This is a genomic window from Sporolactobacillus caesalpiniae (assembly GCF_040513385.1).
GTDB lineage: Bacteria > Bacillota > Bacilli > Bacillales > Sporolactobacillaceae > Sporolactobacillus.
Map to the genome: position 1 here is coordinate 57,672 of NZ_JBEVCB010000002.1, position 57,671 is coordinate 115,342.

A 57,671-nucleotide genomic window follows, 5' to 3' on the forward strand; every position below is an offset into this window, starting at 1 on the left:
AACCCTGAAAGCCCTCCGTATAATTTACTAGCACAGAAACATGTGGAACGGGAAACTCTTCAGACAAATTATTTCGATTAACTAAATGTACTTGCGGTGTTGTGATTTCGACTTTCTTATTCAATATGGTAGATAATGCAGTTGCCGCACTGCCGAAAGAAATATTACCGATTTCACCAAGTACATCTTCATCTAAATCGGACATGTCTTCTACAATTTTGCGATCCAGTTGCATATCTGACTCAGATGCGTTCATTTGTTCTAAATTTTGGCTCTGACTGTTTCCAAGAAGCGCATCAATTTCCTCTTGCGAAAGTTGTCCGTCACTCATCGATGTCATCCTCCTCTGTTATGGTTTTTATGATTTGGACAGCAATTCTTTTTTGACGTTTTCCCGGCTGTGCAATAAATTTAGAGAATTCGCCGACATCAATCCTCAACGGCTGATCTAAATGCTGATCCAATTTGATGACGTCCCCAACGTTTAAGTTTAATAGCTCATTGACCGTTATTTGTGAATGACCCAGATTGGCAGTCAATGCGACGTATGAATGCTCCACACTCTTTTTCAGAGATTGATATTCTTCCGTTGTGACATCGTTTTTCTTCTCGCTCATCCAATAATGCATAGACAATTTAGGTATTATCGGTTCAAGCACCACATGTGGCAAACAAAGATTAATCATCCCGCTTGACTTCCCAATCATTGCGGATAGTGAGATAACAATCACCGTTTCATTCGGTGAAACCAATTGAAGAAATTGAGGGTTGGTCTCAAGTTCAATCAAGACAGGATCAATGTCGTGCTCAACAGAGGACCATGCTTCTTTTAAGGCAGGTAAACTGCCTTCAAAAAGCCCCTTCATCAAATCTGTTTCGATTTCAGTTAAATTTTCAATTTTGTTCATGCTTTCGCCGCTTCCGCCAAGCAATCGATCAAGCATTGCATAAGCGATGTTCGGATTAACTTCAGCGATCAAATGCCCCTCCAGCGGCGGTGCCTCAATAATGTTCAGGACTGTCGCGGATGGAATTGAGCGAATAAATTCCTCATAGGGCAATTGGTCAACCGAAGCAACAGATATTTGAACATAAGTTCTCAGCTGTGCCGAAAAATAGGAAGTCAGCAACCGCGCATAATTCTCATGTATGCGTGTCAAACTGCGAATCTGATCCTTCGAAAAGCGAAGCGCGCGTTTAAAATCGTAAACACGTATTTTTGATTTCTTTTCCTCGCTTTTTAATTCTTCTGCATCCATTTCGCCTGTTGACAGTGCGGAGAGCAGCGCATCAATCTCAGATTGTGAAAGTACGTCGGCCATTTTTCTTCACCACCTCCAATTTCGCCAGAGATTACTGCACAATTTTTTCTGTCGTATATACATGAACTACTGTGCCACTCTTAAGGAACCCATTAATTCTTTTTTTTACCATGTCTTCCAAATTGGATAGGCCTTGCTGATCCTGTAAATCACTCGGAGACATTCCTGAAACGGTATAAATAACTGCGTTCTTCACTTGATACGATCGTTTTTCAAGTTCTTCTTTCGTTTCTTTGCTTGAGACCTGAATATTAAAATCCAATTTGATGAAGTGATCACCTTTTATATTGGTGGTGATTTCTCCGGTCGCAACTGTAAGATTTTTTACAATTTCATCAATATCCGGATCTTTCTCCGCTTCATTGCCACGGCCTAAGTTTGACATGATGAAGAAGGCTGCGATCGTTCCGATGATCATAAGGACCATTAAAATAAAGAGTACATTCATTCCTCGGCTTTTGAACATCTAAACACACCTTCTTCTGCAGTTAAGCCCGACAGTAAAGAGATTTTTTTTAGAAATTGAGTCACAATCCGGCTGACTTCCTCCGGAGATTCTTTGACAATCAACTTCTTCCCATTTGTCAATGTGATCGTTGTATCCGGCAACGATTCCACCTGCTCAATTAGAAATGGGTTTAGTAAAAAGGATTGGTTATTAAAATGGGTTAATTGAATCATCCTCGCCACAAAATGCGCCGGGCAATGAAACCGCCCAGCTCATTCATCCCCCTCATTTATTTATCGTTTCAACTGCACCAATTCTTGAAGTATTTGGTCTGCTGTCGTCACTGTTCGCGCATTTGCTTGGTACGCACGCTGCGCTTCAATCAGTGCCGTCATTTCGTCCGTCAAATCAACGTTTGAGCCTTCAAGAGCGTTTTGAACAAGTTTTCCTTGACCATTTGTAGTCGGATCGTTTCTAAAGGCTCCAGAAGCTTGGCTCGGTTGATAGAGTGAATTCCCAACTTTTTCAAGACCAGCCGGATTAGGAAATGTAAATACTTCGATTCGTCCTAAGTTTACACTGGAAGTTGTCGTGCCGTCGCCGTTATCAATGGCATTATTAAGTGTACCAATGATCTCTCCCTGACCGTTAATAGTAAATGCGCTGCAATCAGTTAAATCATACGTTGTATTTTCATTGGCTATTGTAATTTGCATTCCTTGGGATGTAACTAATCGTGTACCGGCAGTATTCAATTTCAAATCACCGGCTCTTGTGTAATAGGTATTTGTCCCATCAGTTACCTGAAAATAACCTTCACCATTGATGGCTACATCATAAGGATTTCCTGTCGGATTCACCACACCGTTTGTGATGATATTGTCAATGGAGCCTGTTTGCGCGCCAAGACCAACCTGAACAGCATTTTTATTTGTACTTGAGCCTTGGATGTTGTTATTAAACAAATCTTCAAAGTTGATTCTTGCTTTCTTATAACCGGTTGTGCTGACGTTGGAGATGTTGTTTCCGATGACATCCAAGCTTGTCTGGAAGTTCTTCAATCCTGAAACACCTGATCCTAATGAGCGTAATAACATAATGAATTCCTCCTTTTGGTTGACTGCTTCAGTCATTCCACAGCCTCAGCTCTCCTTAAAAAGGTCCAGCTGGTTTACTGATTAATCACAATTGTCCCATTGATATTTGAGAAAATTCGTGTTCGCGCTTCATCGATGCCCATTGCCGTAATAACCGTTTGATTTGATGTATTGACCACCAATGCCGCGTCCTTGGTTAAAACAAGTGAGTCATTAATCCCCATTTTTTTTGCTTCTTGCATTTTCGTGTGAATCAGCTGCCATTCAGTCTGCGATATGTGAATATTGCGTACATCCATACGTTCACGCGCGTGTTTTGATAGTTTCACAGGCAAGCTGTCACATTCATTCTTAAGATTTTGAGAGAAGGATAGATGCGGCCTTTCTTCCTGCTTCTTAGTAGGATCGCCCTTTACTTGTTTCGACGGCACCCGCGGTAATGGCTGATAGGAAAAAGTGTTTATCTTAGTCACTCTGTCCCGCCTCTTCAGAATTGCTGATCTCGCTAATCGAAGAAGGATCTACTTCATAGCCATTATCCGTTTGATAAGTAACCGCCCCATCTTTCAAACTCACTGCCTGTACAACTCCACTAATCGCGTGTGTGTTCGACGTTCCGTTGCTGTCTGTACTAGTTTCGCTCCAACTGATTTGTTTTCCAATCATGGATGCCTGTTCAGAAAGCGATTGGTCCGATTGACTCGATACTAGTTTATCAATGGCATTACTCATATTCTGAGTCTGTTCCAATGTTGTAAAGTCTGCCATCTGTGAAACAAATTGAGCACTGTCCATCGGCGATGTCGGATCTTGATTTGTTAGCTGGGCAATGAGCAGTTTCAAGAAAGAATTTTTGTCAAGCGCACTATTAACACTTGAAGTTGAAGAAGTCGAACTATTAGTTGCCGTTGATCCCGAGTTTACCGTAATACTCATTTCAAATCACGCCTCCTGTCATCCATTCACTAAACGAATGTTCCTGTTGGTCTTGATCCGGAGCTGAGGAATGATGATTTTCCCGATGTTGCTTTTGATTTTCCTCTTGTTGATCAGATTTTTGCTGAAATGCGCTTTGATCCTGTCCCTGATACTGGCTATTGTCAACATACGCCTGATGAAGTTGTCGATTGACGTCAATCTGGGTCAAGGGTATTCCGCGACCCGCACAATCATGTTTCAGCTGTCCTAAATTGCCTTCAAGTAAGTCTTTCGCCTTTTGCGTCTCCGCAGTTAATTGAGCAGTCAAGCCTTGTTCACCGCGGCTTACAGAAATGACAAGCTTGCCCAGATGCTCAGGATAAAGGGTAACTGTATAGGACTGAACGCCATTTTTATCAAGTTTAAATGATGACTTTCCTAACCATTCATTTAGATGATCAGCAACCTGCTCGTGCAAAGAAGCTTGCTTTCCAGGATTTTTCTCTGATTGGAACGTTGCCCATAGTTCCAATTTATTCATTTGTCCTGAGACCGCACGGTGATGACCCAGACGTGTTTGGTTAGTTGAATTGCGCTCCTCGGATGAAATCATTTTTTTAAACGATGTCTCTTCACTGTCAGCGACGTGATCGGTCAGACGACCGGGCGTTGCCTTTGGAGACGCTTGATTCCCTTGGCGTATTAAGCGCGTATCTGAAGATCTTGATAAGGCTTGCTCAAATCCATTTGCCTGAGAAGACAGCGGTTCACCTGGCCCTTTCTGATTACTCAAAGAAGATCTTGGAGTTAATGGCTGAACATCATCTAGATAGCCAGGTGACCGACCTTTATCTGAGCTCTGCTTACCACCAACACGAGTGAGCGGCTCGGATTGCTGTTCAGTCACATTTATAGGATCCTCGACAACCTGCGAACTGACCACCAATTGTCTGCCCTGAACTGCGTTTAGTTTGTGTGTATGATCATCCGTATGCTGAAGCAACGATTCACCCAATGACTGGTTGACGTCATTTGAAAAAGTCATGCCGACTCTTTGTTTAGTCATATGGATCGATTGATTTTTCTGCTGACTATCCGCGCGTAAAGGTTCATGCAGCTGATGGACAAAATGATCCATAATACCTTTTTCGGATACGTTTGTTTTATTAGCAGTCACTAAATCACCAATTGGCTTCAACGGATCAATGGCCTTAGTCTCAGGCACGTTATTAACTTTCGTCTTGCCTGATTGTGCTGCTAAAGACTGCGCTTTTTTAACAAGGGATTCCATTCTCTGTGCTGTTAAGGCTTCACGAGATTCCGTGTTTGTTTGGTGAACAGGACTTGCTGTCAACGAATGATCCGTCACTATACGCCTGTTTTGTCCATTTTCTGCATTTAACGTAATCGGATTTTTACCCGAATGTTGAATCAAATGGATAACCGACAAAAAAGAGTCCTCAGAGTTCGCTCCCTTTTTCTTTTTCTTCGAATTATTCCCGGAAAGTAACTGCTCAGCAGTATTAGATTTAATCGTGCTCACGTTCGTGCTCATGTTTCTCACCTCCTTTCAATGCAGATTTTCTCGGATTAAGGCGTTGTCGATGATTCAGACGATGATTCTGTACTCGTTGCACGTGCTTTCAATAATGGCGTCAAAGCTGCAGCCTTCTCGACATCCATATTTTCAAGAATTGCTGCTTTTGTCTTATCATCAAGCAAATTTATGTATTCGGCTGCTTGTTTCACTGACAATTTGTCAAAGATTGCGCCAGCCTGGGCTGGGTCCATTGATTTGTAAGTTTGGGCGTACACCGCCTGGCGGGCCGCCTTCGTCTGACTTTTCGCCTGACTATTTTTTTCATTGGCGTCATTTTGTGCTTGCTTCAATTGGTTTTTCAATTCGGCGACTTGATCTTTCAACTTATTATTGTCACTTTGAAGCTGCTTAACTTGAGTTTTTTGATCAGTATTCTCCTGCTTCAACTGAGCAATTTGTGAGGAGCCGGATGCCGCTTGCTGATTCTGAGAAGAGGTTTTGTCTTGGAAAACAAGATTTTTTGCTTCCTCTACAGGATCAAGGCCGGACAACTTTAGAAATAAAGCAGCCAGAAGTAATAAGAAAACAACCGGAACGAGAATAGCCAAACTAACCTTGAGCAGTTTCAAACCAAAACCGGTTCTTTTAGTCTCATCCATACACCTTGATCCTCCTTTTAATGGTTTATCGTTCGTTGTCCCGCAATTTCATCCATCTGTTTCATTTCAGCCCTATTGATTAACTTGTGATAGATAACTTGCTGTTTTTCCCTCATTTTTTCATATTTCTTAACTTCAATTGCTTTTTCTTGCAACTCGGCCTGAAAGGCTTCGAGACGAGCTTTTGCATTCAAATAATTTTTGTTTGTTTCGCTAATGAGAAAGTCAATTTTATCAACATCTGAGAATCCCATCTTCATTTGATCGATTGTTATCGCCTGACTCATCTGTTCCTGAAGCTCCGTCTGTACTCTTTGCTTCTCTTCAACCATGTTGATCAGAATGTGTGCAAGGTTCTCGAAATCGTCAAATAGCTTTTTGTACTGCACTTCAAGATTTTGTTTTTCACTCTCGGCTAGCTTCATCACGCGTTCAAATCGATAGTCAAATGCCATTCCCGTTCATCTCCTGTCCGAAGTCATGAATCAATTGGCTTACTGAATCGTGCAGATTAACACGTTCCTTTTCGGATTGACGCAGATAGCTGAGTATCTTGGGATGATAATGAATCGCCGCGTCAATCGCGGATGAACTTCCTTGTTTGTATGCGCCAATATTGATAAGGTCTTCAGATTCTGTGTATTGAGACAACATGGAACGAAATTTTTGTGCTGCGTGCAAATGATCCGCGACGCAAATTTCATTCATGACTCGGCTGACACTTTTTAATAGATTAACCGCTGGATACTGCCCTTTTTGCGCCAAAGCTCGATCAAGAACGATGTGACCATCAAGAATGCCTCGTGCCGTATCGGAAATCGGTTCATCAAGATCATCGCCATCAACAAGAACGGTATAAAATGCGGTAATCGTTCCATTAGCGTCGGTTCCGGTACGTTCCAAAAGTTTTGGAAGCAAGGCAAATACGGAAGGCGGGTAGCCTTTCGTTGTTGGAGGTTCACCGATCGCGAGTCCAATTTCACGCTGACTCATTGCGACACGTGTCAATGAATCCATCATCAGCAGAACATCTTTTCCTTTTCCCCGGAAATGCTCGGCAATTGCCGTCGCCACAAGTGCTCCTTTAATTCTCATCAATGCCGGTTGATCACTCGTTGCCACAATGACAATGGAATGCTTCATACCCTCTGACCCGAGATCCTTTTCAAGGAATTCTTTGACCTCGCGGCCACGTTCACCAATCAAAGCAATGACGTTCAAGTCAGCTGAAGTGTTTCGCGCGATCATACCCATCAATGTACTTTTGCCAACACCGCTGCCGGCAAAAATTCCAACGCGTTGTCCTTTTCCGACAGTGAGTAATCCGTTGATCGACCGGATGCCCAGCTCGATCGGATCAGATATTCGCGGCCGTGTCATTGGATCAGGAGGCTCTTGATTCGTTAACACATTGTCTACCGGTTTGGTGAAGTTCATGCCGGAAACCGGGCGACCTAAGCTGTCACAGACCTCACCAATCAATTCGTCATTGACCTTTACCTCTAACGGTTTATCTGTCGCCTCGACCAAACATCCCGGTGAAATTTGTGCTACCGATGTATAGGGCATCAGCAATATGTTCTCATCTTTAAAACCGACGACTTCAGCCATTACTTTTTTTCGTCCGTTTTTGATATGTATAAGACAAACATCACCGACAGAGGCTGAAGGTCCCTTGGATTCAATCAAGAGTCCTACAACTCGATTGATTTTCCCATAACGCCGATAACTGTCGATTGTTGCAAGTTCATCAATCAACTGATCCACGTTCATCCTTTTTCCTCCATCAATTCAGTTAATTTTTCCTTAACCACTTGTAATTGACTTGCTGCACCGGCATCTATTTTTCCAAATGACGTCTCAATCGTGCAATCGGTATCTGAAAAATCACTGTCTGCGTAAATGAAGATCTTGGCATCCTGAACAAGCTGATCGAATTCCGGCCGATGCTGATTCAAGTGGTCAAAATGAATCGGCGCAACGGTAATTTTTATTGTTTCTTGATCTCTGACTTCTCGAACCGCCTTTGCCACAAGTGCAAACCATTTATCTTCATCAAGTGCAACGGATGTGCCGATAATTTTTTCTGCTACCGCCATTCCAAGTTTCAAAATTTCGGGTTCAGCCTGCTTGATCGAATCATTAAAGTAGTTTTTCGCCTGATCGACAAATCGATTGCCTTGATCGATAAGGGAGGCAAACTGTTCCTTTGCTGCCGCTTTCCCATTGTTAAAACCGGTTGTGTACCCTTCTTTGACTTTCGTCTCATAAGCTGCTTCTCGGTTATGTTTTGCCTCTTCTTCCGCTTTCGCAATCTGAAGATCCATTTCAGCACACTTTTTTTCGGCTTCTCTGACAAGGCGATTCGCTTCGCATTTCGCGTCATTAATTTTTTCATGGAGCGTTTTTTCAATGGCTTCTTGACCCATTTTGTCATTTAATGCATCGAGGCGAGGGTCAATTACAGCTGAAAGTTGCACGACTTTTGCCTTTCCATTCGACTGTACTTGTTTAATAAGGTTAGACAATGACGTCGTCCCCCTTGCCGCGCGCAATCACAATCTCTCCCGCGTCTTCCAGTTTTCTTATTGTATTAACGATTCGGGTTTGCGCTTCTTCAACGTCATGCAAACGAACCGGCCCCATGTATTCCATCTCTTCTTTGAAGCTTGCGGCCATACGTTCCGACATATTTTTAAACAACAGCTCTTTTACCTCATCGCTCGCAGTCCGCATTGCGAGAATCAAGTCTTCATTCTCGCTCTCGCGAATGACGCGTTGAATCGCGCGATCATCCAAAACAATGATATCTTCGAAGACAAACATTCTTTTTTTGATCTCTTCTGCAAGATCAGGATCGTTTTTCTCGAGTTTCTCTAAAATGTTGCGTTCAGTCGTTCGATCAACTCCGTTCAACACGCTTACGATTGAAGCAACACCACCGGTCTGCGTGTAATCTTCGTTCACCGAAGAACTGGAGATCTTTTTCTCAAGAATCCTTTCGACCTGCGTGATCGTTTCGGGCGATGTACGATCCATCTGCGCAATTCGACGTGCCACATTAGCCTGCGATTCAACAGACAATGCCGACAGAACAGCGCCCGCCTGATCAGGATCTAAATACGACAAAACGAGTGCGATGGTCTGCGGATGCTCGTTTTGGATAAAATTCAAAATTTGTTGGGGATCACTTTTTCTCATGAAATCAAACGGCTTAACCTGAAGGGTCGAGGTCAGCCTTTGGATCACCTTGTTTGCTTCATCAGATCCCAACGCTTTCTCTAAAATTTGCTTGGCGTAACCAATTCCGCCTTGAGATATGTATTCTTGAGCTAACGCGGTCTGAAAAAATTCGTCGATCACTTGTGCCTTGGTTTCAGGATCTATTTTTCGGGCATTAGAGATTTCCAATGTCATGTCTTCAATTTCCTGTTCCGTAAATTGTTTAAAAATATTTGCGGAAACTTCCGTCCCAAGTGCGATCATCAGAATAGCCGCTTTTTGTTTTCCACTTAATTTTGTTTTTCGTTCAGGCATAACGGCCAACCCCTCACTTATCTTCAGCCATCCAGCTTCTCAAAAGTTTAACAAATTGATCCGGCTTTTGTTTCGCCATTTTTTCAAGCTCATGATATTTTTTCTGTTCCGGATTTTCTTTATTAAGCATTTCTTCATAGTCTTCCTGTTGCGGTATGTCCTGAACAACAGTCTGCTCATCAGCCAGTTCATCTGCATTCTTTCTTCTGCGCAGTACCAACCAAACAATTAGACCAATTACTAATGCCAAAAGGACACCGCCGATGAGGTACCACCAATTAAATCCACCGCTTTGAGTTTGAACAGCAGCCTTTCCATTGAAACGTCCAACAGTAACCGCAGTCTTCTGGTTTATTTCATTATTTGTCAATTCCTGACCTTGCTTATCTGAAATCGATGTTTTGATAATTGAATTAAGAATCTGACGAACATCATTGACACGCTGTGCCGATAATGAATTATTGTTGTTTGCGGTCGGCGGTTCGATCATCACTTGAATGCCTAGATCTGTCACCTTATATGGACTGTTGACTACTTCTCGATGGATTCGATTGAATTCATTATTTACGCGGTCTTCCACCTTCTTATATGAACCGTTGCCATCTGTGCCTGCTTGATAGCTTGGCACATCATTTGTGGTGGTACCTGCCTGACCTGCAGCTCCTTGACCAGTGTACGTCTCAGTAATATGTTCCGTACTGGTTTGAAGACCTTCCATTGTTTGCTGATTCACAGGCTCTACCAGATCCTGCTTTTCTTTTGATTGTGTGAAGTCAACATCAGCGGTAACATTAACCATGACTTTTCCTTCACCCATCATCATTGTCAGCATTTGTGTGACACGACGCTGCACATTACTTTCAATATCTCGTTTAATTGATTGTTGTTGATCATATGCTGATAAGGTCGATCCGTTCGTTTCATTATTTTTCAAGTCATAGTAGTTATAATACTGATCCATAATCGCAATATTATTAACAGACAAATTAGGAACACTCTTCGATACCAAATGATAGAGACCGTTCACCTGGTCTGAACTAAGCTGACTGCCTGGCGAAATATTGAGCACAATTGATGCGGAAGCTGAGTTCTTCTTGTCCTGATCACTCACCCAAACATCACTCTCTGGTAAAGTGATCATAACTTTAGCGGATTTTACTCCTTTTGTATTGGTTATGAGATTGGCAAGTTCTGTCTGCATTGCGGCTCGTTGGAGTACATCAAACTGCTTGTCCGTCATACCAAAACCTGCGTTCTGACCAAAAAAGGAATAGTCAATCTGACCGGTCTTCGGGAGACCTTGTGAAGCAAGTTCGACTTTAAGCTGATCCACTTGTTCCTTAGGTACGCTGATCGTTGTTCCGCCATCCGAAAGTTTATAAGAAACTTTCTTGCTGTCCAGTGTATCAGTGATCTGACCTGCCTCACTTTCGGATAGATTACTGTACAATGGTGTATAGTGTTTCACATTCGTAAGCAGAACAATAAGGATAACAGCGATGAGAATAGCTGTTGTTCCCCCGATAATCCAAGCTTTATTTTTTTTCGGCAATTGCGTCCAAAAAGTCTTTATTCGATTGAGCCATGATGATAACCGTTCTTTCATTGCTGTTTCCCCCGTTCATTGACACGCCGGTAACCAATCAAACTTGCATTCTCATGATTTCTTGGTAGGCTTCAACCGCCCGGTCACGAACTTGAACAGTAGTTCTTAACAGCACATCGGCTTTCTGCATGGCAATCATAACGCTATGTAAGTCAACATTACTGCTTCCATTCGCCAACTGGGTGACCATCTGATCGGCCGACTGTTGTGACGAATTAACTGCCCCTAAAGCATTTTTTAGTGCTTCAGAAAACCCGTCTTGTGTTTGAGCAACCGTTTGTTTTCCAGATGAAATCGCATCAGCTGCCGTTTTAAAATTGATGGAATTTATGTTCAACGCCTAAACCTACCTTCCTATACTTAGAGCATGTGTCAGCATGTTTTTGTTCGCATTCATAACAGTAACCCCAGCTTCATAAGAGCGGTTAGCATCCATTAAGTCAACCATTTCTTTAAGTGGATCAACATTAGATTGTTGAACATAACCGTTCTCATCCGCATCCGGGTTCTGCGGATCGTATTTAACCGGAAAAGGCGTAGGATCTTCACTGACAGAAGAAACTTCAACTCCCCCGGATGAAGTGCCTAGCGATCTTTGTAATAGTGAGTCAAACGAGTTTGAACCAATTGCTTTCAGATTGACCACTTTTCGTGAATACGGCACCCATTTTCCATCAACGAAACGTCCTCGCGTTGTATCTTGATTCGCGATGTTTGACGAAACGACATCCATTCGAAATCGCTGCGCAGTTAACCCGGAAGCGGAAATATCTAGTCCGTTAAACATTCCCATATTATCTTGATCCTCCTAGCACGATGTTATATCTTTGAAATTGGTCGCTTGCCGCTTGACTAAGTGCCTGATAGAGTAATTGATTTTGAGCCAATTCGGACATTTCGTGATCAACATCAACATTATTACCATTATTCTGAACTGCGCCAAAGGTATCCGTTACGCTTTTAAAACCGGAATGATCGGAAGATGAAAAATTGATCTGCCGTTCGTTGGTACGATTAGCTTTCAGTTCATTCTGCAAGACGTCATTAAAAACGACCTTTTTTGCTTTGTAATTAGGCGTATCGACATTTGCGATATTTTGAGCGATCGCGTTTTGCTGTGCCATCGATCCATTCAATGCACTTTCAATAGCTGTTAACGGAGTTATTGAATACAATGATCGACATCCTTTCTTTACCAAATAGCGCTTAACTCATCTTAGGTACCTAAGTCTATTTTATCAACTTTTTGACCATTGTCTACGTCGATATACAGGATTCGACTTGTTTCAACTTTATTCTCCACTTGGTGATAGTTATTTAGTCCCATAATTTTTCAGTATTTCCTAATCAAAAACTTAATTGCCACCGGTTGTAATCGGATACATTATTGCTTCATATATAAAAAACAGGCCATGAGAACTATCATTTAGAAATTAATAAATAGAATCGATCAATGAGACAAAAAAGATTGCAAAAAAAGGGCTTCTAGTCACAAAGTCAGTGACCAAAAGTCCTTTTTGTGTTTCGATTATCCTGTTCGGGTATTTATTCGCCCTGGATACGATTCAGTTCATACAGAAATTTGTCATTAAGTACCTTAATATAGGTCCCCTTCATGCCAAGTGATCGAGATTCAATGACACCGGCACTTTCCAGCTTTCTAAGTGCATTGACGATCACAGAACGAGTAATGCCTACTCGATCAGCAATTTTGCTTGCAACAAGCAGACCTTCTTTGCCATCCAACTCTTCGAAAATATGTTCAATCGCTTCAAGTTCACTATAGGACAGAGAACCGATAGCCATTTGTACAATTGCCTTTTCACGCGCTTCTTCTTCAACTTCATCCGTCTTCTCGCGGAGAATCTCCATGCCTACAACAGTCGCTCCGTATTCCGCTAGAATTAAGTCTTCATCTGTAAATGTATCATTTAAACGAGAGAGAATTAATGTACCTAATCGTTCTCCGCCGCCGACAATTGGAACAACCGTTGTCAATCCGTTGGCAAACAAGTCTTTGTTTTCATCTGGAAAAACACTGAAATCACTGTTAACGTCAAGATTTGGAGATGTTTGAGCGACCATGAACAAGTTCTGTGTGTACGAATCCGGCAACTGTCTGCTTTCGAACATCTCTTGCATACGCTCATTTTCAAATTCAAGTTTTAGTGACAGACCAAGAATTTTTCCACGCCTGCTAACAACAAATGTATTCGTTTGAATAACATCACGCAATGTCTGCGCCATTTCGTTGAAATCTACCTGTGTTTTTGTTCCTTGAAGCAATTGATTAATTTTTCTTGTTTTTTCTAATAATGTCATTAGTGTACCTCCTGCGAAACATAAGTTTCATATTTATAAATAAACTGGTTAAGATTATGGCTTGTACAACGATTGTGACTGAAGTGTCCACAAATCAAGCAACTCATTTTGTTACTAATGATCGGTTGCCTGCCTCAAATGGGCAAATTTTAAGCAATTTTCCCAAAATTGTATGTAACCTTTCTCTTACCAAGATTATCCGATGCCGACAAGATATGCAAGAATCAAGTGTGTCGCCTGCATTATCGTCAGAATATTAGATCTTTATACATGTTCATAAAATAAAGCTGCAGTACGATTGAGCAACATCGTTCTGAGCCTCTTCACTTAATATGTCGGTAAAAAAAGCCGAATTTTTTAACGATTCACCCATTTAATCCAAAACATTAAAAAATTGATTCATATTTTATTACAATCATCCTTCGCGACAACATGAACGGTTTGGTTCGTCTTGCTCATCTATGTTAGCACATGTGATCTGAAGTAGCAATAATATTTACAATTTTATAACAACATTCTGAATTGCGTCCAGAGCACGTACTGCATAGTGCTCCGCACGCTCCTTTTTATCTTTGATCCGATGATTAAGCGGTGGCAACAAACCAAAATTAGCATTCATCGGTTGAAAATTCTTAGCGTTCGCAGTTGTGATGTAATGGGACATGCTGCCGATCACCGTTCCCTCAGGGAATACTACCGGCTGCTCACCGGAAACTAAACGGGCGGCGTTGATACCCGCTATAAGGCCTGATGCCGCGGATTCAACATATCCCTCAACGCCGGTCATCTGCCCAGCGAAAAACAAGTCATGTCGAAACTTAGTTTGATAAGTTGGTTCTAGCAGCGAAGGTGAGTTCAAAAAAGTGTTGCGATGCATGACGCCATATCGAACGATTTCCGCATTTTCCAGTCCGGGAATCAATTGAAACACCTTTTTTTGTTCCCCCCATTTTAGATGCGTTTGAAAGCCAACAATGTTGAAGAGTGTACCTGCAGTGTTATCCTGTCGAAGCTGTACGACAGCATAAGGGCGTTTTCCAGTTTTCGGATCTTCTAGTCCAACAGGTTTCAACGGTCCGAACAAGAGTGTTTTTGCCCCCTGTCGTGCCATTACTTCAACAGGCATGCAGCCGCTAAAATACTTCTCCTGCTCAAAAGCTTTCAACGGAGCCGTTTCTGCAGTCGTCAGCGCATGGAAGAAGGATTCAAATTCCTCTTTATCCATCGGACAATTCAGATAAGCCGCGTCCCCTTTATCATAGCGAGATTTCAGATAGACCTTGTCTCGGTTAATCGTTTCACCAGCAATGATCGGTGCCGCCGCATCATAGAAATAGAAATAATCCTCACCGGTCAATTGTTGGAGATTCTTCGACAGCAATTCCGATGTAAGCGGTCCCGTCGCAATAATTGTCGGACCCTCGGGAACACAGTCAACCTCCTCATCAATAACCGTTACATTCGGCATCTCTTTAAGCGTCGTCGTGACGATTTCAGAGAAATCATGACGGTCAACAGCGAGTGCTCCGCCTGCAGGAACGGATGCTGTGTCTGCAGCTTTCATAATGAGTGAATTGAGCCGACGCATTTCTTCCTTTAATATGCCGACTGCATTCGTCATGCTGTTCGAACGCAACGAATTCGTGCATACGAGTTCCGCAAATTGATCGGTATGATGTGCAGGTGTCTGTCTCTTTGGTCTCATCTCAAATAAAGTGACTGAAATTCCACGTTTGGCAATTTGCCAAGCTGCTTCACTCCCTGCCAATCCCGCACCAATTACGTTCACCGAATGTCCTGCCATTTCTTTTCCTCTCCTCATTCCCAAAAAACAATTAATCATAAATCAGCTTATTGCGGCTCTTCTTTATAATCACATTTTGGACATTCAACGGTTTTTCCGCCTTTTGTTTTCTTCTCCACAAGATAAGAATCACACTTAGGACACTTCCGCTGAATAGGTTTATCCCACGAAACGAAGTCACAATCAGGATACCTGTTGCAACCGTAGAAGATGCGGTGCTTTTTGCTGCGACGTTCTACGACCTCTCCTTCGCCGCATTTCGGGCATGGCACACCGGTCTTTTTTAAGATTGGTTTCGTGTTGCGGCATTCCGGAAAATTGGAGCAAGCGAGAAACTTACCAAATCTCCCCATTTTATAAACCATTTCATGGCCGCATTTTTCACATTTAATTCCTGCAGGTTCATCTTTAATTGAGACGGACTGCATTTCTTTTTCAGCTGTGGCTAAACGTTTTGAAAAATCTTGATAGAATAGATCAATCAATGTGATCCAATTTCTCTTGCCATCCTCAACTTCATCTAAATCGGTTTCCATTCGTGCGGTAAAATCAATATTAATGATTTCCGGAAAAAATTCCACAATCAGATTCAATACCACTTCGCCTAATTCAGTAGGTACGAAACGTTTCGCATCCATGGTCACATAGTTGCGCCTCTGTATCGTATCAATCGTCGGCGCATAAGTCGATGGTCGTCCAATTCCAATTTCCTCCATTGATTTCACAAGCGTCGCTTCAGTATAGCGTGGCGGCGGCTGCGTGAAATGCTGCTTTGGATCCGTTTGATCTTGAACCGCTGTCATCCCATTTTCAAGTTCGGGCAGAAAATTTTCCCGAGACACTGAATCCGTTTTCTTTTGATCATCGTTTCCCTCAATGTACACTTTCATAAATCCTTGGAACTTAACCTTTGATCCTGAAGCTCTGAAGATCACGCCGTTTTGTTCAAGATCCGCTCGTACCGTATCCAAGACTGCAGGGGCCATTTGGCTTGCGACAAAACGCTCCCAGATGAGTTTGTAAAGCTTAAATTGGTCACGGCTCAGATATTCTTTAATTTCTTTCGGCTGCCTGAGCACAGAGGTCGGACGCACACCTTCATGCGCATCTTGCGTATTTTCCGTTTTTTTTGCTTTATGTGGGTGGTTATTATAGTAACGATCACCATAGTTATCAAGAATAAAATCCTTGGCCTCAGCCTTCGCGACGTCGGAAATACGCGTTGAATCCGTTCTCATATAGGTAATTAAACCGGTGCTCCCATGCTTTCCAAGTGCAATGCCTTCATAAAGCTGCTGCGCAATCATCATTGTTTTTCTCGCCCTGAAGTTCAGCTTTCGAGCGGCTTCCTGCTGCAATGAGGAAGTAATGAACGGAACAACCGGATACCTCAAACGCTCTTTTTTTTGCACGTTTTGAACAGTAAAATTTTTGCTTGTAAGTTTAGCGAGAACAGCTTTAACATCACTCTCAGTCTTGAGTGCCTTCTTCTTCCCGTCTAAACCGTAAAACGCAGCCTCAAAGATTTCCTTATCAACACGGAACTTACCGTTAATTGACCAATACTCTTCTGGGATGAATGCCTTAATTTCCTTCTCGCGTTCAATAATCATTCGCAATGCAACGGACTGTACACGTCCGGCGCTCAACCCTTTTTTTACTTTCTTCCACAGGAGCGGACTGATGTTATAGCCAACAAGTCGGTCAAGGACACGCCTCGCTTGTTGCGCATCTACCAAATCCATGTTTATTTTCCGTGGTGTTTTAAACGCGTCCTTTATTGCTGGTTTCGTGATTTCGTTAAAAACTACCCGGCATGCCGAATGGTCATCAATATCAAGACTGTGTGCCAAGTGCCATGCAATAGCTTCTCCCTCACGATCGGGGTCAGCTGCGAGGTAGACTTTTTTCGCTTTTTTAGCCGCGCTTTTTAGCTCTTTAAGAACGGGTCCTTTACCACGAATTGTAATGTAGCGTGGTTTATAGTGATCATCAACATCGATGCCCATCTGGCTTTTAGGCAGGTCTCGGACATGACCCATTGATGCTTTAACGTCAAATTTCGGACCAAGATAACGTTTTATGGTTTTTGCTTTAGCGGGAGATTCCACAATGACTAAATAATCATTCATGATGTTTCTCCCCCTTTCTGTGAATATTCAAATCTTCACTAATCTTAATGATTGATGAAAGCTTTGTCAAACCTTAACAAATAGAATGGCAGATAATAAATCTATTTACACCGAAATAAGGTGTAATAAAAATTATTTTCTTTAATTGTGTTTCTTCATCTCCGCTCCTAACCCTGCATCAGCTCATGAACCACATCCAGCCAGTCGTACACTAGTTTAGCGCCTTGCTGGATCAAACGGTTCGTCCCTCCGCTTGTTTCTCTTAGAATTGATCCTGGAACTGCGAGTACCTCTCTGCCCTGTTCCAAAGCTTGATCGGCAGTGATCAAGGAACCGCTCTTCTCTTTCGCTTCAATAACTAATGTACCCAATGTCAGCCCGCTTATTATTCGATTCCGCTCCGGAAACCGCCAACGTTCCGGTGGAGCCGTGGGCGGATACTCGCTGATCACAAGCTGTGAGTCGCATAATTGTTTAAATAACTGACTATGCTGATTTGGATAAGGGCGATTTAATCCGGAACCCAAAACCGCGACGGTTCGACCATTCAAAGCAAGTCGATGTGCCATCCCATCAATGCCCATGGCCATCCCACTGACAATCGTCCATCCGTCCTCAATCAAAGGATTAAGGATGCGTCTCAGGACTCCTGCCGCTTCTGCGCTTGGATGTCTTGTCCCAACCACGCTAAGCATCTTCTTTTCCTTTAAGAGCGAAAGTTTTCCCTTGGTATAAATTAGATAGGGTGGATCATAAATGTTCTTCAATAATTGAGGATACATTGGGTGGTGAAAAGAAATTGGAGTGATCTTTTCAGCCTGACAAGCTGCGAACAGCGCTTGAGGGTTGATTTTTTGACGATCCTCAATGAAAAGCTTTGCATTGACTGATGTAAGATGAAATCCTACTTGCAATTCTTCAAGCGAATAATTTTGAATACGAGTCAGCGACGGATCTATCTTGATCATTTTCCAAATGGTACGTCTGCTTATGCCGCGACAATGATTCAGCAGTATTAATTGAAGCATAAAGTGATCCATAGATTCACCTCTTCAGTTCATAGTGTTGACTGTTCATTCCTATCTAGACTATTTAGTTATGACAGTAAAAGCAAAAGCGGAAATCGTGATCAAACAAATGGAGTGTGACTAAAGATACTTTGATCGTTGGAATGGAACAACGGGTAGCTGGATATAGAGGAAGCTAGATCAAGCGGAATTGTCTAATCTACTTGGGGATTTTTTTCCCAACTTGTTTGTCAATATTATAAATAAATGCAAAGATTTCCGCAACTGTTTGGTAAAGTTCAGGCGGAATGATCTGGTTCAAATCAAGTTTTCCAAGCATCGAAACGAGTGCCGGATCCTCTTGAATCGGGATTTTATGCTGCTCCGCCTGTGAAATAATTTTCTCGGCAATTAAGCCTTCCCCTTTTGCGGTAACATAAGGGGCTTGATCAATACCGTTCATGTACGTTAACGCGACAGCTTTTTTCTTCTTTTCAGAATTCATTATACCTTCACATCCATACGGTAATTTGATTCAGTAAGTGGATCGGTCGCTTTCTTCATAAGATTACGGTCAATCTTTTCCGATTGCGAAAGCGAGACAAGATCATAACCCATTTCAGCAAGGTGTTCCTTAAGAATAGATTCTCCGGATTTCATCCATCTACGCAAATCCATCTGTTTATTCTGAACATTCAGTGTCACCGAACGATTTTGAACGCGAATATTCACCAAGGTTTCTTTTAAATGAGTCAGCTCAAGCCAAAGAACGATCGTACATGAATTCGGATCCAGAGATCCTTTCCGGTCTCTCTTCCCTTCCCAATACACGGATACATTGGTTAGTTCTTTTTGAAAGGCAATGGGAATTTGCAATGAAAATTGCGCCACAAACGGATCAGCGGAAGCCATCTGAATTTGTTCTCCAGTAATCTTTTGAACCATTTCATGAGCCATTTTTCGCACTGTAGACGGCGCGCCCTGATCCTGAACAACAGCGAGCAGGTGCCCTTTTAATGAATCAAATGGTTTCGCTGCTAATGTTCCATGCTTTACAGAATCGCTAATTTGAAATTCATAATCGAAACCCAGTTTTTTCAAGGCTTGAAGAAATAAATTCGAGTGCTCAGTCTCATTTAATCGGGATCCGGCATTTGCAATCTGTTCCGCAGCAAAGGCTTTGACTTCATTGATAAACGCTTGTGGTGAGCGATTTATTTTCAAGTCTTTTAACAATATCGCAACATCCTTCAGCGACATCGAACTCGACAGGAAGCTGTCGACCTTATGCTGACTCTTCTCCGGAAGATTGGGAATATGCGTGTCAAAGAATGAACGCAGTACTTCAGCGCTTTTTTTAGAACCCATTCCATGAACAAGGGAAGTGAGACCTGTTGCATTTTGCGATTGAGAAAAAGTATTCAGCGCAGTTTTCAATCGCTCTACCGTTTCCGTTTGAGCACCTGAGCGCTGAATTTCAAGAAGCATTGAGCCAAATTGAGAACCTAGATGTTCGGATGTTTTAACATCTTTTGCCAACCTGAAAAAAGGTTCCGTAAGAGGAAGCTGTCGGTTCATCATCCAGCGTATCGTCTGCATATCTCCTGAAAAGTCGCCGCTCAATTTTAACAATACGCGCGCATTAAGGATAGACTCGCGCGAAATTGGATCGCCATGATCAAGAAACGCTTGAATAACTTGCTTATTCAATGAATCGTTTTTTAATTGAAGCGTACTTAAGACGTCATCGGCCATCGTTGGCATAGATCCGCTATTGGCCGGTTTTCGATCAACCAGCTTTGCAAGGAGTGGATTTGCGCCTTGTTGGATTTGAAACAAATAATCCTGACCAACTTTTAGAGGCGGGTCCACAGAAGCCACTTTAGCTACTACCTGCTTTGCACCAAGCTGCACAAGCGCTGTCCTGTCCGGCAAAATATCAAGTACTTTCCCGCGAAGAATCTGTTCCGGAGCGTATGTGCCAATAAGTTGACTCTGATTGATCGCGTAAGGTTGAAAATTCACATGATCACCTTCTTGAGCGTCTTTTCAAGCTTTCAGGGGTGCGAAGGTCATTCGATGTTCCGGACAAGTGCCCAATCGTTCAATCGCCTGTAGATGCGCCTCAGTACCATAGCCTTTATGTGAAGCGAAATTATAGCCTGGATAAATTTGATCTAAATCGCACATCATGCGATCACGTGTCACCTTTGCTAAGATAGATGCGGCAGCAATTGAATTGCTTCGCGCATCTCCTTTGATTAAAGAATTTTGTGGAATATCAAGCGGTAGTTCCATTGCGTCAATCAGAAGATGATCCGGTTGGACATCTAACTGTTTAACCGCGAGTACCATCGCCCTTTTCGCTGCTTGATAGATATTTATCCTGTCAATCTCGTGGGCTGAGATGATCCCTATTCCGTACGCAACTGACAATTCACAAATTCTGTCAAATAGATAGTCGCGCTTTCCTGCGGATAATTGCTTAGAGTCGTTAATTCCCGGAATCACTGCATCCGCCTTCAAAATGACGCAAGCCGCAACAACAGGACCGGCAAGCGGCCCTCTTCCAGCCTCGTCAATACCGGCAACATGCTGTGCCCCAGCAAGCCGCAACTCATCCTCAAACTGATTCATCACATGGTATTTATCAACAAGCTCCTGTAAATGGGCTTTACGTGCCTCCCATTTGCGGAGCAATCGGCGGACACCGATCCGTGAATCCGATTCGAACTGTTCCCGTTCCTGTTCAGACAAGCACGTCACTTCAGATAGTTTCGCTTTTATTTCGGCAATTGTCGCTTGCTTCATGCTCTTCTTCCCCTGTTATTTATATCGGTGCAATTAATATTTTTTTAAATTTAAAGTTTACACATACATTACGGCCATTCGAGCGTGAGCGGACCAAGTTTCTGACTGCGATAATCACGTAAAATGATTTCCGATACCCGGTCATAGTCAATGAATCCGCCGCTCATCAAGCAGCCTCTTTTTTTACCAATCTGATCAAATAATCCGACCAGCAGCTGCTGGTCTTCCTCTGTGCCTGTGAGCACGGGAAGTTCAGTTAGATTATAGCGCTCGGCCAGTGACTCTCTGTAGTAATTCAACATGGTCTTTAATAAGAAAAAAGCGATCTCTTGAAAATCAAGCAGTTCTTCTTTGATCGCACCGGTTGCGGCAAGACAAAGTCCTACGCGCGGATCGTCAAATTTAGGCCAAAGAATTCCCGGTGTGTCGAGCAATTCCATTGTTGTCCCAACTTTAATCCACTGCTGGGCTTTAGTGACACCTGGCCGATCACCGATTTTGGCAATCTTTTTTCCTGCGAGACGATTAATCAATGTTGACTTGCCGACATTCGGAATACCTAAAATCAGCGCGCGATCTGCATGAGGACGGAACCCCTTATCTTCCATTCTTTTTCGTCGTGCGGCTGTCAACTCATGTACCGCATCAGGCAACGTTGAAACACCTTGTCCTGTTTGACTGTTGATGAGATGTGCCTTCAATCCATCACTTTCGAATTTCTCTTTCCACAGCTTGGTCGCCTTACGATCTGCCATATCGATTTTATTCAAGATCATAAGCCTTGGCTTACCTGAAGATATTTCTTCGACAAGTGGATTTCTTGAAGAAGAAGGAATTCTGCTGTCCACAAGTTCGATGACAACATCAATCTGTTTAATCTTCTCAATCATTTGCCGCTTTGCCTTCGCCATATGACCGGGATACCACTGGATCGTCATAATTATTTCCTCATTTCATTCCATATATGGATTCTCCGCATAAAAAAACGGAAGGGACTTGGTCATCCCAAGCCCCTCCTTTTCATTACTGTGTACATTTAATTTCAAATCATGCTTATCTGCTCTTAATACGCGCTTTCTTACCACGCAGTGCACGCAGATAATACAGTTTCGCACGACGCACTTTACCGTGACGTACCACTTCGATCTTATCGATCTTCGGCGAGTTAACAGGGAATGCGCGTTCAACACCGACACCATAAGAAATCTTTCGTACCGTAAAGGTTGCGCTGATTCCGCCGCCGTGACGCTTGATCACAACGCCTTCAAATACCTGAATACGCTCGTGTGTACCTTCAGTAATCTTCACGTGCACTTTTAACGTATCGCCAGGTCTGAAATCCGGAAGATCCGTACGCAATTGTTCTTTGGTAATTTCATCAATGATATTAGACATAATAGAATGGCCTCCTTCCGTACAAATGCTCTTACATTCCCAAGGAACACAGCGGAACATCGTATTCACTGGCAATTGCCACGAAGAATAGCTTACCACATTTAAACGCTTTGATGCAAGCTTTTTCAGTTACGCCAAAGCAACTAGTGTTTCTCTTCCGACTCACATTCAAATTGGTTAAGCCATTTCTTTTCCTGTTCACTCAGTTCAAGATCATCCAATAAATCCGGCCTGCGTTCATAAGTACGCCTCAGTGATTCCCGAAGGCGCCACTCAGCGATCTTTTCATGATTTCCCGACAGTAAAATGTCCGGTACCTTCATGCCGCGAAAATCGGCTGGTCGTGTGTAGTGTGGATGTTCAAGCAAGCCGGTAGAAAATGAATCCGTAACCGCAGATGTATCATTACCAAGAACACCAGGAAGCAATCGGACAATACTGTCGATCATCGACATTGCCGCCAGTTCTCCGCCAGTCATGACAAAATCTCCTATGGAATACTCATCCGTGACCAAATGTTCCGGTACCCGTTCATCAAATCCTTCATAATGACCGCAGATAAAAATCAGACTGGATTCCTTTGACAGCATCTCCGCGTCCTGCTGCTTAAACGGCTTTCCTTGCGGCGAGGTAAGAATGATGCGTGGCTTGGCGTTTTCTTCTTTACGGACGGCATCGACCGCATCAAACAAAGGCTGAGGCATCAATACCATCCCTGCGCCACCACCAAATGGATAATCATCTACTTTATTATGCTTATTGGTTGTAAAGTCCCTAAAGTTGGTGACCTTGAATGAAACAGCATCTTTCTCAGCCGCTTTTCCTAGTATTGATGTATTCAGAACACCTTCAAACATCTCCGGAAACAGAGATAGAATGTCAATCTTCATCATCGACCAACCCCGGAATCAGGTGAACAATCACCGTTTTATGCACAACATCAACGTTCTTCACGACGTCGGAAATGTACGGGATAAGAACATCCTTTTTTCCTGTGTCCACAACCCATACATCATTCGCGCCCGGAGATAATATTTCTTTAACAGTTCCCATTTTCACGCCAGTGTCAGTGACTACCTGTGCACCAATGATTTCATGATAATAGAAGTCGCCTTGTTCAAGTGGGGACAATTGTTCTTTTGTGACGAAAAGTGAGCAACCCTTGTACTTTTCTACATCATTTATTGAGTTATAGTTTTCAAACATCAGACAATCAAATTGTTTGTGACGGCGATAACTTGCGACCTTAAGTGGTTCATATGTACTGTTCTTCTGATCCCGTACATATAGGACCGCTCCTTTCGCATAGCGCTCTTCCGGAAAATCTGTGACACTCACTACTCGTACCTCTCCTCTAATTCCTTGGGTATTCACAATTTTCCCAACGTAAAGCCACTGTTCAGTCATCCTAGAACCTCCTTATTCATGAATCACATCATCTTCATCCGCATAGCTATGTAAGTTGAAAAAGAGAAGGGTAAAAGATCCCCCTTCTCTTTTTTTATGTTATTCGCGGACTAAGAAACGTGTTTTAACCCTCTTAGCATGACCCGTGGCAGAAATGACCGTCCGTATTGCTTCGGCCACCTGACCGTGTCTGCCGATGATTTTCCCCATATCCGGTTTGTTCACAGTCAGAATATAGGTAACCTGACCAGGGATCTCCTGTTTCTCAATCTGAACATGTTCATGATCGTCAATGAGCGGGAATACAATGGCTTTGATTAATTCCTCCATTTATCTGCCGCCCTTTGCTCTTATTTTTGCAGCTTAGAAAGATGAAATTTCTCCATAAGGCCTTGCTTTGAGAACAGGTTGCGAACCGTATCAGACGGTTGCGCACCTTTCTGCAGCCAATCGAGCGCTTTTTCTTCATCAACAGTGAATGCTTTTGGTGTAACAACTGGATTGTACGTGCCGATTTCTTCAATAAAACGGCCGTCACGAGGTGCACGTGAATCGGCAACAACAACTCTGTAAAAAGGACGTTTCTTTGCGCCCATGCGCTTTAGACGAATTTTAACTGACATAGTAAAACAACTCCTAAATTTAATGTTTTTTTTGAGGGTGTTCAAAAAGTTGGGAATGAACATTTATCCCATTTTTCAAGAATACTCTTCTAAATGGTTTTACATAAATGGTAAATTAAAAGGATTGCGCTTCTTGCCCTTTGTCTTGCCCATAAACTGTTTCATCATTTTTTTCATGTCTTTGAACTGCTTGAGCAGTCGATTGACATCGGCGACAGATGTGCCGCTGCCAAGTGCGATCCGTTTTTTCCGGCCCGCATTGATGATATCCGGATCGGTTTTTTCCTGAGATGTCATGGAGCGAATGATCGCCTCAATTTGCCCGATTTTCTTCTCGTCAACCTGCATGTTCTTCATACCTTTGAACTTATTCGCCCCAGGCATCATTGCAAGCAAATCTTCCAACGGTCCCATATTACGGATCTGTCCGATTTGATCAAGAAAGTCATCCAATGTGAAACTGGCGGAAAGCAGCTTTTGCTGCATATCCTGCGCTTTCTCTTCATCAATCGTCGCCTGAGCCTTCTCAATGAGAGAAAGCACATCGCCCATACCTAGAATGCGCGAGGCCATACGATCTGGATGAAAAGGTTCAAGTGCATCCATCTTCTCGCCCATCCCCACAAACTTAATTGGGGTTCCGGTAACGGAGCGAATGGATAAGGCGGCACCGCCGCGCGTATCGCCATCAAGTTTTGTCATGATGACACCGGTCAAGTCGAGCCGCTCATTAAATGAGGTTGCTACGTTCACCGCGTCTTGTCCAGTCATTGCATCGACAACCAGAAAGATTTCATCCGGATGGCTGACAGCCTTGATTTGATCAAGTTCCTCCATGAGTCCTTCGTCAATATGAAGACGCCCGGCGGTATCAATCAAAATCAGATCATGATGATCCGCCCTGGCCTGCTCCATCCCCTGACGCACAATCTCGACCGGGCTTACTTGATCCCCCAGTGAGAAAACAGGAATATTCAATTGGCCGCCTAAGGTTTGCAGCTGTTTGATCGCTGCAGGCCGATAAATATCGGCCGCGATCATCAGCGGCTTCTTATTATGGGTTTTTCGAATATAATTGGCAAGCTTAGCAGCGGATGTCGTTTTACCGGCACCTTGCAGTCCGACAAAGAGCAGAACAGTCGGCGGCTTCAGAGCGAGGTTCAGCTTCGTTTGCTCGCCGCCCATTAGCTCGGTCAGTTCTTCCTGGACAACCTTAATAATTTGTTGTCCAGGAGTGAGACTTTTCATGACATCCTGACCGATGGCACGCTCCTGAACACTTTTGACAAACGATTTTACCACTTTAAAATTAACGTCCGCTTCAAGAAGTGCCAAACGAATCTCACGCGTCATCTGCTTGACATCGTTCTCAGAGACCTTGCCTCTGCCGCGAATCTTCTTCATCGTCGCCTGCAGTCTATCCGACAGACTTTCAAATGCCATACTTCTCACTTCCTAATCTAAATTCTCCAGTTCATCGATAAAAGAATCTAGTTTTTGGCTTTCTTCACTACTCATATGATCAGAAAGATCTCTCATTTTTGAAAGAACAGAAAGTCGAATCTCGTATTTATGAAACAGCCCTAACTTATCCTCGAACGCCTCAAGAGCGCTCTCAGCCCGTTTCAGGTTATCATAAACAGCTTGTCTTGTAACTTGACTTCTTTCCGCAATTTCACCAAGAGAAAAGTCATTGAGATAGTAAAGGTTCAAATACTCTTGCTGTTTTGGGGTGAGAAGCGGCTGATAAAAATCGTATAGGGCATTAACTCTCAAAACCTTCTCAAGCATAGCAAATCCCCTTGGTTGTAAAGGCATTTTACTTTACGCGATAAATATTACAGGTTTTTCTTGCATGTGTCAAGTTATTCCCCAAATGCCGAAAACAGTTAAGGAACAGCCTCATAAATGTCCAATTTCTAATCGATATCGTCTTTCATCCGTTATTCAGGCTTCGCTCCTTGCTCGTCAGTCTGGAACAACTCCGAAAACAGTCCGTAAACGAAGGTATCCGCATCAAAAGTTTGCAGGTCGTTAAGCTGTTCGCCTAGACCTACTAATTTAACAGGTATGTCTAATTCATTGCGAATCGCAAGTACAATGCCTCCTTTTGCTGTACCATCTAACTTGGTAAGGACGATACCGGTGACCTCTGATGCCTGTCGGAATAGTTTAGCCTGACTTAACGCATTCTGCCCCGTAGTAGCATCCAAAACGAGCAGTACTTCATGGGGTGCGCCGGGACATTCGCGAGAAATTACACGTTTGATCTTCTCCAATTCTTTCATTAAGTTAACTTTATTTTGCAATCGTCCCGCTGTATCGCAAAGCAGTACATCTATTTTGCGTGATTTCGCCGCTTGCATTGCGTCAAAGACAACTGAGGCTGGATCAGAACCTTCCTGATGCTTGATCACATCGACACCGGTTCGATCGCCCCAAACCTGCAATTGATCAATCGCGCCTGCTCTGAATGTATCGGCCGCCGCAAGTAATACGCTTTTTCCCTCGTTCTTTAATCTGCCGGCAAGCTTGCCGATTGTCGTTGTCTTACCAGCACCATTGACGCCTACCATAAGGATGACTGTGAGTCCGGATGGATTTAAATTCAACCGGGTTTCTTCTTTATGCTTCGTCAGAAATTCAGATAGGACTTCGACAATGACGTCCTTTAACATGTTGGTATCCTTGATATTACGTGTACGTGACTCATTCTTAAGCCTGTCAACCAGATCCATAACCGTTGTCATACCGACATCAGATTCAATCAACAATTCTTCCAATTCATCAAAAAAATCTTCGTCTACTTTCCGATAACGTTTGACCAAATTATTCATGCGTTCGGCGAATGACTTTCTCGTCTTTGATAAACCATCTTTGAACTTGTCTGTAGCAGTATTTGTACTCCCGGTAATCCGATCCTTTAGTTTATTAAAGAAATCCATATGTTCATCCCCTATCTTTTAGACTGAACCTGCTATTACTGCTCATCATCCATTACCTGCGGTCAGCAAATCTGTTGTCTCCTCCAAGCGCACAGATACAAGTCGTGAGATACCTGATTCCTGCATCGTGACACCGTAGAGTACATCAGAGCGCTCCATCGTTCCATGTCTGTGAGTGACTACAATAAACTGAGTTTCAAGACTGAATTTTTTTAGGAAGGCCGCATATCGGTCGACATTCGCATCGTCTAAAGCCGCCTCCACCTCATCCAAAACGCAAAATGGAACCGGTCGAACTTTTAGAATAGCAAAGAGTAACGCGATAGCTGTCAGTGCCCGTTCGCCACCAGACAAAAGAGACAGCCTCTGCAGCTTTTTACCTGGAGGCTCGGCCAGAATGTCCACTCCGCTTGTTAGCATATTCTCGGGTTCAATGAGTTGAAGGTCGGCTCTTCCGCCTCCAAACAATTCGCGAAAGACACTTTGAAAATGTGTTCGTATTTTATTGAAGGTTTCGGTGAACCGTTGCTCAACGACTTGATCCATCTCTGACATAACATGGTTCAATGTATCTCGGGCTTTTAAAAGATCTGCTCTTTGCGTTGAGAGAAAATTCTTGCGTTCAAGAACGGTTTCGTACTCATCAATGGCACCAAGATTCACTGTTCCCATCTCTTCGATAGCCATTTTAATCAATTTCACCTTTTTGCGCGCGTCCATTAGCTCCATTGTCAGCTGATAATTTTCTCTCGCCGCTTCAATTGTCAATTTATAGTCTTCTCTTAATGTATCCAAAAGATGGTCAAGCTGAACATCCATCCGTCCAAGAACCACATTTTCTTCCTGATACGTTATACTAACCTCGTTCAATTCAGCGCGTCGCTTTGACATTCTGGTTTCCTCGTCTGAAAGCGCGTGCTGCCGGTCATGGCGGGATGTACGCATTTTCATCAGTTCATCCATTAGTATTTCTTTTCTTGACTGAGCATCATGAATACGTTGATCAAGTTGTTCAACATTTTCATGTTGGTTCTCAATTTCAGAATCAATTCCGTTTGCCGATGATCGAAGCGCCTCAAGTGATGATTCAAGTTCACCGACCCTCGCCTTGGATTGCAGCGCTTTTTCTTCTTGGTGCGCCACAATTTGACTTTGCTCTGCTACCTTTACTTTTAGCGATGTGATTTCAGCCTGAAGTGCCTCTTTCGACGAATCAATATCCTCTCTATTCTTGGTTAGGCGACTGATTTGATCTGTGAGGCTCTTTCCCTTCTTCTCATTTTCGGAAACTTTGCCATCAATTTCGCGGAGACGTGCTGTTATTTTTTCCTGTTCCGCATTGAAATCGCCATTCTCTCGTGTGAACAAATGATATTTCTCAAGACTTGCTGTCTCTTTAGTTTCAGCCTCTCGTTTTTGTGCTTCAATCTCGCGGTATTGATTCAGCGTTTCTTGCAGTTCCTGACGCACTTTCTCTGTTTCCATTTCATCGGCCGCAATTTGATTCTTGAGCTTCGAGAAATCGTGCTGAAGCTGCGCCCTTTTCTCCCGCATTTCCTTGAGCTGCCGATCCAGTTCATCGATCTCAGTGCTTCGACCAATCAAGCTTGCCTGATGCTGTTTCGTGCTGCCTCCAGTCATCGCGCCGCCTGGGGCAACACTGTCACCTTCTAAGGTAACAATTCTATAGCGGTAATTGATCTGACGGGCAATTTCATTAGCACCTTCCAAATTTCTCGCTACGATAACTGATCCTAGTAAAAAAGCAACGATCTGTTTATACTGCGGATCACAGGTAAGCAACTCGGATCCTGTACCGATAAAAGCAGAATGTCTCTGTAAACGGCTGCGTTCCGCCGGAGGAATCGATTTGGGCTTGATTACAGAAATAGGTAAAAACGTCGCACGCCCTGCTTTATTCCGGCGCAAAAACTGAATGGCCTGCCTTCCCGCAGACTCATCAGACACGACTACATGCTGCGAAGAACCGCCTAGAGCCGTTTCAATCGCTGTTCCATAGTCTTTAGCAACTTGGATCAGTTCCGCGACGGCGCCGTGAATTCCAGAGAGTCTTTTCCGGTTCTTCAGCACCATCTTGACTCCTTGATAATAACCGGCATAATCTTCCTTTAACGCCTCCAGCAGTTCCTTTCGAGAATGTGCCTGCTCGATAAAATGATTAATTTTGTCAACTGCGTCTTTTTCCTTTGCGTAGCGATTTCTCTCTTCCTCCGAGCGTGATTGAAATGCTTCAAAGCGTTCTTTCAACACATTCCCATTGGCGCCTAGTTTCTCAAGCTGCAACGTGAGCGCTTTTTTTTGCTCGCCCGCTTTTTCTGCCGCAGTTTTCATTTCTTCAGTGTTTGTCCAAATACGCTTTTTTTTGGACTCCAATGTTTTCTCTTGATCAGATAAATAACGTCGCTCGTTTCGCATCGATGCTTGCTGATTTAAAACTTCAATATAGTCTTCTTTCAATTGCTCAATCAATTCGTCCAAATTTTGCTCAAAACTACCAAACTCTTTTTGCTTTTTTACTAGATTTTGCCGTATTTTCGTCAATGCACTTTTTTCGGTTAGTTCGTTTTTGAGCGCCTCTGCACGTATGCGCTGCTCTTGGTTTAACTGCTCTCCTAAGCGAGCAATTCTTTCTCTTAATTCTTCCGCATTGCTTTGTGCGTGCTTATTACGCTCATTCAACACTTGTTTTGTTCCGAGCAGCTTCTCCAGCTGTTCCGCAGATTCTGCCCATTCCGTTTGTCTCACTTCAATTGAATGGTCAAGTTCTTCAAGTGCTGATCGTTTGGCACGATGTTCTTGATCAAACTGCTCAATTTCATCGCTCAGCATCTTTTTCTTAAGAGTCAATGCTTCCACACGTTTCTTTTTTTCTTCCCATTGACCATGGAGGTCGTCTATATCATGTGCGAGTAGGGCAATGTCAACTTCCTCCAGCTCGCCCTTTTTCTCCAAATAGTCTTTGGCGATCGATGCCTGTTGTTCCAATGGATCAAGCCGAGCTTCTAGCTCATGAAGAATATCTTCGACACGATTCAGGCTGTCTTCAGATTCATTCAATTGTTTTTCAGCAGCCTGCTTGCGCAATTTGTATTTGAGCACGCCTGAAGCTTCTTCGAATATTTTGCGTTTATCCTCTGCTTTACTGTTTAAAATTTCATCGATTTTCCCCTGACCAATGACTGAATAGGCTTCTTTACCTAATCCGGAATCCATAAACAAATCGACGATATCCTTCAATCGGCAGCTTTGGCGATTCAGCTGAAATTCGCTTTCACCCGAGCGAAACACTCGTCGTGTGACGCTGATCTCACTAAAATCCATAGCGATGTAGCGGTCGCTATTATCCAAGGTGAGCGTCACCTCGGCCATATTAACCGCTTTTCTCGCGTCACTGCCGGAGAATATGATGTCTTCCATTTTTGAGCCGCGCAATGATTTCGCCGACTGCTCACCAAGCACCCACCGGATCGCTTCTGTAATATTGCTTTTTCCGCTTCCGTTAGGGCCGACAACAGCGGTCACACCAGGGACGAATTCTACAGATGTTTTGTTGGCAAATGACTTAAAGCCTGAGACATCTAATCGTTTGAGGAACATCCCATTCCCTCCGTTTCATACCTATCGTTCGTTCATCATGATCGTTCCATAATAGATCTTCGTTCGTTCACTTTTGGCTGCTGCACTCAACATTGAGCGTAGCAAGACGAGTAACAAAAACAGCCGAGAGCCCCGGCTGCTTTTGTTACTCGGCGAGATTCTTTAGCGCTTTGCGTGCGGCGCTTTGTTCCGAGTCTTTCTTTGAATGTCCCTTTCCCATTCCGATCACTTCGCCGTTCAGCAACACGTTTGACGTAAACTCACGTTGGTGAGCCGGTCCTTTTTCAGTAACTAACTCATAATCGAGTTCACCCAAATTATTTCGCTGAATCGTTTCTTGCAGCTGACTTTTATAATCCATCACATGGGAAAAAGAACCGTCGCTGATCCTCGGGTAGACAACGGTTGTCAAAAACCGGTCGACTTCCGACAAGCCTTGATCGAGATACAAGGCACCAATAAAGGCCTCAAACACATCGGCCAAAAGCGAAGGACGTTGTCTTCCTCCAGTTACTTCTTCTCCGCGTCCCAGAAAAATCTTGTCCTCGAAGGATAATGAGGAAGCGAATTGATACAATCCGGTCTCGCAGACAATTGCCGCACGAAGCTTGGTCATATCCCCTTCACTCAGATCCGGATAATGCTTGAACAGATACTGTGACGTAAGCAGTTCAAGTACGGCATCTCCGAGAAATTCGAGCCGCTCATAGTCATCTTTTGATTCGCGACGGTGCTCATTCACATAAGATGAATGAGTGAATGCTTGTTTTAACAATTCTTCATTTTTAAATGAAAAAGAGAAGTCTTTAAGAAATTGATGAAGCCTCTCTGTAACAACTACTTCTTGATCTTGTACTTTCTTTGAACCTGTCATGCCTTCACCTCCGCTAACTAAACCAAAATCCATTTTTCCATATATCCCCAAATAAATAAGAAGTCCCGTCATTATAAACGGATTTATAAAAACGGGACTCATGGTTAGATTGTCAGGATTTGTGGTTCTCTATGTAAGATACGACGTCACCAACGCTCTGAATCTTTTCCGCATCTTCATCGGAGATTTCCAAATTAAATTCATCTTCAAGTTCCATGACAAGTTCTACGATGTCAAGAGAATCTGCGTCCAAATCTTCTTTAAATGAAGCTTCAAGTTTAACATCTGCTTCATCTACGCCCAATCGGTCAACAACGATTTTCTTGACACGTGTCAAAACATCTTCATCTGCCATGTCTTCACCTCCTCTCGAGGGTATTTACAATTTGTAAAAAAGCTCATTCGCCCTTCAAAAGTAAGAAGGAACAAAATACTTAAGAAAATTTTCACTGATCGTGCATCTTTGGTAAAAATTCGTGCACTTAGCGAAAAGCCTCTATTCAAAGCATACCTAGATTATTTTATTGCATTGACATACCGCCGTCAATACTTAATGTTTGTCCGGTCATGTATTTACTGTCATCCGAAGCCAGAAATGCGACAGCATCTGCAATATCTTCTGGAGTACCTGGTCTGCCAAACGGAATATCTTTTTTCATTTTTTCCTTCACTTCGTTAGGAAGTTCATTAGTCATATCCGTGACAATGAAACCAGGTGCAACGGCGTTCACATTAATTCCTCGGGATGCCACTTCGCGGGCAGTCGCTTTTGTAAATCCAATGACACCCGCTTTGGCTGCCACATAGTTTGCTTGACTGGCATTTCCTAAGATACCGACTACGGATGCCATGTTAATGATTTTGCCCTGTTTTTGTCTAAGCATCGGACGAAGTACTGCTTTCGTAACCAGAAATACACCTTTGAGGTTTGTATTCAGCACCGCGTCCCAGTCCTCTTCTTTCATGCGCATCAGCAAACCGTCACGTGTAATGCCCGCATTATTCACAACAATATCCAGTTTTCCAAAATGAGCGATTGATTCTTTCACCATTTCCTGAACTGCTTTTTCATCGGAAATATCGCACTGCCAAATAAGCGCTTCGCTCCCAACCGATTGGATTTGAGCAGCTGTTTCCTCAGCACGAGCTTTATTGCCTGAATAATTTACAATTACAGAGGCACCTAACTGAGCCAACTTAATGGCTATGGATCGTCCAATCCCTCTGGAAGCACCTGTGACCAGTGCTGTCTTTCCTTCAAGTCCCATCAAGTATTATACACGCTCCTTCAGTTTCTCAGACACATCAATCAAACTCTGTACATTATTGACTTGAAAAACTGTAGATTTCCGGTTAATCTTCCGGATTAATCCTGAGAGTACCTTACCGGGACCGACTTCAACAAAAGTATCGACACCAAGTTCAATCAGCCGTTCCACGGATTCAGTCCAGCGAACAGGCGAATAGAGTTGTTCAATCAAATGATCACAAATTTCTGCAGCCGTCTGTTCTTCTTGAGCCGTGCTGTTCGCGATTACGGGAATGTCGGCATTACGGACAGACAACGCCTGCAACACCGTCCTCATTTTCTCGGCAGCTGGTTTCATCAATGATGAATGAAAAGGTCCGCTTACTGCAAGTGGAACCACTCGGCGCGCACCAGCTTCAGAAGCACGTTGTGATGCCTGCTCCACTCCGGCAACCGTTCCGGAAATAACAATCTGCCCCGGGCAGTTTAGATTCGCGGTTTGTACGGATTCGCCTTGTTCAGAGACATTGGCGCAAATTGCTTTCAACTGTTCTGCTTCCAGCCCCAGTACTGCCGCCATCGTGCCTTTTCCGGCAGGAACTGCCGCTTCCATCAGTTTTCCTCTTTTACGTACCGCGTATACCGCATCTTCAAAACCAAGCACACCGGCCGCAAATAATGCGCTGTACTCACCAAGACTATGTCCGGCAAGATAATCCGGCTTAATCCCCTGCTTCTCCAGCAACGTGCAGAGCACAGCACTGACGCTTAGCAACGCCGGTTGCGTATTCTCTGTCTTCTTCAGCACATCATCGGGACCGTTCATAATCAGTTCTGTTAACGGAAAAGCCAAGCGCCGATCCACTGCTTCAAACATTTCTTTTGCTTCAGGATACGCCTCAATCAGATCTGCACCCATACCAACCGTCTGAGAGCCCTGTCCGGGAAAAACAAATGCAATCTTACCCAAAATACATCAACCTCCGCGACCTAATTCACTACACTGATTTTTGAAAATGTCTAAAGAAAAGGCGGAGGCAATTCACGTCGCCGCTCATACTTCCGACTTATCTTTTCCTCCGTGCGCTCGATACATCGTAAACACACCTGTAAAAATATGATCATGTCCAGAATAGCTGTCCACTTCAACGATTGTACGCACCCGTTCCTTGCGCATAACTTTCGCTTTCGCAACCACTCGCTCACCAGACTTAACCGGGCGAATAAATTGGATCTCAGCCTTTGATGTTAGGGCGAGATCATCATTAATTACAGCCACTGCGAGCGAGTTCGCTTGTGCAAACAAATGATGGCCGCGGGCAATTCCGGTTCTAGAAAAAACAAAATCCGGTGTTATTTCAAGAATAGAAATCGCGCTCGTATCCAATTGAAGATCAAGAATATCCCCAATTACTTCTTCTTTATGGAGCGCTTTGACATCATCGAATTGCCGTTTGGCTACATGCTTAATTCGTTCCCTCAACTCAGGAATGGATAATTCCAGCCGGTCAAGCCGGATCGTTTGAACACTAACTGAGAACTTTTTCGCCAGTTCATCGTCTGTAATAAATGGATTCTCATCAATTGTCTGATGTAGGGAGGCCTGTCTGTCCTTCTTACTTTTCCTCATAAACTGGACACCGCCGTCTTGTGATCGTCACTAATTGCTAAGTTTAGCAATTAAGACTAGGTAATATTAGTTAGTATATCATAACTTACCTTCAACGGGTAGCTTGGGTGATTTATGTTCAAGAATCGCATACACGACCCATAACATACGAGGTGTCCATTATTACGGTTTCATTTTTCAATCCAAATGCAATGTCTGTGTAAGCCCTGATTCAATTAATGGTTTGCGCAATTGCTCGTAACGATCTTCTTGCCAAAATTGAGGAGATTGCACCAGCCTTGCCGCATCATCTCTGGCTGTTGCCAAGGTGCGATAGTCATGAACAATATCTGCCAATTTAAAAGAAGGCAGCCCGCTCTGCTTCTTTCCAAAAAAGTCACCTGGGCCACGAAGTTTAAGGTCATAAGCAGATAATTTAAATCCATCAGTGGTCTCAGTCATCATCCGCATTTTTTCTCTGCTTGTCTCCGATTTAGCGTCTGAGAGCAGGATGCAGTAAGATTGGGCGTTACCACGTCCGACACGACCGCGCAGCTGATGCAATTGAGACAGCCCGAAGCGATCCGCATCGTATATGATCATTAACGAAGCGTTTGGAACATTGACTCCAACCTCAACTACTGTAGTGGAGACCAACACTTGATCGTCCCTTTTTTTAAATGAATTCATGACCTCATCTTTTTCTTCAGGCGTCAGCTTTCCGTGCATTAGGGCGACTGTATAACCCGGAAGCGCTTGTGAAAGTTGCGCGTGAACATCAAGCGCGTTCTGGACATCGAGCTGCTCGGATTCCTCAATCAACGGGCAAATAACATATGCCTGCCTTCCTTGATCAAGTTCTTTCTTCATGAATTGAATCACACGATCCATTATATTTTCCTGAACCCAATAGGTCTTGATTTGTTTTCTTCCACCGGGAAGTTCATCAATAGTCGACACATCCATGTCCCCAAAAACCGAAAGTGCAAGCGTGCGCGGAATTGGTGTGGCGGTCATGTACATGATGTCCGGCTCCTTCCCCTTGAGCCGTAATGCTCCGCGTTGTCTAACGCCAAAGCGATGCTGCTCATCTGTCACAACAAGGCCAAGATTCTGAAACGCCACTTCCGGCTGGATTAACGCGTGCGTGCCAATAAGAATATGAATTTTGCCGTTCGACAAATTTTCAAGAAGTTCTCTTCTCTTTTTTCCACGAACACTTCCGGTCAATAGTCCAACAGAAATCGAGAATGGTTGAAATAGCTCTTGAAGATTTTCAGCATGCTGTTCGGCTAGAATTTCAGTTGGAGCCATCAAAGCTCCTTGATAGCCCGCTGAAACAGCGGCATATAAGGCAATGGCAGCCACTATGGTTTTCCCCGATCCGACATCGCCTTGAAGCAGGCGATTCATTGGTGACGATGAGGCCATATCCTTTAGAATTTCATCAATCACTCGATTTTGCGCATGTGTCATTGAAAAAGGAAGCAAGCCAATAAACTTGCGAATCCGTTCTTGATCCAAGGGAATGCAGATTCCACCAGACGATGAACGTTTCATTCGTTTATAGGCTTGCATTTTTAATTGATAGACTAGAAATTCTTCATAGACGAGCCGCCTTCTTGCCTGGTGCAGGTTCGCTTGGCCATCTGGAAAATGAATCGTTCGAATCGCTTGCTCCCGGCCAATTAATTTATAAGATGTAAGCAATTCCTTTGGTAGATTCTCTTTGATGCGATTAGGAAATTGGGTGAACGCCTGGCTAATCAGCGCTCTTAATTTTTTCACGGATACACCCGACTTCACAGGATAGACAGGAGCCCATTGAGCATTCTGATCAGGTTGGCCTATATGAAAATCAGATGAGGTCAACATCGCACGGTTCCGATCCCACTTCCCCGTTACGGTCACTGTATCCTCAAGCTTTAAGCTTCTTTTGAGATAAGGACGGTTAAATAAGATAACTGTAATAAGATATCGCCCGGACAATACGCGCACGGTCAAGCGCGATTTTTTCTTTCCATAATAATTCAATAATGGCTCACTTTGCACTTTTCCTAAAATCGTCACCTGTTCCTGATCTTGTACGTCAGTGAGATCTCTTAATTCATAGTTATCATACCGATAAGGAAAATAGGCAAATAAATCATCAACCGTCGTGATTCCTAATTGTTCGAGTTCTTCAGCTAATCTGGCCCCGACGCCTTTAAGCTCTGTAATTGGTAAAAGCGAGTAGGATTCTCTCATCGTTCTTTTATCATGGATGGCTGCTGCACATCCGAGCCGAAAATCCTCTTTTTCAGTGCACGACCGGTCTTTGTATCCGCGAGACCGCCAAGCGCGGTTTCTCTTAAAGCAGCAGGCATCATGCGTCCGACACGGTACATGGCCTCAATCACTTCATCACACGGGATAATGCTTTTAATTCCTGCGAGCGCCATATCTGCCGCAACAACTGCGCTTGAAGCACCGATTGCGTTCCTTTTCACACAAGGCGCTTCCACTAACCCTGCCACAGGATCGCAAATCAATCCAAGCATATTACCGAGCGCAATGGCCATCGCATGTGCTGATTGTTCCGGTGTTCCGCCTGCCATTTCAACCGCCGCAGCCGCAGCCATTCCTGTCGCCGAACCCACTTCTGCCTGGCAGCCGCCTGCCGCACCGGAAATCGAGGCATTATTGGCGACGACAAATCCAAAAGCACCTGCGGTAAACAAGAAAGCGACCATTTGATCCCGGCTCGGCTTCAGTTTTGATTTCAAGCCAAACAAAACCCCCGGCACGACACCGGCTGAACCGGCAGTCGGTGTGGCGCAAATGGTTCCCATCGCCGCATTTACTTCATTCGTAGCCATTGCCTTACTCACCGCATCCAGCAGTACCGAACCTGATAATGTATTTCCTTGTTCCAAGTAATTCCGCAAAAGTCGGGCATCCCCGCCGGACATGCCTGAGCGCGACTTTATGTCTTCACGAATGCCTCTCTCTACAGCCTTTTCCATAACTTCTAATTGTCCGGACATTTTATCTAAAATATCCTTCCGAATTTTCCCTGTGGTTTCCATCTCGGTTTGGATCATTACCTCAGAGATTGGAAGCTTCCGACTATTTGCGATGTCTACTAATTCCTTAATTGTCTGAAACATAAAGGCACCTCCTTTTCCGGAATAATTGCTTTTTTAAGATAAAACAGCGACATTTAAGATATTGGGAAGTCCGGAAATTTCGGCAGCAAGTCCTTCACCAATTTCTTCATCCGTTTGAATAACCATCAAGGCTAAACGCCCCTTATCCTGACGAGAAACTTCCATGTAAGAAATATTCATTTCATATTTAGCGATCAAACCCGCTACCTCAGCCACTGCGCCATATTTATCATGATGCAGCACAAGAAGCGCGGGATTGCTCCCGGACAAGGATATCGAGAAACCATTGACTTCCGTAATCTCAATTTTTCCTCCACCAATGGAGACACCGACTAATTCAAGCTCGTTGTCGCCGCTCGATAAAAAAATACGAGCGGCATTCGGCTGCTCCATCGGAGTCTCTTTGTCAATGAAGAACTCAATATCCATGCCCTTCTGCTTCGCTATTGAAAGCGAATCAGGTAGACTTGTGTTGCTTTCATCAAAATCAAGGAGACCAGCAACAATGGCGACATCCGTTCCATGTCCGCGATATGTTTCGGCGAAAGAACCATAAAGTGTTATTTTTGCACGTACTGGTGCAGTCCCTAGCAGTTTTCTAGCCATACGCCCAATTTTTGCGGCACCAGCAGTATGCGAACTCGATGGTCCAACCATAACCGGTCCGATAATATCAAAGACGCTCCGATATTTCATAATACGACACGCCCCTTATGCTTGTAGTGGTTGATCATCAGGTAACACTTCGTCATCGTTTAAACGAACGCCTTGCACGAAAATATTAATCGATGCCGCATTTAACCCGAGCATTTCATTCAAGGTTTCTTTAACCTTTGTTTGAACATTTCCCGCTACCTCTGAAATACGCGTTCCGTAGCTGACAATGATATACATGTCAATGAGCAGATTCTGATCATCGTCAAATCGTACAATGACGCCGCGGCTGAAATTATCTTTTTTCAGCAGTTCGGCAAAACCGTCTTTTAATTGATTTTTCGAAGCCATGCCAACGATCCCATAGCAGTCCATCGCCGCGCCACCGACGATTTTGGCGATAACATCAATAGATATATCGATTTGTCCATAGTTATTGCTAATTGAAACAGACATGTGTAAAACCTCCTGAATAACTTCATTTTTTGCGAGGGCACAGAAGAATTGCGGACGCGATAAACGATTATTCTCTATCCGTAAACATAATCGACTTATCGTTATTTTACACTAGCTATCCTTAATTTTAAAGCGACGCACAAAATTACGCCTGCCGATTCATTTTTCAGACGACATCTAGTTGCGTGCGGGCACCGAACGTGTTAGTATAAAACTATTGTGTTAATGAATTGCATGGTCAGGGAGGTCATCTAAATGGGACGTCGATGCTTTGTTACCGGCAAAACAACTAAGTTCGGTCAGAACCGTTCATTTGCTGAAAATAAATCGAAAAGAACGTTTAAAGCAAATCTGCAAAAAGTCCGTATCCTTGTAGACGGAAAACCAAAACGCGTTTATGTATCAGCAAAAGCGCTTAAAGCAGGTAAAGTTGAACGCGTTTAACGCATAATCAACCGATGGATTTGACTAAACGTGAACCACAAAAAACCAGCCCCTTCAGTGAAGGGGCTGGTTTTTTGTGGCACATTCAAAAAAGACACCTATAAAAGATATCTCTTTTTGACATGCGAGTTAGCTTACCCCTTCTTAAACGAACCGAGGAGGGCTCTCACAATACTGGCCAGAAATCTTGGCAATTTAATCGTATAAAATTTCATTGCACTGCTCCTCCTTGTCTCAAGCGCCGTCATCCTTTATCACGTGCTTCTAGAATATATGAGACGATGACGGAAACTATGACCAGCCATTACGGTCAAGTTAGTCACGACAGAGCATCATCAGCAAATACCCTTGGTTTAAGCTGACAGTAAACAGGTTTTCCTCAGCTTCATTGCTGATGCAAAGGCTTGATCCAAGAGGCAATACCGCGTCATGAAGCGGGTACTTCACACCAGACAGAGTCAGCCCGGTCACCTTTTCAGTCATAGCAAGAAATGAAAGATAACGGTAGGATGGATTTTTCTCTATAGGGTATGCGCCCGGAGTTAATAAAGTGATTCGATTATTCCGATCGATAATTTCAAGCTCTGCATGCTGTTCTACAGCTTTCATCAACAGCTGCACACTGGCAAGTGCATGATCCATCCGACCACCCGTTGCACCAAACAAAAGACAATGATCCGGATTCTGGCTGAGTGCCCAATCAAGCGCCAGTTCAAGATCGGTCTTATCTTTTTCCGGTGGATAGCTGCAAAGCTTCAATCCTTTTCTGTCCACCTCGTCGCGCTCTTGTTCAGAGAGCGAGTCAAAATCGCCGAATGCACGCGTCGGTATAATCTGATTTTTCAACAAGACAATGGTGCCATGATCGGCCCCAATCCATTCGTAGTTCGCATACTCCGGCGCATTTAAATCGGGCACGAGTTCTTCAGGTCCGCCGGCAACAATTGCTAAGTTCATTGAAACATCTGCTTCCTATAATGTATTCAATCAGATACACATCATCTAGTTGTGTATCTTCCATTTTAGTCAGTCCTGTCATCATTGGTATTCTGAATAGGTGAGAGATGAACAAAACGGTCAGTATTTGTTGCGCAGTCTTTCAGTTAGTTCATGAAAAAAAACTTTATAGTTCTCATAACGGGATTGATCGATTTCCCCTTCTTCGAGCGCTTGTTTCACTCTGCAATTCGGTTCGGCTAAATGTGTGCACCCGCGGAAACGACAGCTTGCGCGGTACGCGTCGAATTCAGGAAAGCAGCGTTCTAACTCAATTGGTTCAAGATCCGGAAGTTCCAGCGAACTGAAACCTGGTGTATCAGCAACGTAACCTGTCTCAGAAACAGGGATAAGTTCAACATGCCTTGTGGTGTGCTTGCCTCTTCCTAACGCATGCGAGATGGCTTGCGTTTCAATGTTCAAGGATTCATCCAGATAGTTCAACAATGTTGATTTGCCAACGCCTGATTGACCGGTCACTACACTTATTCGATTATCCATTATTCTCCTTAATTCAGTAAAACCCTCTTGGTTTAAACTGGATGTGAACAAAATGGGATAACCGATCTTTTTGTATGCTTCAAGGCGCGCGTGAATCCACTCCATTTCATCCTCTGCGATCAAGTCCCATTTTGTAAAACAGATAACCGGACTAATAGAGTGTGCCTCCATATAGACGAGAAAACGATCAAGAAGCTGACAATCAAGAGCCGGCTCGACAACGGAAAAAACAAGGATCGCTTGATCAATATTGGCAATCGGCGGGCGATTCAGCACATTCTTTCGTTCTTTAATCGATAGAATATAACCATCCGTCGGATTTTTTGCTTCGTAGACAACATGATCCCCGACAAGCGGACTTACTCCTTGTTTGCGAAATAACCCTCTCGCCCGGCATTGGACCTGCTCGTCACCACTTTTTACATAATAGAATCCGCTTAGTGCTTTAATGATTGTTCCTTCCGTCATATCTAAACTCCTTCATGCAGACGACATTCCGCTTTAATCCGGATAATCGACCGTTCCTGTTTTTCGTTCGGTCCCATCAATTAATACCTGATAAGATCCCTTCTCATTCGGGTTAATGGTGAATGGAATTGTATAGGTTTTCGTCTCGGTTATTTCTTCATCAATGAATACCGCGTTATCATGATTGGCGTCTGTATAATAAATCTGCACGTGAATCGGTTCACTGCCTAAACTTGATGTAGACGATTGACTGCTGTCACCTGGATAAACCACCTTGATCGGCTGATCGATTTCCTTAGGCTTCGGCTGGCTTCCCTTAGATAATGTGACGATAACTGTTGAACCCTTATCTACTTGGCTTCCAGCTTCAGGGTCTTGATCAAGCACATTCCCTTTTTCCACATCATCAGAGTAATCACCAATTGAGAAGTCTGCCTTCAAGCCTTGCGCTTCAAGTAATTTGTTTACTTCACTTTTTGTTTTCTCTTTTAAATTTGGAACAGTCGCCTGTGGATTGCCCGCGCTATAGGTAAGCTCCAAAATAGTTTTCGCGGGAACAATCTTTACTCCTGCTTTAGGATTTTGGCGTATAATCTGGTCTTCGGGAATCGTTGACGACTCTTCTTCATGCCAGACAACATCCTTGTACCCCGCATCCTTGATTGCACCGGCAACTGTATCTCGGCTATAGCCGACATAATTATCCAGTGCAACTTTCTTAGAACCTTTGCTGACGACAAGTGAAATCTCTGCATGTTCCTTCACCTCAGCACCCGCCTCAGGATTTTGGCTAATCACTTTTCCCTTGGCTACAGAATTGTTCACACGATCAGTGCGAACTACTTTCAAATTCTTATCGGACAGCGTCTGTTTGGCTGCTTGATACGTCTGACCGGTCACATCGGGAACTTGGACATTTGACACATAGAACAATTTTGGAAGTAAGGTCACCCCGAGTACTATCCCCGCAGTAATTAAAAGGAGGAGTACGCCGGAGATGGTCAACCATTTCTTCGCTTTGGACTTCTTTCCCTTTTTACTTTTTTCAGGTGGTGCAGTCACTGCTTTTTCGACGGCTTCTTGCTGATTTAATCCCGATTGATTTTTGATTGGCTCCATCTTAATCGTCTTTTCCAAATCATCGCTTTCTTCATCCGGAACAGGTTCAGCAAAGATCAAGCGTTGTTCATTCGCGCGTTCAGGATCAAGCGCGGTCAGCAAATCATGATACATATCGGTCACACTGTTATAGCGATCAGATGGATTTTTAGCCAACGCCCGAATTAAAACATTTTCTACAGATTGAGGTATATCTTCTCGGAAATCACGCGGATAGGGAATCGGAGAACTGAGATGTTTCAATGCGACAGATACAGGAGACGTCCCTGGGAAAGGCAATTTGCCAGTCAATAATTCAAACATGACAATACCAATTGCATAAATATCAGATTTAACCGTCGCTTTTCCGCCCCTTGCCTGTTCCGGAGACAGGTAGTGTGCCGATCCCATAATCGAATGGGTATAAGTAATTGTCGCCCCGCTCACAGCAAGCGCAATACCGAAATCTGTCACTTTGACACGTTCGGATTCATTGATCAATATATTTTGCGGTTTTATATCTCGATGGACAATGCCATGCTCATGCGCATGCGTGATTGCGAGTAAAATCTGTTTCATAATAAAAATTGATTCATTAATTGCTATTGGCGAATAATCCTTAATAAACTCCTTGAGAGTCATACCTTCCACATATTCCATTACAATATAATAGCAGTCTTCCTCGCCAATATCGTAAATGGCAACAATATTCGGATGAGACAGGCTCGCTACAGATTCTGCCTCCCGATGAAATCGGCGGACAAATTCTTCATCGCCCGACAATTCCGGACGAAGTGTCTTTACCGCAACCATTCGATCCAGAATCAGATCCTTCGCTTTATAGACAATTGCCATTCCGCCCTCACCAAGGCGGGATAAAATTTGATATCTTCCACCAACTCGTTTACCAATCATTCCTTATCACCATCACCATCATTGGAAATAATGACCACTGATATGTTATCCTCGCCACCAGAGTGGTTTGCTTCCTTAATCATCATGTCCGTTTTCTCGCGCAAACTCTTTGCGTCTTCCATAATTTCACTCAATTTCTCATCTGATAACTTGTTCGTCAATCCATCGGAGCAAATAAGTATATGTGAGCCGTTCGTCCATTCAAAAGTTGATGTATCCAGCGCTATTGTTGGTTCCGTTCCTAAAGAACGCATCAATATATGTCTCTTGGGATGATCCACGGCTTGTTCCATTGTGATTTGTCCTGACTTAAGCAGTTCATTGACAAATGTATGGTCCTCAGTAATTTGTTTGACAAGATGCCCCTTATTCCATATGTATATCCTGCTGTCGCCAACAGAAGTAATTGTGATGAATTCATTTGTACAAAGAGCGCCCGCAAAAGTTGTACCCATTCCCCGACATTCCGCGTGGGCTTCCGCATATTCATATAAATGCAGATTGACACCACGGATCAAATGATTGAGCCAGAGTTCTGCCTCATCCTGTGTAAAAAGTCCGGAATGCCCTGAAAATTTTTCTGCTGATAGGTCCACAGCCATCTTGCTGGCAATCTCTCCCGCGGCATGTCCCCCCATCCCGTCGGCAACGAGTCCAAATACACACTTGTTTCCAAAAAATACGCCAACACAGTCTTCATTCTGTTCTCTAACTTTTCCGGAATCTGTACAAAATGCGGTCTTCACGCTTTTCACTCCTTTAAAAGAATCCGTTCTCAGATCCGTTCAAGACAACAAATGAAAAAGCCGTCTGTGTGAATCATATAGGGCAAAATTTGAACCATGCCGGTTGAACCTGCTGATTGAAATTCATCCCGTAGGTACGGTATTCGCTCTATGAAGGAAGGGTCTACTCGGTAATCCGGATGATTTGAGAGAAAATCAGCAATTTGCTTCTCATTTTCATCCTTATTAATCGTGCACGTGCTATATACAAGGCGTCCGCCCGGTTTCACGAGTGGAGCCATCTCGTCTAAAATCTTTTTCTGTATCGGAAATAGGCCTCTAATTTCTTCAGCAGATTTACTCCATTTTATTTCAGGTTTCCTCCGAATCACGCCTAAACCGGAACAAGGAACATCGAGTAATACCCGATCAAAGGAAGCATCACCGAAAGTCTCTTGAGCCGATCTCGCATCCATCGCTTGTGTTGATATATTGGTCAAGCCAAGGCGTTCTGCTGCATGATCGATTAACTGCGTCTTGTGCGGATGCAAATCAAGCGCAATAATCTTGCCCTTGTTCCCCATTCGTTCAGCAAGGTGCGTCGTTTTTCCTCCGGGCCCGGCACATGCATCCAGCACAAGCATGGTTTCATCAGGATTTACGACATCAGCGACAAGCATGGAACTTTCATCCTGTACTGTAAAAAATCCGTCTTTAAATGCTTGAGTATTAACAGGGTTCCCGCTCTCAACAATCAAACTATCTTGAGACAGGCTTCCAGATACCGTCTGAATTTCCTCCATCGCGAGCCGTTCGGACAGTTCCTGCTTTGTACCCTTGAGTCGGTTTACACGGATCGACACTTTTGGCGGCAGATTATCTGCTTCTGCAATTTTCACTGCAGTTGCTCGATCCCACTGTTTTTCCCATAGCTTTAGCAGCCATTGCGGATGACTGTATTGAATGGAAAGGCGCTTTAATTCCGGTTCAATTTTTGATACATCAGGCAGTCCATCACGCAGAAACCTGCGGAGTACACCATTTACAAAACCGGATATACCGCGATGGCCGCGTTTTTTTGCAATCGTAACCGCTTCATTCACAATTGCATGGTCAGGAATTCGGTCAAGAAACACATTCTGATAAATAGACAACAGAAGGAGCATCTCAACCCAATCATCCATCTTTCTTTTCTTATCAACAAATGAAGACAAGTAAAAATCTAAAATTGATTTTCGCTGCAGAACCCCATAGACGAGGTTGGTTACCAAGCCTTTATCTTTATCCGACAAACTTTTCGCATTTAATGCTTCATTAATGGCGATCTGACTGTATGCGTGATGTTTCGTTATGGAGAGGAGAAGATCAAGGGCCGTCTCACGCGCCATTGGCCTGCTCATGACACGCCTCCAAGAATAATGCCCAGTTCCAGCGCTTTTCCACGTAAAAAATCAGCTGCATGCATTCGTTTTTTTCCTGAAGGCTGACATTCCATAACCTTAATTGCCTGGCCATAACCTGTCGCAACAAGAAATCCGTCAGTGTCGTTGTCAAAAACGGTACCCGGTTTTTCTTTAGTCGTTACCTTTGTTAACTCAGCTGCGTAAATTTTAAAAATTGAACCGTTCAACCGGGTATACGCTCCTGGAAAAGGATTCAATCCACGGATCAGATTACGTACATCAACCGCAGTTTTCTCCCATTTAATTTCTTCATCTTCATGTTGGATACTTGGGGCGAACGTGACTTCTTTTTCATTCTGAGGTGTCGGTTTCAAAGAACCTGCCGCAAGTTTCGGCAAGGTTTCCATGAGCAGCCTGCTGCCAGCAGCGCTAAGTTTATCATGTAGTGTTCCAAACGTATCTTGATGCTCAATCGGCACACGAACTTGGCTCAATAGATCTCCCGCATCCATTTGTTTCACCATATACATGATTGTGACACCGGTCTCTTTCTTCCCGTCAATAATTGACTGTTGAATCGGAGCGGCGCCGCGATAGGACGGTAATAATGATGCGTGAACGTTCACACATCCGAGCGGCGGCTCTTTGAGCAAGGACTCAGGCAGAAACTGTCCATAAGCGGCCGTGATCAATAGATCAGCACCATATGATAAAATTTCTTGAACCGCTTCCGCTTTGCGTACCCTCTCCGGTTGCAGCACCGGAACAGAATACTTTTCAGCAAGTACTTTAACCGGTGGCGGCGTTAATTTATGTTTTCTGCCCTTGGGACGGTCGGGCTGTGTGATCGCGCAGACCACATCATAATTTGGATCCTCCAGCAACCGCTGGAGGATCGGCACTGCAAAATCCGGTGTTCCCATAAATGCTATTTTCATTCAATCATCCTCTTTAATAATTAAAAGTTCTCGGTTGGTACCTGTTTGGAAACAAACGAAGCACTGTTTCGCAAGCTCAATTACATAAGTGCGACAGGATTTAGATCAATGGATACCTGAAGACTGTCTTTCCCGGTCTCTTGAAAATGCTGCAGAATTTGATGCAACACGGGAACGAGCGCAGGTTCTCTTTTGTATTTTACCATGCACTGGTAGCGATATCTATCTTTTATCTTGGATACGGACGGAACGACAGGGCCGTAGATCTGAGTCGAATCCGACAAGTTATTCTTTAGAATTGCTGCGATGCGATCCGCCGCCACTGCAACTTTTGCCGGCTCCGGGTGAGTCAGGCTGATTAATACCAGATAGAAAAACGGGGGATATCCCCAGCGATGCCGTATCGTCATTTCTTCTCGGTAGAAGCTTTCATAATCATGCCGGGCTGCATCAATGACCGCATAGTGATCAGGTGTATAGCTTTGAATCACGACCTCTCCAGGCAATGAATGTCTGCCCGCGCGTCCGGATACCTGAGTAATCAATTGAAAGGTCTTCTCCGATGCTCGAAAGTCAGAGAGGTGGAGCAGTGAGTCCGCTGCAAGTACACCGACAAGTGTTACCTTTGGAAAATCAAGACCTTTTGCGATCATTTGTGTACCAAGTAAAATATCTGCTTTTTCTTCGCCGAATTGACGCAGCAGTTTTTCATGGCTGCCTTTTTTTCTCGTCGTGTCCACATCCATTCGAATCACGCGCGCTTCAGGCAGCAAGCGATTAAGCTCCGCCTCGACTTTCTGTGTTCCTGTCCCAAAAAAGCGCATCGCATCGCTGTCGCATGTCGGACAAGTTGCCGGCACATTTTGTTCATACCCGCAATAGTGGCATCTCAGTGAATGCTGCGTACGATGGTAGGTTAACGAAATATCACAATGGGGGCATTTCACCACTGTCCCGCATGATCGGCACATCACAAAGGTCGAGTATCCGCGCCTGTTTAGAAACAGCACCGTTTGCTCGTTCTTTTGAAGACGATCCTTCACTTTTTCAAGGAGTTCCTTAGAGAAAACCGAATGATTCCCTTGACGCATTTCCTCGCGAAGGTCAACAATGTGAACACTGGGAAGCGGACGATGATTCACCCGTTCCTTCAAAGATAATAACGTGTAAACCTGTTTGCGCGCGCGGGCGAAAGATTCAAGTGACGGCGTCGCGCTTCCAAGAACGACCGGACAATGATGTTTCTCCGCTCGATGGATGGCCACATCACGCGCATGATACCTTGGCATATCCTCTTGCTTGTAGCTGGACTCATGCTCCTCATCAATAATAATTAAGCCGAGCTTCTTGAAGGGGGCGAAAATTGCGGATCGAGCACCAACGACTACCTGTACTTTTTCTTCGCGAATTTTACGCCATTCATCATATTTTTCGCCGCGGCTAAGTCCACTGTGCATCACCGCCACCTGATCGCCAAAGCGGCCTTTAAATCGAAGAACCATCTGCGGTGTTAATGAAATTTCCGGAACGAGTACGATTGCTTGCCGCTTATGTTCAAGAACACGCTGAATCGACTGCAAATAGATCTCCGTTTTTCCGCTTCCCGTAACCCCATGGCACAAAAAAACACGATGTTCATTTTCGTTCATCGATTGCAAAATAGGCGCAAGCGCTTTTGCTTGTTCATCAGTTAAATTGAGCGGCTTCGTTTGCTCCACAGGATGTTTGTATGGATCACGAAATTGTTCCATTTGATCTAAATGCAGCAGCCCTTTATCCACGAGTTTTGTGATTGCATCTCGACTCAAGCCATCTTTCACCAATGCATGTATTGGTGAATGGAATGATGACAGATCAGATTGCTTAATAAAAAATTGCAACGCTTCCTTCTGACGTTTCGCCCGATCGTCAAGTTTTGCGAGCTCAAGCCTCAACTGCTCTTTCGTTGCGCAAACCGAAATGGCGGACACTTTCTTCACAGTCGCTTGATTACGAACGAGCTGGTGAATGGACAGATAGCCTTGACGAATTGCCCGATTAATTCTTTTCAACAATTCCGGATGACTTTTCACGATCTCCGACCAGATCGGTTGTTTTGTCGTTTCAAAAAAAGACGCCAAATCTGCGTCCTCTATTTTCAGCTGTTCCGGCTGTTCAATTTTAATTATTTTTTTATACTCAGCCTTCATCGCGGCCGGAAGCATCGCTTGAAAAGCAGTTACGGTTGGACAAAGTATCGAGTCGGCCAGCCAGCGTCCCAAGTCTATCAGTTCTTGTGTTAAGACAGGTGCATGATCTTCTACAGAGTCGATAGCTTTTAACTTTTTAAACGTTGAGACTTCTTTCAATTCAGTGACAAATCCAAGACGTCGAGTACGTCCAAAAGGCACAGTCACGCGCATGCCCGGCGCGACAACCCCTTCTAAAGATTCCGGAATTCGATAATCGAACGGTTTGTTTACCGGATTCGCCGGAATATCTATATAAACTTCAGCGATCACTAGGCTCACTCATTTCAAACAGATCTGCAAGCGCGTCACAGATTCTAACCGCGACTTGGCGTTTCGGCATTTTCTCAAATGTTTGTTCCTTGCCATCCGCAAAAAAGAAGGTCACTTTGTTCGTATCCTCACCAAAACTATCTGATGCATGGTTGGCTACTAGTAAATCCAAATGTTTCGTTACAAGTTTTTTTCTCGCATTTTCATCAAGATGGTCAGTCTCCGCCGCAAAACCGATAAGCACTTGTTCTTTCTTCCGAACGCCAAGCTCTTTTAAAATATCCGGATTGCGTACCATCGTGACAGTCATTGCACCATCCGATTTTTTGATTTTCCGCATACTGACATGCTCGGGACGATAATCCGCAACTGCCGCCGCTTTTATTACCGCGTCAGCCTCCGGGTATCTGTTTACCACTTCATCATACATTTCACGGGCAGTGGTTACACGGACTGTTGTCACCCCTGAAAGATCAGCCAACGCAGCTCCTGTCACAAGTGTGACTTCGGCACCTGCGCGATGCGCAGCTTCGGCAATCGCATAACCCATTTTGCCGCTCGAGTGATTACTGAAAAAACGGATTGGATCGAGCGCTTCTTTTGTTGGACCCGCAGTAACAATTATTTTTTTCCCTTCCAAGGGCTTTTGAGTAAAAAAGTCACTTACCTCACGAGCGATGTCTTCAGGCTCTGTCATTCTTCCGGCACCCGTCCATCCGCAGGCGAGATGACCTTTTGCAGGACCTATTATGTGGTAACCGTAACGCTCAAGTATGTGCAAGTTATTCTGAACTGCCGGATGCCCGTACATATTGACATTCATCGCAGGAGCGACCCACACCGGCGCTTTGGTAGCGAGTGCCGTGGTTGTGAGCATATTATCAGCAATCCCCGCCGCCATCTTCGCGATTGTGTTGGCTGTAGCCGGTGCAACGATGAACAGATCTGCCTCATCTGCCAAATCAATATGAGCGATCTGTCCTTCCTTTTCATTCAAAATGACGTCATCATAAACCTGATGTCTTGTGAGTGCCTGAAAAGTGACCGGACCGACAAACTGCTTTGCCGATTCAGTCATTAATACATGAACATCTGCACCCTCTTTAACAAGACGGCTGACCAGCTCGGCTGCTTTGTATGCCGCGATTCCGCCGGTAATACCGAGTAAAATTTTTTTGCCCTGAAGCTCCATATCATCACTTCCTTATCCTAAAGAACGAGTTCAAGAAGTCTCGCAATTCTAATACCGTTTAGCCTGCTAAACGATACGTTATATTGTGCTCACTACCTATGTAAAAGGCAACAACCTATATTAAGGTTGTTGCCTTGCCGCGCATGCGCGCGCATTAATGTTTATAATTAAGCAGTCCGGCATTGATTTCTTCTAATGCCTGACCTACTTCTTTAACCGAACGAGGATGCTCAACCATTAGATGCGCGGAGCCATCCTGCAGCAGACGTGCGCGTTTCGCGGAAAGCGTTACTAGCGTATACGTAGAATTAACTTTCTCAAGCAAGTTATCAATAGACGGGTAAATCATCATTTTCCGTCAATCCCTTCACTATTTATATATTTTTCAATCAGCCGGTCAACTCTGCAATGTTCGGCGAGCACAATTGCTTCAATCCGATCACAGGCTTTCTCAACTTGATCGTTTTCAACCACATAATTATAATTCTGCATTAATTCCATTTCTGATTTTGCCACCGTCATGCGGCTTTCAATCAGTTCGGCCGTTTCTGTTCCGCGACCGACAATTCGATTTTTCAGCTCTGTCAAATTCGGCGGTGCAAGAAAAATAAACAGTGCTTCCGGGAACCTCTGTTTCACTTGAAGAGCACCTTGTACTTCAATTTCCAAGATCACGTCTTTGCCTGATTCAATGGTCTCCCGAACATAGTCAACAGGCGTACCGTAACAGTTGCCGACATATTCCGCCCATTCAAGCAATTTATCTTGTTCGATCATCTGCTGAAATTGATCGCGCGTCTTGAAGAAATAGTGAACGCCGTCGATTTCGCCTTCTCTCGGCTTTCGCGTTGTTGCCGAAATCGAATAGTTCAATTGCGTGCCGCGCTTGCGAAGCGCCTTACACACGGTCCCTTTGCCGACCCCGGAAGGTCCGGAAAGAACCACCAGCAGCCCTTTTTCTTTAAAGCCCATCACTTTGCCCCCAACTGGTACACATCGATCAGTCCATTTATTCTACATTTTGCACTTGTTCGCGCAATTTTTCAATCTCATTCTTTAACGATACGACAAAACGGCTTACTTCAGCATGATTGCCCTTCGAGCCGATCGTATTCACTTCACGATTCATTTCTTGAATGAGAAAATCTAACTGTCGTCCCACCGGAACATCGACATCTTCGCTTAATAAACCAACGCATTGATTCAAGTGGCTTTTCATCCGAGTCAGTTCTTCATCAACTGCTGTCTTATTTACAAACACAGCAATCTCAGTCATTAAACGATCTTCGTCAATCGATTGATAGCGATTGAGAAAATCGGAGACGGATGTGCGCAGCTTCTTTTCATATTGATCACGAACCGTAGGTAAAAACACCTCAAGACCATCGACCGCTCGTCGAATACTTTCAACTTTCTCCGAAAGATCCGTTCGAAGCGCTTCGCCTTCTTTTTCGCGCATGGAAATCAATTGCTCGCAGGCACGGCGCACTGTTTCAAGCACGAATGGCTCAACTGTTTTCGCAGAAAGGTTGTCCGCATCACGGAGCGTGAAGACGCCCGGAAGCTGAAGAATGACATTCACGTCTGTCTTCTCGGTTCCGCTCCGTTTCTGAATTTCCTTAGCGACACTCATATACTGGTCAATAATCGACCAGTTCGTCTCAACCTTAGGAGCAATCGCCTCGCTGCCTTCAACGGATAAGTACAAGGTAAGCGATCCTCTTTTTACAAAAGAATGGATCACTTTTCGTATCCGGTCCTCAAGATAGATTAATGGTTTCGGTCCATTGAACGAAAAATCGAAGAAGCGGTGATTGACTGATTTCAACTCAACACGAACATGTGCGTCTCCAGCACTTTTCTCACTCAATCCAAAACCGGTCATACTCTTAATCATCCGATCACTTCCACCTTACCATTTTATACAATTTTGCGGAGATGAAGCAAGTGCCCGCGAAAATTAAATCATTGATCAACAGCATAAATCTATCTTGTCTCTGATTTTGGTTGTTCCCGTGACTTGAGTACTTGCGACTCATCCGGCGTCACATAGAGCGTCTTCTGATCGGTATAAATCACAAAACCAGGCTTGGCACCACTAGGTTTTTTCACATACCTCACTTTGGTGTAGTCGACAGGAACTCCGCTTCCCATTCGCGATTTGCTGTAAAAAGCCGCAAGATTTGCCGCTTCCATTAAAATCTTTTCGCTCGGATCTTGGGAGCGAATGACCACATGAGACCCTGGAATGTTCTTTGTATGCAGCCAAATCTCATCGCGCGCAGCCTCTTTCGTAGTCAAATAATCATTTTGTTTATTGTTTTTCCCGACGAGAATGAGGGTTCCGTCTGAGGCGTAGTATTTGTCGATCACAGTTTTATTCTTCTTTTTTGCCTTGTTCGACCGTTTTTTTCTTAAATAACCGCCCTCAACAAGCTCCTCGCGAATTTCTTCAATATCTTTCAGTGAAGCGGATTCGACTTGTTGCGTTAAGCCCTCAAAATAAGCGACCTCATTTTTCGTTTGCACCACTTGTTCCGCCACAACCCGTTTTGCCGTCTTCGCTTTCGTGTATTTTTTAAAGTATGCCTGCGCATTCTCAGAAGGTGTCCGGTTCGGATTAAGACTTATTGTCACTTGCTTCTGATCCGGATCATAATAATTAACCACATCCACATGCTGATCGCCACGTTTGAATGCGTGCATACTCGCCGTTAACAATTCGCCGTACAAACGGTATTTGTCTGCGTCTTCCGCGTCCTGAAGCGTTTTCGCAAGCTTCTTTAGTTTCATTTTGTTTTTCTTTAATTCAAGACTGATAAAATGGCTGAGATCTCCGGCTTTCTGCCGTACCGCATCGGTTTGTGATTTAACCGCGTAGAACCGATCAAGCATCTGATGGACATTGGCAAATGTCTCTGTTTTCCCTGATTCATGTGTGAGACGCAAGACGTGAAAATCGTCCTTACCTTTTTCGTTAAAAATGATCATCGGCTGATAATCATGACTGCGAATTTCAGACTGAATCTCGCAAAAAGCAGCCGCAATCGCATTTTGGTGCGGAAGTCCTGCTCGGTGGACAATCTCAGCGCCAATTTGAGGGGAAAAGCCGCTGACAATACCAACAATCTGCCGATCAATCTTCCCTGCGTTCCATTCAATCCGGCTCGTTAAATCCTGGACAGTCATTTCAAGCGGATTAAGCTTCCCCTGATCCGGAGGCGAAACATAGGTTTCACCAGGCAGTACCGTACGGAAACGATTGACGGCCGGTGTCAAGTGCTTCATGCAGTCAATAATCCGACCACTTTCTTTATCTGTCAAAATTACATTGCTGTGCCGACCCATGAGTTCAATAATCAGTTGTTTTTCATTTACATCGCCAAGCTCATTACGCGAACGGAGGTCAAGATGCACAATGCGTTCAAAACCTACTTGCTCGATCCGCTCAATCACGCTTCCTTCAAGATGCTTGCGCAGAAGCATGCAGAACATCGGCGGCTCTTGCGGATTTCCCTCCGACTGTTCCGTCAAATGCATGCGCGCAAACGCCGCATTTATAGAAATCAGCAATTTCCCGCGTGCGCCGCGTGCGCGCAGGTGAAAAATAAGATCCGTCGGTGTTGGCTGATATATTTTTGCAACTCGGCCGCCGACAAAATCTTGAAGACTTTGAACGGCAGCATGGGTGACAATACCATCGTAAGACATGGCACATTCCTCATTTCCAAAAAAAGCGGGCATGATCTGCTCGCTTTTTACTTCCAATTAAATACCGGATTCTATTGTCTCACTGGCCACATGCTCGCGTCAAGGAGAAGCCGATTCCTTTCGTGATTGACTACGCAATGGGAAGTTTGATCACAACTTTAAATAGATCACCGTCCAGATCGATTTCAAATACGCCGTCGTGAAGATCGATAATCGACTTCGCAATCGCTAATCCAAGCCCTGAGCCTTCCGTATGGCGTGACGCATCGCCGCGCTTAAAGCGTTCGAATAGTTCATCGACATTGTCTCCGAGCTCATATTTGGTGATATTCTTGAACGTCGCCATTGCCTCGCCATTTTTTACCTCAAGCGTGATGTACACACGTGTCCCTTCTAATGAATACTTAATAATATTTCCAATCATATTATCAAAAACGCGCCATAGTTTCTGACCGTCGACAATAACCGGTATCTCTTCATTCGGCGTCTTAATACGAAAACTAAGCTTTGATTGTTGAATCGCTTCATCATATTCAGCGAGTGCCTGAGTCAGCAATTCAGTCAAATTAACCTTTGTTTTGTGTAATTCAATTGCTCCGCTTGCCATTTTCGAAGCGTCAAATAAATCATCAATCAGCCGCTTTAAACGCTTCGCTTTTCGATCAATGATGGCCAAGTAGTCCTGCCGTTCTTCATCGCTCACATCCGACTTTCTTAGCAAATCGTTATAGGTAATAATTGACGTCAGCGGCGTGCGCAGATCGTGACTTACATTGGTAATAAGCTCCGTCTTTAGTCGTTCACTTTTCACTTGCGCGTTTCGCGATGATTTTACGCCATGCTTCAATGTATTCAAGGATTGAGACAATCGGCTTATACTGCCCCTTCCTTGCACGGGCAGATCCGGCTCTTCCTCTCCGGCCGCCAAGGCGCTCGCTTGATTAAAGACACGATTAAACTGTGTAGCACGTTTCAATGCCAACCAAAGCAGAGGCAGTGCAGTAAAAATCAAAAATAAGAATGCTGCGACAACGCTGCCACTCATAGAAAAAAGTGGAGCTGACATACCAAGGAAAAAAATGGTCGCAACGACAAACAAAACTTTCAGACCGATAAAGGGTGCAATGAAAAAGGCATGAACAATCTCTTTTGACTGCGAGACGATGCTCCCCTTTTGACACGCCAATCGTTTCTCAGAATCGCGCAGCATTTCAACTAGCCATTGAATTTGGAAAAGAACGGTTGTTACCGCACCAAGAATACCAAAATTGTAACAAGTAAAATTGATTAAGTTTCCGAGGCTTCCGAAAACGGGGTAAACATAGCTTGTCGAGCTGACACCGACACTGATAAGAACAGTCAAAAAGATAAACAGTTCAACTGCAAGAACCATCAAACGCAACTCAATCGGAATACGTCGATAAAACTGACTTATTTTTTGAAAACCAACAAGAGAAAATACCCTGTGTTTCCAAAGAAGGAACAACGCATAACCAATCATGGCAATCCCCAAAATAAGCAGAACAAAGCCAAATTGTTTGCTTTGAACGTAAGCACGATAGTTAGAGTAATTATTCAATTGATCCATCGGGGCATCCCGATTAATATAAATTTTTCCGGAGTATTGAGCACCCCAAAGCGTTAAGATTCGATTAATGCGTTTATCTCCAATGCTCAAGTAATCATCGGGCGAAAAATTTTCAAAACTTTTTTCAAAACGTTTTTCCGGCTGCTTTTCTTTTCCCTGAACATCCGTCACATTTGTAAAAACTTCGCCGGTTTTCTTATTCACAAAGCGATACTTAAAGACTTTTGCTAGCTGATTAAAACTCCCTTGTTCATTTGAAAGTGAGGTATTCTGAAACTTTTTCATCAGTGCTACACGTTCTTCGCGGATCTGTCTGGCCACATGGGCATCACTCTTAAAGTTTTTCTCGATCGCACTGATCTTCTTGTCTCGCTCTTTTTTATAATAGGATGCGGACTTTTTATCTTCTGCTTTCTCCGCTTTTGCGATCACATCTGAGAACTGACTGTGGACGTTCGATAATTGCTTAGGCAGATCGCCATAACGATAACGAAACTCGTGTATATCATCCTTGGTGATGGGGAGCTGACGGACCTGGCTTGATGATGGATGACTGAGTTTCGCCGCCGCTAATTCATACTTAAATTGATAATAAGTACTTTTAAAACCACTAGAATTCTCAAAAGCGCCAAACATCATTGGCCTGTAGACTGTGATTACAAGCAGAATCAGTGAGAGACCGAGTATCATCAGCCAAGTGAATAGATACCCTGTTCTTTTATTTTTCAATTTTGTAGCCAATGCCCCACACCACCTTCAAGTATCTTGGATTTTTCGGATCAATTTCGATTTTTTCTCTGATTTTACGAATATGTACGGCGACCGTATTCTCTGCGTTATAGCTTGGTTCTTCCCAGACACGTTCATAGATTTCATGAATAGAGAAAACACGACCGGCGTTGCGCATCAATAAATCGACAATTCTGTATTCAATTGGCGTCAGGCGAACAGGTTCGCCGTTCACAGAAACGCGTTTCTCCGCCTGTTCGAGAACAAGCCCGTTCAGATCAATCACTTCGTTTTTCTTCTCATACGTGCCAAGGGTTACATACCTTCGCAGCTGTGACTTCACACGTGCCACGAGTTCGAGCGGATTGAATGGTTTGGTCACATAATCATCTGCACCAACTTGCAAGCCGAGGATTTTATCCATATCCTCGGTCTTGGCACTGATCATGATAATCGGGATATTTTTCTGTTCACGAATTTTGAACGTTGTCTGAATTCCATCCATGCGCGGCATCATTATATCGAGCAAAATGAGATGTACCGTGTGACAGCGCAGCACCTCAATCGCCTCCAGCCCGTCCTCCGCTTTCAGCACATGAATGCCTTCATTTTTTAAGTAGATGCCTATGACATCACGAATTTCTTTATCATCGTCAACAACCAATACGTTATACTCTTCCATCGTTTACTCTCCCCGCACATCAGCTTACTTTACTTATTGTAAAGGGCGCTTCTTATAAAATACAATTGGAAAAAATGAAGGATTTCTTAAGAAGGCCGGATCGAATATCAGTGATACTGGGATGGAAGCCGTCCGTTCCGATCAATTGGTCTTATTTTTTGTTCTGAGCCCCGCAGAATGACGTAACCGTAGAAGCTGAGCATCGCAGTAGGAATAAGTATGAGCAGCCAATAAACAGAGGGACTTATATAGGGCCTGTACCGAACTCTGTCCACGGTGAACATCAAATCCATTTTTCCAGCTAAATCCCTGCCTTCGAACATGCGTCCTTCAGGATACGCGTCGCGCTGCTCAAACCCTTTCCCGTTTGCTGCGAGGATTAGATGAGAACCTGACTGTCCTTCGACTTGAGACAGGCTGATCTGATGCGTCGCGCCTGGTTTCGGACGAACCATGTGATTCAAGTTGAAATCGAGCGTTTGACCCGGTTTCATCGTTCCGCAAGTGAAATTTCTGGATTCAATCATTTGACCAGTATGCCTATTGGCGAGCCTCATACGGTAGATGCCGCGACCATTCAGAGAAAAGACGCGCACGG

General features: G+C 43.9%; 60 protein-coding genes (2 of these 60 cut by a window edge). 1 reads left to right on the forward strand and 59 read right to left on the reverse strand.

Going from position 1 to position 57,671, the window contains the following annotated elements; genetic code table 11:
• From fliY to ABWW58_RS03945, 43 genes are all read right to left on the reverse strand, one after another.
• Window positions 1-331, reverse strand: partial view of a flagellar motor switch phosphatase FliY gene (gene fliY, locus ABWW58_RS03735; protein ID WP_353867901.1) — the 5' portion only. 863 nt of this gene lie to the left of the window's left edge; 331 of the gene's 1,194 nt are visible here — the first part of the coding sequence; its start codon is at window positions 329-331; its stop codon lies beyond the left edge, outside the window.
• Entirely contained in the window at window positions 324-1,322 is a 999-nt protein-coding gene (fliM, locus tag ABWW58_RS03740; RefSeq protein WP_353867902.1) for a flagellar motor switch protein FliM, read from the reverse strand. The genes fliY and fliM overlap by 8 nt, the downstream gene beginning before the upstream one ends.
• A gap of 31 nt (window positions 1,323-1,353) precedes the next feature.
• The gene (locus tag ABWW58_RS03745) at window positions 1,354-1,788 is read right to left on the reverse strand and encodes a flagellar basal body-associated FliL family protein (RefSeq protein WP_353867903.1); all 435 of its coding nucleotides are present in this window, start codon (window positions 1,786-1,788) and stop codon (window positions 1,354-1,356) included.
• On the reverse strand, window positions 1,767-2,003 hold the full coding sequence (locus ABWW58_RS03750) for a flagellar FlbD family protein (protein ID WP_353867904.1): 237 nt from the start codon (window positions 2,001-2,003) through the stop codon (window positions 1,767-1,769). The genes ABWW58_RS03745 and ABWW58_RS03750 overlap by 22 nt, the downstream gene beginning before the upstream one ends.
• A 60-nt stretch (window positions 2,004-2,063) precedes the next feature.
• A complete protein-coding gene (locus ABWW58_RS03755; protein ID WP_353867905.1) occupies window positions 2,064-2,867 on the reverse strand; it encodes a flagellar hook-basal body complex protein in 804 nt (267 codons plus the stop codon).
• A gap of 74 nt (window positions 2,868-2,941) precedes the next feature.
• Window positions 2,942-3,340, reverse strand: coding sequence for a TIGR02530 family flagellar biosynthesis protein (locus ABWW58_RS03760; protein ID WP_353867906.1), 399 nt, complete (start codon window positions 3,338-3,340; stop codon window positions 2,942-2,944).
• Window positions 3,333-3,803 carry a flagellar hook capping FlgD N-terminal domain-containing protein gene (locus ABWW58_RS03765; RefSeq protein ID WP_353867907.1) on the reverse strand — a complete coding sequence of 157 codons (471 nt, stop codon included), beginning with the start codon at window positions 3,801-3,803 and terminating at the stop codon, window positions 3,333-3,335. Before ABWW58_RS03765 ends, ABWW58_RS03760 begins: the two co-directional genes overlap by 8 nt.
• Window position 3,804: 1 nt before the next feature.
• Window positions 3,805-5,340, reverse strand: a complete 1,536-nt coding sequence (locus ABWW58_RS03770; protein WP_353867908.1) for a flagellar hook-length control protein FliK — start codon at window positions 5,338-5,340, stop codon at window positions 3,805-3,807.
• A gap of 35 nt (window positions 5,341-5,375) precedes the next feature.
• A complete protein-coding gene (locus tag ABWW58_RS03775) occupies window positions 5,376-5,984 on the reverse strand; it encodes a MotE family protein (protein ID WP_353867909.1) in 609 nt (202 codons plus the stop codon).
• 17 nt (window positions 5,985-6,001) lie between these two features.
• Entirely contained in the window at window positions 6,002-6,439 is a 438-nt protein-coding gene (gene fliJ, locus ABWW58_RS03780; RefSeq protein WP_353867910.1) for a flagellar export protein FliJ, read from the reverse strand.
• Window positions 6,429-7,757, reverse strand: coding sequence for a flagellar protein export ATPase FliI (gene fliI / locus ABWW58_RS03785; RefSeq protein ID WP_353867911.1), 1,329 nt, complete (start codon window positions 7,755-7,757; stop codon window positions 6,429-6,431). Before fliI ends, fliJ begins: the two co-directional genes overlap by 11 nt.
• Window positions 7,754-8,512 (reverse strand): flagellar assembly protein FliH, encoded by a 759-nt coding sequence (fliH, locus tag ABWW58_RS03790; RefSeq protein WP_353867912.1) that lies wholly within the window; start codon window positions 8,510-8,512, stop codon window positions 7,754-7,756. Before fliH ends, fliI begins: the two co-directional genes overlap by 4 nt.
• Window positions 8,505-9,521, reverse strand: coding sequence for a flagellar motor switch protein FliG (fliG, locus tag ABWW58_RS03795; protein WP_353867913.1), 1,017 nt, complete (start codon window positions 9,519-9,521; stop codon window positions 8,505-8,507). Before fliG ends, fliH begins: the two co-directional genes overlap by 8 nt.
• Window positions 9,522-9,534: 13 nt before the next feature.
• Window positions 9,535-11,127: a flagellar basal-body MS-ring/collar protein FliF gene (fliF, locus tag ABWW58_RS03800; RefSeq protein WP_353867914.1), complete on the reverse strand. Its 1,593-nt coding sequence runs from the start codon at window positions 11,125-11,127 to the stop codon at window positions 9,535-9,537.
• A gap of 37 nt (window positions 11,128-11,164) precedes the next feature.
• Window positions 11,165-11,464 carry a flagellar hook-basal body complex protein FliE gene (fliE, locus tag ABWW58_RS03805; RefSeq protein ID WP_353867915.1) on the reverse strand — a complete coding sequence of 100 codons (300 nt, stop codon included), beginning with the start codon at window positions 11,462-11,464 and terminating at the stop codon, window positions 11,165-11,167.
• Between the two features lie 9 nt (window positions 11,465-11,473).
• A complete protein-coding gene (flgC, locus tag ABWW58_RS03810; protein ID WP_093669571.1) occupies window positions 11,474-11,920 on the reverse strand; it encodes a flagellar basal body rod protein FlgC in 447 nt (148 codons plus the stop codon).
• A gap of 1 nt (window position 11,921) precedes the next feature.
• On the reverse strand, window positions 11,922-12,302 hold the full coding sequence (flgB, locus tag ABWW58_RS03815; RefSeq protein ID WP_353867916.1) for a flagellar basal body rod protein FlgB: 381 nt from the start codon (window positions 12,300-12,302) through the stop codon (window positions 11,922-11,924).
• A 370-nt stretch (window positions 12,303-12,672) separates the two neighbouring features.
• Window positions 12,673-13,449 carry a GTP-sensing pleiotropic transcriptional regulator CodY gene (gene codY / locus ABWW58_RS03820; RefSeq protein WP_093669575.1) on the reverse strand — a complete coding sequence of 259 codons (777 nt, stop codon included), beginning with the start codon at window positions 13,447-13,449 and terminating at the stop codon, window positions 12,673-12,675.
• 496 nt (window positions 13,450-13,945) lie between these two features.
• Window positions 13,946-15,253: an FADH(2)-oxidizing methylenetetrahydrofolate--tRNA-(uracil(54)-C(5))-methyltransferase TrmFO gene (gene trmFO, locus ABWW58_RS03825; RefSeq protein ID WP_353867917.1), complete on the reverse strand. Its 1,308-nt coding sequence runs from the start codon at window positions 15,251-15,253 to the stop codon at window positions 13,946-13,948.
• Window positions 15,254-15,300: 47 nt separating this feature from the next.
• Window positions 15,301-17,385: a type I DNA topoisomerase gene (gene topA / locus ABWW58_RS03830; RefSeq protein WP_353867918.1), complete on the reverse strand. Its 2,085-nt coding sequence runs from the start codon at window positions 17,383-17,385 to the stop codon at window positions 15,301-15,303.
• Between the two features lie 167 nt (window positions 17,386-17,552).
• Window positions 17,553-18,425, reverse strand: coding sequence for a DNA-processing protein DprA (gene dprA, locus ABWW58_RS03835; protein WP_353867919.1), 873 nt, complete (start codon window positions 18,423-18,425; stop codon window positions 17,553-17,555).
• Window positions 18,426-18,612: 187 nt separating this feature from the next.
• The gene (locus ABWW58_RS03840) at window positions 18,613-18,897 is read right to left on the reverse strand and encodes an EscU/YscU/HrcU family type III secretion system export apparatus switch protein (RefSeq protein ID WP_353867920.1); all 285 of its coding nucleotides are present in this window, start codon (window positions 18,895-18,897) and stop codon (window positions 18,613-18,615) included.
• Window positions 18,897-20,417, reverse strand: a complete 1,521-nt coding sequence (locus ABWW58_RS03845) for a hypothetical protein (RefSeq protein WP_353867921.1) — start codon at window positions 20,415-20,417, stop codon at window positions 18,897-18,899. The genes ABWW58_RS03840 and ABWW58_RS03845 overlap by 1 nt, the downstream gene beginning before the upstream one ends.
• Window positions 20,418-20,441: 24 nt before the next feature.
• Entirely contained in the window at window positions 20,442-21,203 is a 762-nt protein-coding gene (gene rnhB / locus ABWW58_RS03850; RefSeq protein WP_353867922.1) for a ribonuclease HII, read from the reverse strand.
• 68 nt (window positions 21,204-21,271) lie between these two features.
• Complete coding sequence (gene ylqF, locus ABWW58_RS03855; RefSeq protein ID WP_353867923.1) at window positions 21,272-22,141, reverse strand: ribosome biogenesis GTPase YlqF; 870 nt, start codon at window positions 22,139-22,141, stop codon at window positions 21,272-21,274.
• A gap of 115 nt (window positions 22,142-22,256) precedes the next feature.
• Window positions 22,257-22,598, reverse strand: a complete 342-nt coding sequence (gene rplS / locus ABWW58_RS03860) for a 50S ribosomal protein L19 (RefSeq protein WP_353867924.1) — start codon at window positions 22,596-22,598, stop codon at window positions 22,257-22,259.
• Between the two features lie 143 nt (window positions 22,599-22,741).
• Entirely contained in the window at window positions 22,742-23,488 is a 747-nt protein-coding gene (gene trmD / locus ABWW58_RS03865) for a tRNA (guanosine(37)-N1)-methyltransferase TrmD (RefSeq protein ID WP_353868296.1), read from the reverse strand.
• A complete protein-coding gene (rimM, locus tag ABWW58_RS03870; RefSeq protein WP_353867925.1) occupies window positions 23,478-24,005 on the reverse strand; it encodes a ribosome maturation factor RimM in 528 nt (175 codons plus the stop codon). The genes trmD and rimM overlap by 11 nt, the downstream gene beginning before the upstream one ends.
• Window positions 24,006-24,104: 99 nt before the next feature.
• Entirely contained in the window at window positions 24,105-24,335 is a 231-nt protein-coding gene (locus ABWW58_RS03875; protein WP_093669594.1) for a KH domain-containing protein, read from the reverse strand.
• 20 nt (window positions 24,336-24,355) lie between these two features.
• Window positions 24,356-24,628 (reverse strand): 30S ribosomal protein S16, encoded by a 273-nt coding sequence (gene rpsP, locus ABWW58_RS03880; RefSeq protein ID WP_093669596.1) that lies wholly within the window; start codon window positions 24,626-24,628, stop codon window positions 24,356-24,358.
• Between the two features lie 99 nt (window positions 24,629-24,727).
• The gene (gene ffh / locus ABWW58_RS03885) at window positions 24,728-26,071 is read right to left on the reverse strand and encodes a signal recognition particle protein (protein WP_353867926.1); all 1,344 of its coding nucleotides are present in this window, start codon (window positions 26,069-26,071) and stop codon (window positions 24,728-24,730) included.
• Between the two features lie 12 nt (window positions 26,072-26,083).
• Complete coding sequence (locus ABWW58_RS03890) at window positions 26,084-26,419, reverse strand: putative DNA-binding protein (protein ID WP_093669600.1); 336 nt, start codon at window positions 26,417-26,419, stop codon at window positions 26,084-26,086.
• Between the two features lie 152 nt (window positions 26,420-26,571).
• Complete coding sequence (ftsY, locus tag ABWW58_RS03895; protein ID WP_353867927.1) at window positions 26,572-27,573, reverse strand: signal recognition particle-docking protein FtsY; 1,002 nt, start codon at window positions 27,571-27,573, stop codon at window positions 26,572-26,574.
• A 45-nt stretch (window positions 27,574-27,618) separates the two neighbouring features.
• Entirely contained in the window at window positions 27,619-31,191 is a 3,573-nt protein-coding gene (gene smc, locus ABWW58_RS03900; protein WP_353867928.1) for a chromosome segregation protein SMC, read from the reverse strand.
• A 145-nt stretch (window positions 31,192-31,336) separates the two neighbouring features.
• The gene (rnc, locus tag ABWW58_RS03905; protein ID WP_093669606.1) at window positions 31,337-32,065 is read right to left on the reverse strand and encodes a ribonuclease III; all 729 of its coding nucleotides are present in this window, start codon (window positions 32,063-32,065) and stop codon (window positions 31,337-31,339) included.
• A 112-nt stretch (window positions 32,066-32,177) separates the two neighbouring features.
• Window positions 32,178-32,420 (reverse strand): acyl carrier protein, encoded by a 243-nt coding sequence (gene acpP, locus ABWW58_RS03910; protein WP_093669608.1) that lies wholly within the window; start codon window positions 32,418-32,420, stop codon window positions 32,178-32,180.
• A 166-nt stretch (window positions 32,421-32,586) separates the two neighbouring features.
• The gene (fabG, locus tag ABWW58_RS03915; protein ID WP_353868297.1) at window positions 32,587-33,333 is read right to left on the reverse strand and encodes a 3-oxoacyl-[acyl-carrier-protein] reductase; all 747 of its coding nucleotides are present in this window, start codon (window positions 33,331-33,333) and stop codon (window positions 32,587-32,589) included.
• 6 nt (window positions 33,334-33,339) lie between these two features.
• Window positions 33,340-34,284 (reverse strand): ACP S-malonyltransferase, encoded by a 945-nt coding sequence (gene fabD, locus ABWW58_RS03920; protein WP_353867929.1) that lies wholly within the window; start codon window positions 34,282-34,284, stop codon window positions 33,340-33,342.
• Window positions 34,285-34,368: 84 nt separating this feature from the next.
• A complete protein-coding gene (gene fapR, locus ABWW58_RS03925; RefSeq protein ID WP_093669614.1) occupies window positions 34,369-34,944 on the reverse strand; it encodes a transcription factor FapR in 576 nt (191 codons plus the stop codon).
• A gap of 177 nt (window positions 34,945-35,121) precedes the next feature.
• Window positions 35,122-37,170 (reverse strand): ATP-dependent DNA helicase RecG, encoded by a 2,049-nt coding sequence (gene recG, locus ABWW58_RS03930; RefSeq protein ID WP_353867930.1) that lies wholly within the window; start codon window positions 37,168-37,170, stop codon window positions 35,122-35,124.
• Window positions 37,167-38,072, reverse strand: a complete 906-nt coding sequence (sdaAA, locus tag ABWW58_RS03935; protein WP_353867931.1) for an L-serine ammonia-lyase, iron-sulfur-dependent, subunit alpha — start codon at window positions 38,070-38,072, stop codon at window positions 37,167-37,169. The genes recG and sdaAA overlap by 4 nt, the downstream gene beginning before the upstream one ends.
• 33 nt (window positions 38,073-38,105) lie before the next feature.
• Window positions 38,106-38,768 (reverse strand): L-serine ammonia-lyase, iron-sulfur-dependent subunit beta, encoded by a 663-nt coding sequence (gene sdaAB, locus ABWW58_RS03940; protein WP_353867932.1) that lies wholly within the window; start codon window positions 38,766-38,768, stop codon window positions 38,106-38,108.
• A gap of 15 nt (window positions 38,769-38,783) precedes the next feature.
• Window positions 38,784-39,182: an Asp23/Gls24 family envelope stress response protein gene (locus tag ABWW58_RS03945; RefSeq protein WP_353867933.1), complete on the reverse strand. Its 399-nt coding sequence runs from the start codon at window positions 39,180-39,182 to the stop codon at window positions 38,784-38,786.
• A gap of 255 nt (window positions 39,183-39,437) precedes the next feature.
• On the opposite strand from ABWW58_RS03945, the gene rpmB reads away from it, so the two are divergent.
• A complete protein-coding gene (gene rpmB / locus ABWW58_RS03950; protein WP_353867934.1) occupies window positions 39,438-39,626 on the forward strand; it encodes a 50S ribosomal protein L28 in 189 nt (62 codons plus the stop codon).
• A gap of 134 nt (window positions 39,627-39,760) precedes the next feature.
• On the opposite strand, the gene spoVM is transcribed toward rpmB, so the two are convergent.
• From spoVM to ABWW58_RS04030, 16 genes are all read right to left on the reverse strand, one after another.
• The gene (spoVM, locus tag ABWW58_RS03955) at window positions 39,761-39,841 is read right to left on the reverse strand and encodes a stage V sporulation protein SpoVM (protein WP_010023251.1); all 81 of its coding nucleotides are present in this window, start codon (window positions 39,839-39,841) and stop codon (window positions 39,761-39,763) included.
• A gap of 100 nt (window positions 39,842-39,941) precedes the next feature.
• Complete coding sequence (locus tag ABWW58_RS03960) at window positions 39,942-40,583, reverse strand: thiamine diphosphokinase (RefSeq protein WP_353867935.1); 642 nt, start codon at window positions 40,581-40,583, stop codon at window positions 39,942-39,944.
• A 120-nt stretch (window positions 40,584-40,703) separates the two neighbouring features.
• Entirely contained in the window at window positions 40,704-41,591 is an 888-nt protein-coding gene (rsgA, locus tag ABWW58_RS03965) for a ribosome small subunit-dependent GTPase A (protein WP_353867936.1), read from the reverse strand.
• A 33-nt stretch (window positions 41,592-41,624) separates the two neighbouring features.
• Entirely contained in the window at window positions 41,625-43,604 is a 1,980-nt protein-coding gene (gene pknB, locus ABWW58_RS03970; protein WP_353867937.1) for a Stk1 family PASTA domain-containing Ser/Thr kinase, read from the reverse strand.
• Window positions 43,601-44,350, reverse strand: a complete 750-nt coding sequence (locus ABWW58_RS03975; RefSeq protein WP_353867938.1) for a Stp1/IreP family PP2C-type Ser/Thr phosphatase — start codon at window positions 44,348-44,350, stop codon at window positions 43,601-43,603. The genes pknB and ABWW58_RS03975 overlap by 4 nt, the downstream gene beginning before the upstream one ends.
• A 29-nt stretch (window positions 44,351-44,379) precedes the next feature.
• Window positions 44,380-45,729: a 16S rRNA (cytosine(967)-C(5))-methyltransferase RsmB gene (gene rsmB / locus ABWW58_RS03980; protein ID WP_353867939.1), complete on the reverse strand. Its 1,350-nt coding sequence runs from the start codon at window positions 45,727-45,729 to the stop codon at window positions 44,380-44,382.
• Window positions 45,726-46,670 (reverse strand): methionyl-tRNA formyltransferase, encoded by a 945-nt coding sequence (gene fmt / locus ABWW58_RS03985; protein WP_353867940.1) that lies wholly within the window; start codon window positions 46,668-46,670, stop codon window positions 45,726-45,728. Before fmt ends, rsmB begins: the two co-directional genes overlap by 4 nt.
• Before the next feature lie 80 nt (window positions 46,671-46,750).
• Window positions 46,751-49,171, reverse strand: coding sequence for a primosomal protein N' (gene priA, locus ABWW58_RS03990; RefSeq protein ID WP_353867941.1), 2,421 nt, complete (start codon window positions 49,169-49,171; stop codon window positions 46,751-46,753).
• Window positions 49,161-50,363 (reverse strand): bifunctional phosphopantothenoylcysteine decarboxylase/phosphopantothenate--cysteine ligase CoaBC, encoded by a 1,203-nt coding sequence (gene coaBC, locus ABWW58_RS03995; RefSeq protein WP_353867942.1) that lies wholly within the window; start codon window positions 50,361-50,363, stop codon window positions 49,161-49,163. The genes priA and coaBC overlap by 11 nt, the downstream gene beginning before the upstream one ends.
• A gap of 154 nt (window positions 50,364-50,517) precedes the next feature.
• The gene (rpoZ, locus tag ABWW58_RS04000; RefSeq protein WP_093674848.1) at window positions 50,518-50,712 is read right to left on the reverse strand and encodes a DNA-directed RNA polymerase subunit omega; all 195 of its coding nucleotides are present in this window, start codon (window positions 50,710-50,712) and stop codon (window positions 50,518-50,520) included.
• Window positions 50,712-51,335: a guanylate kinase gene (gene gmk / locus ABWW58_RS04005; protein ID WP_353867943.1), complete on the reverse strand. Its 624-nt coding sequence runs from the start codon at window positions 51,333-51,335 to the stop codon at window positions 50,712-50,714. The genes rpoZ and gmk overlap by 1 nt, the downstream gene beginning before the upstream one ends.
• Window positions 51,336-51,372: 37 nt before the next feature.
• Window positions 51,373-52,260, reverse strand: a complete 888-nt coding sequence (locus ABWW58_RS04010; RefSeq protein WP_353867944.1) for a YicC/YloC family endoribonuclease — start codon at window positions 52,258-52,260, stop codon at window positions 51,373-51,375.
• 89 nt (window positions 52,261-52,349) lie between these two features.
• On the reverse strand, window positions 52,350-54,074 hold the full coding sequence (locus ABWW58_RS04015) for an Rqc2 family fibronectin-binding protein (protein WP_353867945.1): 1,725 nt from the start codon (window positions 54,072-54,074) through the stop codon (window positions 52,350-52,352).
• A 130-nt stretch (window positions 54,075-54,204) separates the two neighbouring features.
• Complete coding sequence (locus ABWW58_RS04020) at window positions 54,205-56,403, reverse strand: HAMP domain-containing sensor histidine kinase (protein WP_353867946.1); 2,199 nt, start codon at window positions 56,401-56,403, stop codon at window positions 54,205-54,207.
• Window positions 56,381-57,073 (reverse strand): response regulator transcription factor, encoded by a 693-nt coding sequence (locus ABWW58_RS04025; RefSeq protein WP_093674842.1) that lies wholly within the window; start codon window positions 57,071-57,073, stop codon window positions 56,381-56,383. Before ABWW58_RS04025 ends, ABWW58_RS04020 begins: the two co-directional genes overlap by 23 nt.
• Before the next feature lie 107 nt (window positions 57,074-57,180).
• On the reverse strand, window positions 57,181-57,671 hold the end of the coding sequence (locus tag ABWW58_RS04030; protein ID WP_353867947.1) for a glycosyltransferase-like membrane protein. It continues 1,666 nt past the right edge of the window; only the last 491 of its 2,157 coding nucleotides appear in the window; the start codon falls outside the window, past its right edge; it ends in the stop codon at window positions 57,181-57,183.

Bases quoted from the DNA above. Each gene is read 5' to 3' on its own strand.
- fliM (WP_353867902.1), bottom strand. From the start codon at position 1,322: ATGGCCGACGTACTTTCACAATCTGAGATTGATGCGCTGCTCTCCGCA.
- ABWW58_RS03745 (WP_353867903.1), bottom strand. From the start codon at position 1,788: ATGTTCAAAAGCCGAGGAATGAATGTACTCTTTATTTTAATGGTCCTT.
- ABWW58_RS03750 (WP_353867904.1), bottom strand. From the start codon at position 2,003: ATGATTCAATTAACCCATTTTAATAACCAATCCTTTTTACTAAACCCA.
- ABWW58_RS03755 (WP_353867905.1), bottom strand. From the start codon at position 2,867: ATGTTATTACGCTCATTAGGATCAGGTGTTTCAGGATTGAAGAACTTC.
- ABWW58_RS03765 (WP_353867907.1), bottom strand. From the start codon at position 3,803: ATGAGTATTACGGTAAACTCGGGATCAACGGCAACTAATAGTTCGACT.
- ABWW58_RS03770 (WP_353867908.1), bottom strand. From the start codon at position 5,340: ATGAGCACGAACGTGAGCACGATTAAATCTAATACTGCTGAGCAGTTA.
- ABWW58_RS03775 (WP_353867909.1), bottom strand. From the start codon at position 5,984: ATGGATGAGACTAAAAGAACCGGTTTTGGTTTGAAACTGCTCAAGGTT.
- fliJ (WP_353867910.1), bottom strand. From the start codon at position 6,439: ATGGCATTTGACTATCGATTTGAACGCGTGATGAAGCTAGCCGAGAGT.
- fliI (WP_353867911.1), bottom strand. From the start codon at position 7,757: ATGAACGTGGATCAGTTGATTGATGAACTTGCAACAATCGACAGTTAT.
- fliG (WP_353867913.1), bottom strand. From the start codon at position 9,521: ATGCCTGAACGAAAAACAAAATTAAGTGGAAAACAAAAAGCGGCTATT.
- fliF (WP_353867914.1), bottom strand. From the start codon at position 11,127: ATGAAAGAACGGTTATCATCATGGCTCAATCGAATAAAGACTTTTTGG.
- flgC (WP_093669571.1), bottom strand. From the start codon at position 11,920: ATGGGAATGTTTAACGGACTAGATATTTCCGCTTCCGGGTTAACTGCG.
- codY (WP_093669575.1), bottom strand. From the start codon at position 13,449: ATGACATTATTAGAAAAAACAAGAAAAATTAATCAATTGCTTCAAGGA.
- trmFO (WP_353867917.1), bottom strand. From the start codon at position 15,253: ATGGCAGGACATTCGGTGAACGTAATTGGTGCGGGATTGGCAGGGAGT.
- topA (WP_353867918.1), bottom strand. From the start codon at position 17,385: ATGAATGATTATTTAGTCATTGTGGAATCTCCCGCTAAAGCAAAAACC.
- dprA (WP_353867919.1), bottom strand. From the start codon at position 18,425: ATGGATCACTTTATGCTTCAATTAATACTGCTGAATCATTGTCGCGGC.
- ABWW58_RS03840 (WP_353867920.1), bottom strand. From the start codon at position 18,897: ATGAATTCTGAAAAGAAGAAAAAAGCTGTCGCGTTAACGTACATGAAC.
- rnhB (WP_353867922.1), bottom strand. From the start codon at position 21,203: ATGAAGCAAGCGACAATTGCCGAAATAAAAGCGAAACTATCTGAAGTG.
- ylqF (WP_353867923.1), bottom strand. From the start codon at position 22,141: ATGACGATCCAGTGGTATCCCGGTCATATGGCGAAGGCAAAGCGGCAA.
- rplS (WP_353867924.1), bottom strand. From the start codon at position 22,598: ATGTCTAATATCATTGATGAAATTACCAAAGAACAATTGCGTACGGAT.
- trmD (WP_353868296.1), bottom strand. From the start codon at position 23,488: ATGAAGATTGACATTCTATCTCTGTTTCCGGAGATGTTTGAAGGTGTT.
- rimM (WP_353867925.1), bottom strand. From the start codon at position 24,005: ATGACTGAACAGTGGCTTTACGTTGGGAAAATTGTGAATACCCAAGGA.
- ABWW58_RS03875 (WP_093669594.1), bottom strand. From the start codon at position 24,335: ATGGAGGAATTAATCAAAGCCATTGTATTCCCGCTCATTGACGATCAT.
- rpsP (WP_093669596.1), bottom strand. From the start codon at position 24,628: ATGTCAGTTAAAATTCGTCTAAAGCGCATGGGCGCAAAGAAACGTCCT.
- ffh (WP_353867926.1), bottom strand. From the start codon at position 26,071: ATGGCATTTGAAAGTCTGTCGGATAGACTGCAGGCGACGATGAAGAAG.
- ABWW58_RS03890 (WP_093669600.1), bottom strand. From the start codon at position 26,419: ATGCTTGAGAAGGTTTTGAGAGTTAATGCCCTATACGATTTTTATCAG.
- ftsY (WP_353867927.1), bottom strand. From the start codon at position 27,573: ATGGATTTCTTTAATAAACTAAAGGATCGGATTACCGGGAGTACAAAT.
- smc (WP_353867928.1), bottom strand. From the start codon at position 31,191: ATGTTCCTCAAACGATTAGATGTCTCAGGCTTTAAGTCATTTGCCAAC.
- rnc (WP_093669606.1), bottom strand. From the start codon at position 32,065: ATGACAGGTTCAAAGAAAGTACAAGATCAAGAAGTAGTTGTTACAGAG.
- acpP (WP_093669608.1), bottom strand. From the start codon at position 32,420: ATGGCAGATGAAGATGTTTTGACACGTGTCAAGAAAATCGTTGTTGAC.
- fabG (WP_353868297.1), bottom strand. From the start codon at position 33,333: ATGGGACTTGAAGGAAAGACAGCACTGGTCACAGGTGCTTCCAGAGGG.
- fapR (WP_093669614.1), bottom strand. From the start codon at position 34,944: ATGAGGAAAAGTAAGAAGGACAGACAGGCCTCCCTACATCAGACAATT.
- recG (WP_353867930.1), bottom strand. From the start codon at position 37,170: ATGAGAGAATCCTACTCGCTTTTACCAATTACAGAGCTTAAAGGCGTC.
- sdaAA (WP_353867931.1), bottom strand. From the start codon at position 38,072: ATGTTTCAGACAATTAAGGAATTAGTAGACATCGCAAATAGTCGGAAG.
- sdaAB (WP_353867932.1), bottom strand. From the start codon at position 38,768: ATGAAATATCGGAGCGTCTTTGATATTATCGGACCGGTTATGGTTGGA.
- ABWW58_RS03945 (WP_353867933.1), bottom strand. From the start codon at position 39,182: ATGTCTGTTTCAATTAGCAATAACTATGGACAAATCGATATATCTATT.
- rpmB (WP_353867934.1), top strand. From the start codon at position 39,438: ATGGGACGTCGATGCTTTGTTACCGGCAAAACAACTAAGTTCGGTCAG.
- spoVM (WP_010023251.1), bottom strand. From the start codon at position 39,841: ATGAAATTTTATACGATTAAATTGCCAAGATTTCTGGCCAGTATTGTG.
- ABWW58_RS03960 (WP_353867935.1), bottom strand. From the start codon at position 40,583: ATGAACTTAGCAATTGTTGCCGGCGGACCTGAAGAACTCGTGCCCGAT.
- rsgA (WP_353867936.1), bottom strand. From the start codon at position 41,591: ATGACGGAAGGAACAATCATTAAAGCACTAAGCGGATTCTATTATGTA.
- pknB (WP_353867937.1), bottom strand. From the start codon at position 43,604: ATGATTGGTAAACGAGTTGGTGGAAGATATCAAATTTTATCCCGCCTT.
- rsmB (WP_353867939.1), bottom strand. From the start codon at position 45,729: ATGAGCAGGCCAATGGCGCGTGAGACGGCCCTTGATCTTCTCCTCTCC.
- fmt (WP_353867940.1), bottom strand. From the start codon at position 46,670: ATGAAAATAGCATTTATGGGAACACCGGATTTTGCAGTGCCGATCCTC.
- coaBC (WP_353867942.1), bottom strand. From the start codon at position 50,363: ATGGAGCTTCAGGGCAAAAAAATTTTACTCGGTATTACCGGCGGAATC.
- rpoZ (WP_093674848.1), bottom strand. From the start codon at position 50,712: ATGATTTACCCGTCTATTGATAACTTGCTTGAGAAAGTTAATTCTACG.
- gmk (WP_353867943.1), bottom strand. From the start codon at position 51,335: ATGGGCTTTAAAGAAAAAGGGCTGCTGGTGGTTCTTTCCGGACCTTCC.
- ABWW58_RS04010 (WP_353867944.1), bottom strand. From the start codon at position 52,260: ATGATTAAGAGTATGACCGGTTTTGGATTGAGTGAGAAAAGTGCTGGA.
- ABWW58_RS04015 (WP_353867945.1), bottom strand. From the start codon at position 54,074: ATGTCTTACGATGGTATTGTCACCCATGCTGCCGTTCAAAGTCTTCAA.
- ABWW58_RS04025 (WP_093674842.1), bottom strand. From the start codon at position 57,073: ATGGAAGAGTATAACGTATTGGTTGTTGACGATGATAAAGAAATTCGT.